Annotated in this window: 51 protein-coding genes and 1 tRNA gene (1 of these 52 cut by a window edge); 15 read left to right on the plus strand and 37 right to left on the minus strand. The window is 67.6% G+C overall.

Features of this window, described 5'->3' with window-relative positions; genetic code table 11:
- Positions 1-730: 730 nt before the first annotated feature.
- Together pssA and ilvC are read right to left on the minus strand one after the other, a co-directional pair.
- Positions 731-1567, minus strand: coding sequence for a CDP-diacylglycerol--serine O-phosphatidyltransferase (gene pssA, locus C9J49_RS13465; RefSeq protein ID WP_046077751.1), 837 nt, complete (start codon positions 1565-1567; stop codon positions 731-733).
- A 129-nt stretch (positions 1568-1696) separates the two neighbouring features.
- Positions 1697-2713: a ketol-acid reductoisomerase gene (ilvC, locus tag C9J49_RS13470; RefSeq protein WP_035592846.1), complete on the minus strand. Its 1017-nt coding sequence runs from the start codon at positions 2711-2713 to the stop codon at positions 1697-1699.
- A 192-nt stretch (positions 2714-2905) separates the two neighbouring features.
- On the opposite strand from ilvC, the gene ilvY reads away from it, so the two are divergent.
- Positions 2906-3796 (plus strand): HTH-type transcriptional activator IlvY, encoded by an 891-nt coding sequence (gene ilvY, locus C9J49_RS13475; RefSeq protein WP_046077752.1) that lies wholly within the window; start codon positions 2906-2908, stop codon positions 3794-3796.
- A gap of 68 nt (positions 3797-3864) precedes the next feature.
- Here ilvY and ilvN read toward each other — a convergent pair whose 3' ends face one another.
- On the minus strand, positions 3865-4356 hold the full coding sequence (ilvN, locus tag C9J49_RS13480; RefSeq protein ID WP_035592844.1) for an acetolactate synthase small subunit: 492 nt from the start codon (positions 4354-4356) through the stop codon (positions 3865-3867).
- The gene (locus tag C9J49_RS13485) at positions 4356-6080 is read right to left on the minus strand and encodes an acetolactate synthase 3 large subunit (RefSeq protein ID WP_107182414.1); all 1725 of its coding nucleotides are present in this window, start codon (positions 6078-6080) and stop codon (positions 4356-4358) included. Before C9J49_RS13485 ends, ilvN begins: the two co-directional genes overlap by 1 nt.
- Positions 6081-6532: 452 nt before the next feature.
- Between C9J49_RS13485 and C9J49_RS13490 the strand changes: the two genes are divergently transcribed.
- Complete coding sequence (locus C9J49_RS13490) at positions 6533-8032, plus strand: sugar porter family MFS transporter (RefSeq protein WP_258394070.1); 1500 nt, start codon at positions 6533-6535, stop codon at positions 8030-8032.
- Between the two features lie 98 nt (positions 8033-8130).
- On the opposite strand, the gene clpB is transcribed toward C9J49_RS13490, so the two are convergent.
- From clpB to rluD, 3 genes are all read right to left on the minus strand, one after another.
- Positions 8131-10713 carry an ATP-dependent chaperone ClpB gene (gene clpB / locus C9J49_RS13495; protein ID WP_107182415.1) on the minus strand — a complete coding sequence of 861 codons (2583 nt, stop codon included), beginning with the start codon at positions 10711-10713 and terminating at the stop codon, positions 8131-8133.
- A gap of 172 nt (positions 10714-10885) precedes the next feature.
- Positions 10886-11641: a peptidoglycan editing factor PgeF gene (gene pgeF / locus C9J49_RS13500; protein WP_035592840.1), complete on the minus strand. Its 756-nt coding sequence runs from the start codon at positions 11639-11641 to the stop codon at positions 10886-10888.
- 10 nt (positions 11642-11651) lie between these two features.
- Entirely contained in the window at positions 11652-12611 is a 960-nt protein-coding gene (gene rluD / locus C9J49_RS13505) for a 23S rRNA pseudouridine(1911/1915/1917) synthase RluD (protein WP_107182448.1), read from the minus strand.
- Positions 12612-12761: 150 nt separating this feature from the next.
- On the opposite strand from rluD, the gene C9J49_RS13510 reads away from it, so the two are divergent.
- A complete protein-coding gene (locus C9J49_RS13510; RefSeq protein ID WP_035592839.1) occupies positions 12762-13571 on the plus strand; it encodes an outer membrane protein assembly factor BamD in 810 nt (269 codons plus the stop codon).
- A 114-nt stretch (positions 13572-13685) separates the two neighbouring features.
- Here C9J49_RS13510 and C9J49_RS13515 read toward each other — a convergent pair whose 3' ends face one another.
- Positions 13686-15317 carry an NAD+ synthase gene (locus tag C9J49_RS13515; RefSeq protein ID WP_046077756.1) on the minus strand — a complete coding sequence of 544 codons (1632 nt, stop codon included), beginning with the start codon at positions 15315-15317 and terminating at the stop codon, positions 13686-13688.
- 99 nt (positions 15318-15416) lie between these two features.
- Between C9J49_RS13515 and C9J49_RS13520 the strand changes: the two genes are divergently transcribed.
- Positions 15417-15674, plus strand: a complete 258-nt coding sequence (locus C9J49_RS13520; RefSeq protein WP_035592837.1) for a PP0621 family protein — start codon at positions 15417-15419, stop codon at positions 15672-15674.
- Positions 15675-15714: 40 nt separating this feature from the next.
- Here the strand turns inward: C9J49_RS13520 and thiO are convergent, their stop codons facing one another.
- Positions 15715-16818, minus strand: coding sequence for a glycine oxidase ThiO (gene thiO / locus C9J49_RS13525; protein WP_107182416.1), 1104 nt, complete (start codon positions 16816-16818; stop codon positions 15715-15717).
- A gap of 98 nt (positions 16819-16916) precedes the next feature.
- Here thiO and C9J49_RS13530 point away from each other — a divergent pair, with 98 nt between their 5' ends.
- Positions 16917-17480, plus strand: a complete 564-nt coding sequence (locus tag C9J49_RS13530) for a GspH/FimT family pseudopilin (RefSeq protein ID WP_052052324.1) — start codon at positions 16917-16919, stop codon at positions 17478-17480.
- Between the two features lie 68 nt (positions 17481-17548).
- Here the strand turns inward: C9J49_RS13530 and C9J49_RS13535 are convergent, their stop codons facing one another.
- From C9J49_RS13535 to rplU, 16 genes are all read right to left on the minus strand, one after another.
- Positions 17549-18697, minus strand: coding sequence for a PilX N-terminal domain-containing pilus assembly protein (locus C9J49_RS13535; protein ID WP_107182417.1), 1149 nt, complete (start codon positions 18695-18697; stop codon positions 17549-17551).
- A gap of 9 nt (positions 18698-18706) precedes the next feature.
- A complete protein-coding gene (locus C9J49_RS13540; RefSeq protein ID WP_181454304.1) occupies positions 18707-19405 on the minus strand; it encodes a PilW family protein in 699 nt (232 codons plus the stop codon).
- A complete protein-coding gene (pilV, locus tag C9J49_RS17355; RefSeq protein ID WP_258394065.1) occupies positions 19402-19827 on the minus strand; it encodes a type IV pilus modification protein PilV in 426 nt (141 codons plus the stop codon). The genes C9J49_RS13540 and pilV overlap by 4 nt, the downstream gene beginning before the upstream one ends.
- Positions 19827-20264, minus strand: a complete 438-nt coding sequence (locus C9J49_RS13550; protein WP_107182419.1) for a GspH/FimT family pseudopilin — start codon at positions 20262-20264, stop codon at positions 19827-19829. Before C9J49_RS13550 ends, pilV begins: the two co-directional genes overlap by 1 nt.
- 3 nt (positions 20265-20267) lie before the next feature.
- Positions 20268-20666 carry a type IV pilin protein gene (locus tag C9J49_RS13555; RefSeq protein WP_052052325.1) on the minus strand — a complete coding sequence of 133 codons (399 nt, stop codon included), beginning with the start codon at positions 20664-20666 and terminating at the stop codon, positions 20268-20270.
- 167 nt (positions 20667-20833) lie between these two features.
- Positions 20834-21802, minus strand: a complete 969-nt coding sequence (ispH, locus tag C9J49_RS13560; protein ID WP_107182420.1) for a 4-hydroxy-3-methylbut-2-enyl diphosphate reductase — start codon at positions 21800-21802, stop codon at positions 20834-20836.
- Positions 21803-21924: 122 nt separating this feature from the next.
- Positions 21925-22380: an FKBP-type peptidyl-prolyl cis-trans isomerase gene (gene fkpB / locus C9J49_RS13565; protein ID WP_035592834.1), complete on the minus strand. Its 456-nt coding sequence runs from the start codon at positions 22378-22380 to the stop codon at positions 21925-21927.
- Between the two features lie 31 nt (positions 22381-22411).
- A complete protein-coding gene (gene lspA, locus C9J49_RS13570; RefSeq protein ID WP_107182449.1) occupies positions 22412-22933 on the minus strand; it encodes a signal peptidase II in 522 nt (173 codons plus the stop codon).
- Between the two features lie 10 nt (positions 22934-22943).
- Positions 22944-25793 (minus strand): isoleucine--tRNA ligase, encoded by a 2850-nt coding sequence (gene ileS, locus C9J49_RS13575; RefSeq protein ID WP_107182421.1) that lies wholly within the window; start codon positions 25791-25793, stop codon positions 22944-22946.
- 10 nt (positions 25794-25803) lie between these two features.
- A complete protein-coding gene (gene ribF, locus C9J49_RS13580; protein ID WP_107182422.1) occupies positions 25804-26826 on the minus strand; it encodes a bifunctional riboflavin kinase/FAD synthetase in 1023 nt (340 codons plus the stop codon).
- 79 nt (positions 26827-26905) lie between these two features.
- The gene (gene murJ / locus C9J49_RS13585; protein WP_258394066.1) at positions 26906-28492 is read right to left on the minus strand and encodes a murein biosynthesis integral membrane protein MurJ; all 1587 of its coding nucleotides are present in this window, start codon (positions 28490-28492) and stop codon (positions 26906-26908) included.
- Between the two features lie 119 nt (positions 28493-28611).
- Positions 28612-28878: a 30S ribosomal protein S20 gene (rpsT, locus tag C9J49_RS13590; protein WP_035592830.1), complete on the minus strand. Its 267-nt coding sequence runs from the start codon at positions 28876-28878 to the stop codon at positions 28612-28614.
- A 222-nt stretch (positions 28879-29100) separates the two neighbouring features.
- Positions 29101-30240, minus strand: coding sequence for a glutamate 5-kinase (gene proB / locus C9J49_RS13595; protein WP_035592828.1), 1140 nt, complete (start codon positions 30238-30240; stop codon positions 29101-29103).
- A 103-nt stretch (positions 30241-30343) separates the two neighbouring features.
- Positions 30344-31534, minus strand: coding sequence for an Obg family GTPase CgtA (gene cgtA / locus C9J49_RS13600; RefSeq protein ID WP_035592827.1), 1191 nt, complete (start codon positions 31532-31534; stop codon positions 30344-30346).
- A gap of 85 nt (positions 31535-31619) precedes the next feature.
- A complete protein-coding gene (gene rpmA, locus C9J49_RS13605) occupies positions 31620-31877 on the minus strand; it encodes a 50S ribosomal protein L27 (RefSeq protein ID WP_035592825.1) in 258 nt (85 codons plus the stop codon).
- Positions 31878-31911: 34 nt separating this feature from the next.
- On the minus strand, positions 31912-32223 hold the full coding sequence (gene rplU, locus C9J49_RS13610) for a 50S ribosomal protein L21 (RefSeq protein ID WP_035592824.1): 312 nt from the start codon (positions 32221-32223) through the stop codon (positions 31912-31914).
- A 306-nt stretch (positions 32224-32529) separates the two neighbouring features.
- On the opposite strand from rplU, the gene ispB reads away from it, so the two are divergent.
- Positions 32530-33537, plus strand: coding sequence for an octaprenyl diphosphate synthase (gene ispB / locus C9J49_RS13615; protein WP_107182423.1), 1008 nt, complete (start codon positions 32530-32532; stop codon positions 33535-33537).
- A 105-nt stretch (positions 33538-33642) separates the two neighbouring features.
- A tRNA-Pro gene (locus C9J49_RS13620) sits at positions 33643-33719 on the plus strand.
- Positions 33720-33791: 72 nt separating this feature from the next.
- On the opposite strand, the gene C9J49_RS13625 is transcribed toward C9J49_RS13620, so the two are convergent.
- Complete coding sequence (locus C9J49_RS13625; protein ID WP_107182424.1) at positions 33792-35213, minus strand: sigma-54-dependent Fis family transcriptional regulator; 1422 nt, start codon at positions 35211-35213, stop codon at positions 33792-33794.
- A 177-nt stretch (positions 35214-35390) separates the two neighbouring features.
- Between C9J49_RS13625 and speB the strand changes: the two genes are divergently transcribed.
- The 4 genes from speB (at position 35391) to C9J49_RS13645 (ending at position 40922) form a co-directional block, all read left to right on the plus strand.
- Positions 35391-36341: an agmatinase gene (gene speB, locus C9J49_RS13630; protein WP_107182425.1), complete on the plus strand. Its 951-nt coding sequence runs from the start codon at positions 35391-35393 to the stop codon at positions 36339-36341.
- A 67-nt stretch (positions 36342-36408) separates the two neighbouring features.
- Positions 36409-37788, plus strand: coding sequence for a YjiH family protein (locus C9J49_RS13635; RefSeq protein WP_107182426.1), 1380 nt, complete (start codon positions 36409-36411; stop codon positions 37786-37788).
- A 49-nt stretch (positions 37789-37837) separates the two neighbouring features.
- Positions 37838-39472, plus strand: a complete 1635-nt coding sequence (locus tag C9J49_RS13640) for a 5-guanidino-2-oxopentanoate decarboxylase (protein WP_107182427.1) — start codon at positions 37838-37840, stop codon at positions 39470-39472.
- 1 nt (position 39473) lies between these two features.
- Positions 39474-40922, plus strand: coding sequence for an aldehyde dehydrogenase family protein (locus tag C9J49_RS13645; RefSeq protein ID WP_107182428.1), 1449 nt, complete (start codon positions 39474-39476; stop codon positions 40920-40922).
- A gap of 83 nt (positions 40923-41005) precedes the next feature.
- On the opposite strand, the gene C9J49_RS13650 is transcribed toward C9J49_RS13645, so the two are convergent.
- The 8 genes from C9J49_RS13650 to C9J49_RS13685 form a co-directional block, all read right to left on the minus strand.
- Positions 41006-41281 carry an amphi-Trp domain-containing protein gene (locus tag C9J49_RS13650; RefSeq protein ID WP_035596484.1) on the minus strand — a complete coding sequence of 92 codons (276 nt, stop codon included), beginning with the start codon at positions 41279-41281 and terminating at the stop codon, positions 41006-41008.
- Positions 41278-42699 carry a metallophosphoesterase gene (locus C9J49_RS13655; RefSeq protein WP_107182429.1) on the minus strand — a complete coding sequence of 474 codons (1422 nt, stop codon included), beginning with the start codon at positions 42697-42699 and terminating at the stop codon, positions 41278-41280. Before C9J49_RS13655 ends, C9J49_RS13650 begins: the two co-directional genes overlap by 4 nt.
- Before the next feature lie 96 nt (positions 42700-42795).
- Entirely contained in the window at positions 42796-43518 is a 723-nt protein-coding gene (locus C9J49_RS13660) for a histidine phosphatase family protein (RefSeq protein WP_046077782.1), read from the minus strand.
- Entirely contained in the window at positions 43515-44492 is a 978-nt protein-coding gene (locus C9J49_RS13665; protein ID WP_107182430.1) for an NUDIX domain-containing protein, read from the minus strand. Before C9J49_RS13665 ends, C9J49_RS13660 begins: the two co-directional genes overlap by 4 nt.
- Before the next feature lie 2 nt (positions 44493-44494).
- Complete coding sequence (locus tag C9J49_RS13670; protein ID WP_052719238.1) at positions 44495-45595, minus strand: HprK-related kinase B; 1101 nt, start codon at positions 45593-45595, stop codon at positions 44495-44497.
- The gene (locus C9J49_RS13675; protein ID WP_107182431.1) at positions 45592-46485 is read right to left on the minus strand and encodes a GAK system ATP-grasp enzyme; all 894 of its coding nucleotides are present in this window, start codon (positions 46483-46485) and stop codon (positions 45592-45594) included. The genes C9J49_RS13670 and C9J49_RS13675 overlap by 4 nt, the downstream gene beginning before the upstream one ends.
- Positions 46478-48118 (minus strand): phosphotransferase, encoded by a 1641-nt coding sequence (locus tag C9J49_RS13680; RefSeq protein ID WP_107182432.1) that lies wholly within the window; start codon positions 48116-48118, stop codon positions 46478-46480. Before C9J49_RS13680 ends, C9J49_RS13675 begins: the two co-directional genes overlap by 8 nt.
- Complete coding sequence (locus C9J49_RS13685) at positions 48099-48584, minus strand: NUDIX domain-containing protein (protein WP_052719240.1); 486 nt, start codon at positions 48582-48584, stop codon at positions 48099-48101. The genes C9J49_RS13680 and C9J49_RS13685 overlap by 20 nt, the downstream gene beginning before the upstream one ends.
- A 149-nt stretch (positions 48585-48733) precedes the next feature.
- Between C9J49_RS13685 and C9J49_RS13690 the strand changes: the two genes are divergently transcribed.
- Positions 48734-49927: a GAK system CofD-like protein gene (locus tag C9J49_RS13690; RefSeq protein ID WP_107182433.1), complete on the plus strand. Its 1194-nt coding sequence runs from the start codon at positions 48734-48736 to the stop codon at positions 49925-49927.
- A 7-nt stretch (positions 49928-49934) separates the two neighbouring features.
- On the opposite strand, the gene C9J49_RS13695 is transcribed toward C9J49_RS13690, so the two are convergent.
- Together C9J49_RS13695 and C9J49_RS13700 are read right to left on the minus strand one after the other, a co-directional pair.
- The gene (locus C9J49_RS13695; protein WP_046077786.1) at positions 49935-50387 is read right to left on the minus strand and encodes a universal stress protein; all 453 of its coding nucleotides are present in this window, start codon (positions 50385-50387) and stop codon (positions 49935-49937) included.
- Between the two features lie 127 nt (positions 50388-50514).
- Complete coding sequence (locus tag C9J49_RS13700) at positions 50515-50745, minus strand: hypothetical protein (RefSeq protein ID WP_046077787.1); 231 nt, start codon at positions 50743-50745, stop codon at positions 50515-50517.
- A 113-nt stretch (positions 50746-50858) separates the two neighbouring features.
- On the opposite strand from C9J49_RS13700, the gene C9J49_RS13705 reads away from it, so the two are divergent.
- Both C9J49_RS13705 and rapA read left to right on the plus strand, forming a co-directional pair.
- Positions 50859-51659, plus strand: a complete 801-nt coding sequence (locus tag C9J49_RS13705; protein WP_046077788.1) for a TlpA disulfide reductase family protein — start codon at positions 50859-50861, stop codon at positions 51657-51659.
- Positions 51660-52021: 362 nt separating this feature from the next.
- Entirely contained in the window at positions 52022-54961 is a 2940-nt protein-coding gene (gene rapA / locus C9J49_RS13710) for an RNA polymerase-associated protein RapA (protein WP_107182434.1), read from the plus strand.
- Between the two features lie 606 nt (positions 54962-55567).
- Here rapA and C9J49_RS13715 read toward each other — a convergent pair.
- Positions 55568-56473: a TIGR01777 family oxidoreductase gene (locus C9J49_RS13715; protein WP_107182435.1), complete on the minus strand. Its 906-nt coding sequence runs from the start codon at positions 56471-56473 to the stop codon at positions 55568-55570.
- Positions 56474-56568: 95 nt separating this feature from the next.
- On the opposite strand from C9J49_RS13715, the gene C9J49_RS13720 reads away from it, so the two are divergent.
- Positions 56569-56680, plus strand: partial view of an NAD(P)/FAD-dependent oxidoreductase gene (locus C9J49_RS13720; RefSeq protein ID WP_107182436.1) — the 5' end (the start) only. It continues 944 nt past the right edge of the window; 112 of the gene's 1056 nt are visible here — the first part of the coding sequence; its start codon is at positions 56569-56571; its stop codon lies off the right edge, out of view.

The following is a 56680-nucleotide window of genomic DNA, read 5'->3' on the forward strand; positions in this document are numbered from 1 at the left end:
TCAATCTGAGCCATGATCAAACTCTTCAGTTAAAAGCTTGATAGTTCCTAAGGTGGAACCAAACCTGGTTCAAGATTCAAACGTCTCTTTGACGAGTCGCTTGTCTTGATATCTAGTGACTGGTCACCGACATCCCGACAAGCGCCCACATGAATTATCTGATCGATTGTTAAAGAGCAGCTCGACTCAATAAGGAGAAGAGCATCTTGCGTTCCCGGCCGCTTGACCAGTGCCTCGCAAGGAAGGCGTATTCTACGTGATCGGCGCGTCGTGTCAACCGGTGATCTTCAAGCTCTCGAGAGAGCGAAGCAGATGACCGAGCGGTCGTCTTCAGCGAGTGAAGCGAGGTCCGATCGAGCCCTCAGCGGGCTACCGTAGCGAGTGGCGGGCATTCTACCGATTCCGCTGACCCTGTCAATCGAGCGATTTCGACATCCGCCGAAAAACCTCAAGAAAAACAAGCGCTTTTGCCACTCATCACCGCCTGCAACGTTGCCCGTCGCCGGCAGCGGATGCGTACTTTACGGATTCTCTCGGGGCAGCGCAAGGACTATTTGCCGAATCGTGACGATGGGATGAACAAGGCGTGACACTCACCTGCACCGGCACCCGCGGAAAGCTATCCACACCCGCCTGCCCGCTCGACCGCCTGTGGATAATTCAGGCCCGGCGCCCAGAGACAACAACGCCCGCACGAGGCGGGCGTCATGGCCGGCAAGGATAACGCGATTCAGCCCTTGGCGCCGCTCTTCATCTTGCGCAGCAGAGCACATACCGGGCCGGAAGCGACATAGGCGCCGAACAGCAGCAGCAGCATCACCGACGGCTCGATGGAGATGACCACGAAACCGAGCACGATCGCCAGCAGCACCACGAAGGGCACCGGCCCCTTGAGGTCGACGTCCTTGAAGCTGTAGTAGCGAACGTTACTGACCATCAGCACGCCGGCGGCACCGACCAGGAACAGCATCAGCAGCTTGAAGCCGAAGGCATCGGCATCGAAGCTGTGGAAGGTCCAGACGCTGGCGGCGACCACTGCCGCGGCGGAGGGGCTCGGCAGGCCGATGAACCAGCGTTTGTCGACGCTGCCGATCTGCACGTTGAAGCGTGCCAGGCGCAGGGCGGCACAGGCCACATAGAGGAAGGCCACCACCCAACCGGTCTTGCCCACGTCCTGCAGGATCCAGGTGAAGGCCACGAGCCCGGGCGCCACGCCGAAGGACAGCATGTCGGACAGCGAGTCGAACTCGGCGCCGAAGGCGCTCTGGGTATTGGTCAGGCGCGCCACCCGCCCGTCCAGGCCGTCAAGCACCATGGCGATGAAGATGGCGATGGAAGCCGAGGTGAAATCGCCGTTGATGGCGGCCACCACGGCGAAGAAGCCGGAGAACAGCGCCGAGGTGGTGAACAGGTTGGGCAGCAGGTAGATCCCCTTGCGGCGGACCTTCTTGCCATCCTCCAACGCCTCCTCGACCACTTCCGACTCACGCAGGAAGGTCTTGGCCAGATCATCGTCGTCGTGTGGCGGCGGGGTCTGAGGCTCGCGATTGCTGGGGTCCTGACTCATGGTGTCATCCGTTGCGACTGGGGTTGGCTCCATTCTACACATAGAGCCCGGCGGGACTCATTGCCCATGAACGCAAACGAGGGCGCGGTTTCCCGCGCCCTCGCTTCGGCTGCTATCGATGACGCCCGATCAGTTCTTGGACTTGTCGACCAGCTGGTTGGCGGCGATCCACGGCATCATGCCGCGCAGCTTCTCGCCGACCTGCTCGATCGGATGCTCGGCGTTCAGACGGCGACGCGCGGTCATCGACGGGTAGTTGGTCTCACCCTCGTTGATGAACATCTTGGCATACTCGCCGGTCTGGATGCGCTTGAGAGCGTTGCGCATGGCTTCGCGGGACTGGTCGTTGATGACCTCACCGCCGGTGACGTACTCGCCATACTCCGCGTTGTTGGAGATGGAGTAGTTCATGTTGGCGATGCCGCCCTCGTACATCAGGTCGACGATCAGCTTGAGCTCGTGCAGACACTCGAAGTAGGCCATTTCCGGGGCATAGCCTGCCTCGGTCAGGGTCTCGAAGCCGGCCTTGACCAGCTCGACCGCACCGCCACACAGCACCGCCTGCTCGCCGAACAGGTCGGTCTCGGTCTCGTCGCGGAAGGTGGTCTCGATGATGCCGGTACGGCCGCCGCCGACGCCCGCCGCGTAGGACAGCGCGAGTTCCTTGGCGCTGCCGGTGGCGTCCTGATGGATGGCGATCAGGTCGGGGATACCGCCGCCCTTGACGAACTCGGAGCGCACGGTGTGGCCCGGGGCCTTCGGCGCGATCATGATCACGTCGAGGTCGGCGCGCGGCACGATCTGGTTGTAGTGGATGTTGAAGCCGTGAGCGAAGGCCAGGGTCGCGCCCTGCTTCAGGTTCGGCTCGATCTGCTGCTCGTAGATGGCCTTCTGATTCTCGTCCGGCGCCAGCACCATCACCACGTCGGCGGCCCTGGAGGCCTCTTCGACGGAAGCGACCTTGAGACCGGCGGCCTCGGCCTTGGCGGCGGAGGAGGAGCCTTCACGCAGCGCGACGACGACGTCGACACCGGACTCCTTCAGGTTGTTGGCGTGAGCGTGACCCTGGGAGCCATAACCCACGATGGCCACCTGCTTGCCCTGGATGAGGGAGAGATCGCAGTCCTTGTCGTAATAAACGCGCATGTGAGGCTCCTGAAAACGAGTATGAGAAAGAGGTGTCAGCGTTGATGGCCACCCGCGCCGTCTTGTCGCGGCGCTGGGCGTCAGGCCCCGGGTCTGCGTGCCCGGTCGATGCATCGACTCTACGCCAGGCACTTCATTGCGTAAAACGCTATATTTGCAATGTCATATCCCGAAATGTGAAATACTCAGCCCATGGACATGCGCCCCCTGAAGCACTTCCTCGCCCTGGCCGACACCCTGCACTTCGGCCGTGCCAGCGAGGCCTGCCACGTCAGTCCCTCCACCCTCTCGCGGTCGATCCGCCAGCTGGAGGAAAGCCTCGGCGTGCGCCTCTTCGAGCGCGACAACCGCCACGTGACGCTGACCCGCCAGGGCCATCAGTTCCACGACTATGCCCGGGACGCCCTGGAGGAATGGGAACGGCTGCGCCAGTCGATGATGAGCGAGGCCCAGGCGCTGACGGGGGAAATCAGCATCTACTGCTCGGTGACCGCCAGCTACAGCTTCCTCTACGACCTGCTCAGCGAGTTCCGCACCCGCCACCCGGGCATCGAGCTCAAGTTGCACACCGGCGACCCCGCCCAGTCGATGCCAAGAGTACTGGCCGGCAACGAGGACATGGCGATCACCCTGAGGCCGCGTCGACTGCCCGAGGCCCTGGCCTTCAAGTCGCTGACCCGCTCGCCGCTGGTGTTCATCGCCCCGAGGGAGCCTCAGTCATGGATCCCGGCCTCACCGGAGGCGTCCCGCCCCGAGCAGTGGCGGGACGTGCCGATGATCCTCTCGGAATCGGGGCTGTCGCGGGAGGTCAGCGACACCTGGTTCCGGGCGCTGGGCCTCAAGCCGCGCATCTACGCCCAGGTCTCGGGCCACGAGGCCATCGTCAGCATGGTCAGCCTGGGCTTCGGCGTCGGCGTGGTGCCGGGCATCGTGCTGGAGGCGAGCCCGCTGGCCGAGCGAGTCCGGGTGCTGCCGGTGAAGCCGGAGCTGCCCCACTACGACGTCGGACTGTGCGTACTCAACCGCCGGCTGAAGAGCCCGCTGATCCACGCCCTGTGGGCCGAGGTCGAGGAGCACGGCTGACGCTCCTTCCAGACACGAGAAAGCCGCCCCGTAGGGCGGCTTCTTCGATCGGGCGGATCAGCTCGAAATTACAGCGACAGGACCTTGTCGCCACGGGCGATCCCCGACACCCCCGTGCGCGCCACCTCGAGCAGCCCCACCGGGGACATCGCCTCGAGGAAGGCGTCCAGCTTGCTGGCGTCGCCGGTGATCTGGACGGTGTACTGGCTCGGCGTCACGTCGACGATCTGCGCGCGGAAGATGTCCACGGTGCGCTTCACCTCGTCCCGCGCCGCGCCCAGCGCCTTCACCTTGACCAGCATCAGCTCGCGCTCGATGTGGCTGCCCTCGGTCAGGTCCACCAGCTTGACCACGTCCACCAGCTTGTTGAGATGCTTGGTGATCTGCTCGATCACTCGATCGTCGCCGATGGTGGTCACGGTCAGACGCGACAGCGTCTCGTCGTCGGTGGGGGCCACGTTGAGAGTTTCGATGTTGAAGTTGCGCTGGGAAAACAGCCCCACCACGCGAGACAGGGCGCCCGGTTCGTTTTCCATCAGAATCGAGATGATATGGCGCATCAGGTCCGCTCCGTCTTGGAAAGCAGCATGTCACGCATGGAGCCCAGAGGCACCTGCATCGGATAGACGTGCTCGTGGGGGTCCACGGCGACGTCGAGGAACACCAGCTCGTCGTTGTCGGCGAAGGTCTTCTCCAACGCCGACTCGAGTTCCTCTTTCGTCTGCACCTTCAGGGCGGTGAAGCCATAGGACTCGATCAGTTTCTGGAAATCGGGCAGCGACTCCATGTAGGAATGCGCATGGCGGGACTTGTAGTTCAGGTCCTGCCACTGGCGCACCATGCCGAGCGAGGCATTGTTGAGGTTGATGATCTTCACCCCGCCACCGAACTGCTTACAGGTAGAGAGCTCCTGCATCATCATCTGGAAGCTGCCCTCACCGGTGAAGCAGACCACCTGCTCGTCGGGGAAGTTCTGCTTGATGCCCATGGCCGCCGGGAAGCCGAAGCCCATGGTGCCGAGCCCGCCGGAGGTGACGAAGCGGTTGGGCTTGTCGAACTTGTAGTACTGGGCGGCGAACATCTGGTGCTGCCCCACGTCGGTGGTCACGTAGGCCTGGCCGCGGGTCGCGCGGCATACCGCCTCGATGACTTCCTGGGGCTTGAGCACCTCGCCCTCGGCGGACGGCTCGTAGAGCTTGCCGCGGCGCTCCTCGCGCCAGCCGTCGATGGTCTGCCACCACTCGGTGAGCGCCTCGGTGCTGGCGATCTCGCGGCCCTGCAGCAGGCTGATCATCTCGTTGATCACGCTGCCGGCCGGTCCCACGATCGGCACGTCGGCACGCACCGTCTTGGAGATCGAGCTCGGATCGATGTCGACGTGGACGATCTTGGCCGTGGGGCAGAACTTGGAGGTGTTGTTGGTCACCCGGTCGTCGAAGCGCGCCCCGATGGCGATGATCAGGTCGGCGTGGTGCATGGCCATGTTGGACTCGTAGGAGCCGTGCATGCCCAGCCAGCCGAGGCACTGGTCGTCGCTCTGCGGGAAGGCGCCGATGCCCATCAGGGTGGTGGTGATCGGGAAGCCCAGCCGCTTGACCAGATCGGTCAGCCCCTCGCTGGCCTCGCCGGTCACCACCCCGCCGCCGGTGTAGAAGACCGGCCGGCGCGCCTTGAGCATCAGCTCCACGGCCTTCTTGATCTGGCCGGTATGGCCGCGCGTCACCGGGTTGTAGGAGCGCAGCTTGACCTTCTTCGGATAGACGTACTCGTAGCGCTCGGTGGGGGCGGTCATGTCCTTGGGAATGTCCACCACCACCGGGCCGGGCCGCCCGGTGGACGCCAGATAGAAGGCCTTCTTGAGGACTTCCGGAATCTCGCTCGGATGCTTGACCGAGAAGCTGTGCTTCACGATCGGCCGGGTCACGCCGACGATGTCGGTTTCCTGGAAGGCATCGTCGCCGATCAGGTGGCTCATCACCTGGCCGCACAGCACCACCATGGGAATCGAGTCCATGTAGGCGGTGGCGATGCCGGTCACCGCGTTGGTGGCGCCGGGACCGGAGGTGACCAGCACCACGCCCGGCTTGCCGGAGGCCCGGGCGTAGCCGTCGGCGGCGTGGGTGGCGGCCTGTTCGTGGCGCACCAGGATGTGCTTGACCTTGTCCTGTCGGAACAGGGCGTCATAGATGTGTAGCGCAGCGCCGCCGGGATAGCCGTAGATGTATTCGACGCCCTCGTCTTGCAGGAAGCGGGCGATCATGTCCGCGCCGGAAAGCAGTTCCACTGATGTTTCTCCCCTGGAGGTCTCGAGTGCGATCCGCGCCCTCGTCGGGCACGGGGTCGAGTGCGGCGGTATGCCGCTGCCGGTCTCGCCGGCACCTGATGCCAAACCCTGGCGTATTGAGGCCCGGTTAGGGCCAGCACTCTAATCACGGCGGATCACCGCGTCGGGGCGTTGGCCAGGCCGGGCGGTTAGCCCGGACCCGGAAGTCCTTCGGCGGGTAGAGGCCAGGCGGCCTACCCTTCGCACGGAAATCGGGGGTCGCCCGCTGGAGTCCGCGCCCGATAATCAGGAAGGGTCAAGATTCCAATAGCGTCCGAAAAGTGTCAACCGCCGCCCGCACCGGCAGGCGCCGATCGGCGCATTTCGGCGTTTCCGCGCCCCGCTCTCGCCATCGTTTAAGACGAAAGTCTAAAATGACCGACTCGCGACCGCCTGGCGTTGCTGCTTTAATGATGCCAGCTGACACGATTCACCTTTCTCGAGCGCCCTTCCGCTTCCTCGTCACGCCGACAAGGCGACGCCTGCAAGATGAATCGATTCACCCACATTCAGAACACCGCCTCACCGAGGAGACGCCCATGTCACGCATCGTGCAGTGGTCCATCACCGTGGCCCTGGCCGGCTTCCTGTTCGGCTTCGACACCGCGGTCATCTCGGGCGCCGACCAGCCCATCCAGACGCTCTGGGGGCTCAGCGACCTCCAACACGGCCTGCTGATCATGTCCATGGCCCTGTGGGGCACCGTGATCGGCGCCATCGGCGGCAACTGGCCGACCGACCGCCTGGGCCGCCGCGCCACCCTGCTGCTGATCGGCATGCTCTACCTGGTGTCCGCGATCGGCTCGGCGCTGGCCACCGATCCCTACTGGTTCTCGCTGTTCCGCCTGCTGGGCGGCATCGGCGTCGGCATCTCCTCGGTGGCCGCCCCGACCTACATCTCCGAGATCGCCCCGGCCAAGCACCGCGGCACCCTGGTCGCGCTGTACCAGTTCAACGTGGTGTTCGGCATCCTGATGGCCTTCATCTCCAACTACGTGGTGGGCGGGCTGTTCGAGACCAATGCCTGGCGCTGGATGCTCGGCATCGAGATCGTGCCGGCGCTGCTCTACACCCTGCTGATCAGCCGGGTGCCGCGCAGCCCGCGCTGGCTGATCCTGCATCGCGGCGACACCCAGGGCGCCCGCGAGGTGCTGCTGCGCCTCGACCCCGCCGCCGACGTCGACGCCCAGATCGCCGAGATCCAGGCCGCCGAGGACAGCGAGGAGCGCGCCCACGCCGGCTTCTTCTCCGGCCGCTACCGGCTGCCGATCCTGCTGGCCTTCCTGATCGCCTTCTTCAACCAGCTCTCGGGCATCAACTTCATCATCTACTATGCCCCGCGGGTGCTCGAGGCCGCCGAGCTCGGCGCCAACACCGCCCTGCTCTCCACCGCCGGCATCGGCCTGGTCAACCTGGTGTTCACCATGCTCGGCATGGCGCTGATCGATCGCCTGGGGCGCCGCACCCTGCTCTACATCGGCTCGGCCGGCTATCTGGTCTCGCTGGTGCTGATCTCGCGCGCCTTCTTCAGCGGCGAGCTCGGCGGGCTGGACGTGCCACTGCTGCTGGGCCTGTTCATCGCCGCCCACGCCATGAGCCAGGGGGCGATCATCTGGGTGTTCATCTCCGAGGTGTTCCCCAACCACGTGCGGGCCCGCGGCCAATCCTTCGGCAGCTCGGTGCACTGGGTGTGCGCGGCGCTGATCGCGCTGCTGATGCCGTGGGTGCTCGGCACCTTCAGCGGCGGCCCGGTGTTCGCCTTCTTCGCCGTGATGATGGCGCTGCAGCTGGTGTTCGTGATGTTCCTGATGCCGGAGACCAAGGGCGTCTCCCTCGAGGAGCTGCAGAAGCGCCTGGTGCGCGAACCGCAGGGCAAGCGCGAGGCCTCGAGCGCCGCCGCCCAGCGCGCCTGATACGACGCAGCCTCCCCGCCGTCGAGCAGGCGGCCCGGCAAAAGAAAACCGCCCGCGCCTTTCGGCGCGGGCGGTCTCGTTTCAGGGCGTGTAACGCCTCAGCTCTGGAACACCAGGCGGTCGCCCTCGGCCTCGACGCGAATGACATCGCCCGGCGAGAACGCCCCGGCCAGCAGGTCCTGGGCCAGCGGATTCTCGAGGCGGTTCTGGATCGCCCGCTTCAGCGGCCGCGCGCCGAACACCGGATCGAAGCCGACCTCGGCCAGCTGCGCCATGGCCGCGTCGGAGACTTCGAGCGACAGGTCGTGCTCGGCCAGCCGCCCGCGCAGGCGCTCGAGCTGGATGGCGGCGATGGCCTGGATCTGCTCCTGACGCAGGGCGTGGAACACCACCACCTCGTCGATGCGGTTGATCAGCTCGGGGCGGAAGTGGGTGCCGACCACGTCCATCACCGCGGACTTCATCTGCGCGTAGCCGCTGTCGTCGCCGCCCATGCCCTGGATGATTTCGGAGCCGAGGTTGGAGGTCATCACGATCACGGTGTTGCGGAAGTCCACCGTGCGGCCCTGGCCATCGGTCAGGCGGCCGTCCTCGAGCACCTGCAGCAGGATGTTGAAGACGTCGGCGTGGGCCTTCTCGACCTCGTCGAGCAGCAGCACCGAGTAGGGCTTGCGGCGCACCGCCTCGGTCAGGTAGCCCCCCTCCTCGTAGCCGACGTAGCCGGGAGGCGCGCCGATCAGCCGGGCCACGGAGTGCTTCTCCATGAACTCGGACATGTCGATGCGCACCATGGCTTCCTCGGTGTCGAACAGGAAGCCGGCCAGCGACTTGCACAGCTCGGTCTTGCCCACCCCGGTCGGGCCGAGGAACAGGAAGGAGCCGTTGGGGCGGTTCGGGTCGGCGAGCCCGGCCCGGGAGCGGCGCACGGCGTTGGCCACCGCGGTGACCGCCTCGTCCTGGCCGATGACCCGCTCGTGCAGCGCTTCCTCCATGCGCAGCAGCTTGTCGCGCTCGCCCTCGAGCATCTTGGACACCGGAATGCCGGTCCAGCGCGACACCACCTCGGCGATCTCCTCCTCGGTGACGTTGGAGCGCAGCAGCTGGTGCTTGGCGGTATCGGCCTCGGCGTCACTGGACTCGGCGATCTTCTGCTCGAGCTCGGGAATCACCCCGTACTGAAGCTCGGACATCCGCCCCAGGTCGCCCTGACGGCGCGCCTGCTCGAGGTCGATGCGGGCACGGTCGAGCTCGTCCTTGAACTGGGCCGCGCCCTGGATGCTGGCCTTCTCGGCCTTCCAGATCTCGTCGAGATCGGCGTACTCGCGCTCGAGCTCCTCGATCTGTTCCTCGAGGCTGTCGAGGCGCTTCTTGGAGGCCTCGTCGGTCTCCTTCTTGAGGTGCTCGCGCTCCATCTTGAGCTGGATCAGCCGGCGGTCGAGGCGGTCCATCTCCTCGGGCTTGGAGTCGAGCTCCATGCGGATCCGCGAGCAGGCCTCGTCGATCAGGTCGATGGCCTTGTCCGGCAGCTGGCGATCGGTGATGTAGCGGGTCGACAGCTTGGCCGCGGCGATGATGGCGCCGTCGGTGATGTCGACGCCGTGGTGCACCTCGTAGCGTTCCTTGAGGCCGCGCAGGATGGCCACGGTATCTTCCTCGGAGGGCTCGTCGACCAGCACCTTCTGGAAGCGACGCTCCAGGGCGGCATCCTTCTCGATGTGCTGGCGGTACTCGTCGAGGGTGGTGGCGCCCACGCAGTGCAGCTCGCCGCGCGCCAGCGCCGGCTTGAGCATGTTGCCGGCGTCCATGGCGCCCTCGGCCTTGCCGGCACCGACCATGGTGTGCAGCTCGTCGATGAACAGGATGATCCGGCCCTCCTCCTGGGCCAGCTCCTTGAGCACCGCTTTCAGGCGTTCCTCGAACTCGCCGCGGAACTTGGCCCCGGCCAGCAGCGCGCCCATGTCCAGCGACAGCACGCGCTTGTCCTTGAGGCCCTCGGGCACCTCGCCGTCGACGATGCGCTGGGCCAGACCCTCGACGATGGCGGTCTTGCCGACGCCGGGCTCGCCGATCAGCACCGGGTTGTTCTTGGTCCGGCGCTGCAGCACCTGCACGGTGCGGCGGATCTCGTCGTCGCGGCCGATCACCGGGTCGAGCTTGCCGCTGGACGCCCGCTCGGTGAGATCCAGGGTGTACTTCTCCAGCGCCTCGCGGCTCTCCTCGGCGTTGGGATCGCTGACCTTCTCGCCGCCGCGCACGCTGTCGATGGCGGTCTCCAGCGACTTGCGGCTCACACCCGCCTGGCCGAGCAGCTTGCTCACCGCATGGCGCATCTCCAGCGCGGCCAGCAGCACCAGCTCGCTGGCGATGTACTGGTCGCCGCGCTTCTGGGCCTCGCGGTCGGTGAGGTTGAACAGCTTCATCAGGTCGCGGGACGGCTGCACCTCGCCGTCGAAATCGCCGACCTTGGGCAGGTCGTCGAGATGGCCGACCAGGCCGTCGCGCAGCCTGGCGGCGTCGCCGCCGGCCTTCTGCACCAGCGCCTTGACGCCAGTATCGCTGGCATCGAGCAGCGCCAGCAGCAGGTGGCCGGGCTCGAGCTGGTTATGACCGTGGCCCACGGCCAGCGACTGGGCATCAGCCACGGCGTTCTGCAGCTTGGCGGTGAACTTGTCGATTCGCATAGCGTTTCCTCCGTCGGGGTAGCGGCGCGATTCGGACGCGCCGCCTGTCCCAATGTCATGAGTCTTGACATCTTAAGTGGCGTCAGGATGGCCGGCTTTCAAGTCAGCCGCCGGAGGAAACGCCGGAGGGTTGATATGCATCAAGGAGCGAGGCGCTCTCGCCGCGGGTAACTCAGCGCAGCCAGATCATGCTGGCCATGCGGCCGGTGACGCCGTCGTCACGGCGGTAGGAATAGAAGCGGGATTCGCAGGCGGTGCAGAAGTGGCCGCCGCTGATATGGGACAGTCCCAGCCGTTCCAGGCGCAGTCGCGCCAGCTTGTACAGGTCGGCCATGTAGTGGCCCAGCCGATAGGGGCTCGGCACGAAGGCCTCGGCGGCATCGGGCTGCACGGCGACGAAGGCCTCGCGCACCTCGCGCCCGACCTCGAACTGGGCATTGGAGATCGCCGGCCCCAGCCAGGCCATCAGCGACTCGGGCGGCGCGCCCATGGCGGCCACCGTGGCCTCGAGCACGCCGCCGGCCAGGCCGCGCCAGCCGGCGTGGGCCACGCCGACCCGCTGGCCGTCGCGGTCGCAGAAGAACACCGGCAGGCAGTCGGCGGTCAGCACCACGCAGGCATGACCACGGTCGAGGGCCACCGAGGCATCGGCCTCGGGCGGGGTCTCGAGGTATTCCGACTGCACCCGGGCGCCGTGGGCCTGATCGAGCCACAGCAGCGGCCGGTCATCGCCGACTTCCTTCTGCAGCTGGCGGCGGCACAGTGCCACGTGGGCAGCGTTGTCGCCGACGTGCTGCGCCGGATTGAAGGCGGCGAAGCGCCCTTGACTGGGCCCGGTCTCGCGGGTGGTAACGCAGGCCGCCACCGAGGGCGGCGCCGGCCAGTCGGGGCGAATCAGGGTCGGGCGCAGGTCGAGGGCATCGCTCATCGCGGTTTCCTTAGCGGCGAGTCTCGCGGTCTTCGCGCAGGAAGTCCAGCAGCATCAGCATGTCATCCGGCAGGGCGGCGCGAAAGGTCAGCGTCTCGCCGCTGGTCGGGTGCACGAAGGCCAGCTTGCGGGCGTGCAGCGCCTGGCGGGGGAACTCGCGCAGTACCTCCTTGAGCGTCTCGCCGGCGCCGGCCGGCAGCTTGAGGCGCCCGCCGTAGACCGGGTCGCCGATCAGCGGATAGTGCAGGTGCGCCAGGTGCACGCGGATCTGGTGGGTGCGGCCGGTCTCCAGCTTGCAGCGCACGTGGGTGTGGGCGCGGAAACGCTCGACCACCCGATAGTGCGTCACCGCCGGCTTGCCGGAGGCGGTCACCGCCTGGCGCTTGCGGTCCTTGGGGTGACGGCCGATGGCCGCGTCCACCTTGCCGCCGGAGGTCATTACCCCGACCGAGACGGCGTCGTACTCGCGGGACACGGTACGCGCCTGGAGCTGCTCCACCAGCGCGGTCTGGGCGCCCAGGGTCTTGGCCACCACCATCAGCCCGCTGGTGTCCTTGTCCAGGCGATGCACGATGCCGGCCCGCGGCACCGCCGCCAGCGCGGGACAGTGATGCAGCAGGCCGTTGAGCAGGGTGCCATCGGGATTGCCGGCGGCCGGGTGCACCACCAGGCCGGGCGGCTTGTTGATCACCAGCACCTCGTCGTCCTCGTACACCACGTCCAGCGGGATGTCCTCGGGCTCGAAGCGGGCATCGTCCTCGACCGTCGCGGTCAGCGCCACGGCCTCGCCGCCGTAGACCTTGTCGCGAGGCTTGGCGGGACGGCCGTCCAGGGTCAGCGCGCCCTCCTTGATCCAGGCCTTGAGGCGTTCCCGGGAGAAGTCGGAGAAGAGGTCGGCGGCGGCCTGGTCGAGGCGCAGGCCGGCCATGTGCTCGGGGACGCGGTGCTGGGCTTCGAAGGTCTGGGACATGGACTCGATGATCATCCGTCTGGGCGGTGGAGCGCTCCGCGGCAGCACGCTCGGCGCGGTGACTGCGTTTTGCCACGAGGTGCTTTATAGTGGGCGAATTCGGGCCGATTCTAGCACGGCCACCCAGGGTTGTTTGACACGAGGATCACGATGCGCGTTATCACGACCGGACCCCGCCTGGCCGTCATGCTGCTGGCGAGTGCCCTGCTGGCCGGCTGTGCCAGTTCTCAGGAGCAGGAGGCGCCTGACCTGCAGGAACGCCAGCTGTACGACGAGGGACGCTCGGCGCTGGAGGGCGGACGCTTTACCACCGCCATCAACCGGCTCGAAGCCATCGACACCCGCTTCCCGTTCGGCGATACCGCCGAGCAGGCCCAGCTGGAACTGATCTACGCCTACTACCAGACCGACGACTGGGAGAAGGCGCGGGCCGCGGCCAGCCGTTTCATCCGCCTGCACCCGGACCATCCCCAAGTCGACTACGCCTACTACCTGCGCGGTCTCTCCGCCTGGCAGGCCGGGCGCTTCAGCCTCGAAGGGCTGCGGCTGATCGACATCTCCAAGCGCGACCTGGGCGCCACCCGCGACGCCTATTCCGACTTCCGCGAGCTGGTCCAGCGCTTCCCCGACAGCCAATATGCGCCGGATGCCCAGCAGCGCATCGTCTACCTGCGCAACGTGCTGGCCCGCCACGAGCTGCAGGTGGCCGACTTCTACCTGCGCAAGGGCGCCTACCTGGCGGCCGTCGAGCGTGGCCGCTGGGTCATCGAGCACTACCCCGAGGCACAGGCCACCCGTGACGCCCTGGCGACCATGGTCGAGGGCTATCTGGGCCTCGACATGACCGAGCGGGCCCGCGAGACCCTGCGGGTGCTGATCGACAACGCCCCGGACCACGAGCGCCTCGACGGCCGCACCTTCGACCCGCAGTACGTCGACGCGGCCCCGATCACCGCCTGACCCGGGTAACGCTCCTCGCGGGCGATCAACCGACGACGAAAAGCGGCGCTGCCAATGGCAGCGCCGCTTTTTCATGTCACCTTCATGCGGGTCGCCGCCCTCGGGCGGCTCAGCTCACTCGCCGGGCTGCCAGCCGTTGACGATGGGATAGCGGCGGTCGCGGCCGAAGCCGCGACGGGTGACGCGCACGCCCACCGGCGCCTGGCGACGCTTGTACTCGCAGCGGTCGACCAGTTTCACCACCTGATAGACATCGTCGCGCTCGAAGCCGGCGTCGATGATCGCCTCGGCACTCATGTCGCCCTCGATGTAGCGCACCAGGATAGCGTCCAGGACGTCATAGTCCGGCAGCGAATCGCTGTCCTGCTGGTCCGGCGCCAGCTCGGCGGACGGCGGACGCTCGATGACCCGCTCGGGAATCGCCGGCGCCTGGGTGTTGCGCCAGCGCGCCAGGCGGTAGACCCAGGTCTTGTAGACGTCCTTGATGGCGTTGTAGCCGCCCACCATGTCGCCGTAGAGGGTGGCGTAGCCGACCGCCATCTCGCTCTTGTTGCCGGTGGTCAGCACCATCAGGCCCTTCTTGTTGGAGATTGCCATCAGCAGCACGCCGCGGCAGCGCGACTGCAGGTTCTCCTCGGTGGTGTCGCGCTCGGTGCCGGCGAAACTCTCGGCCAGGGTCGACATGAAGGACTCGACCATCGGCTCGATCGGCATCACCTCGTAGTCGACGCCCAGCAGCTCGGCCTGCTCGGCGGCGTCCTGCTTGGAAATGTCGGCGGTATAGTGGTACGGCATCATCACCGCGTGCACCCGCTGCGGCCCCAGCGCGTCCACCGCGATGGCCAGCGACAGCGCCGAGTCGATGCCGCCGGACAGGCCCAGCACCACACCCTTGAAGCCGCTCTTGTTGACGTAGTCGCGCAGTCCGGTGACCAGCGCGCAGTAGAGGTCCTCCTCGGGCTCGACCGACTCGTCGACCTCCCCGGCCTGGGGCACCCAGCGCTCCTGCTCGCGCACGAACTGTACCGGCATCAGCCCCACCGCCCAGTGCGGCGCCTGAACGCGCAGCTGGCCGTCGGCGTCGACACAGGCCGAGCCGCCGTCGAACACCAGCTCGTCCTGGCCACCGATCTGGTTGACATAGACGATCGGCAGCGACGCCTCGCGGGCGCGCTGCTCGAGCAGCGCCAGACGCTCGGCGGGCTTGTCCTGATGGAAGGGCGAAGCGTTGAGGGTGACCAGGATCTCGGCCCCGGCGTCCCGTGCCTGCTGCACCGGCGCCTCGGCCCAGACATCCTCGCAGATCAGGATGCCGAGCCTGGCGCCCTTGTGCTCGATCACCAGCGGCCGGGTGCCGACCGCGAAGTAACGCTGCTCGTCGAACACCTGGTAGTTGGGCAGCGCCTGCTTGGCGTATTCGTCGAGCCACTCGCCGTTGTAGAGCACGCCGGCCAGGTTCCAGGTCTGCCCCTCGCGGCGCCCGGGATAGCCGACGATCACCATCACGTCACGGGACATCTTCTCGGCCATCCGTGCCCGGGCCTCGCGCAGCCGCGTTTCCATGGAAGGGCGCAGCAGCAGGTCCTCCGGCGGATAGCCAGTCAGGAACAGCTCGGGCAGCACCACGATATCGGCACCATGCTCGATGCGCGCCTCGCGAACCGTCTCGATGGCCCGGTCGGTGTTGCCGGGAATGTCCCCCACCAGGGGGTCCAGCTGAGCCATCACCAGCGTCAGGTCTTGCATGGGCGTAGAAATCTCTCGAGAATCCTTGGATACCCGCATTGTCCCGCAAGGGCGGTCGAGTGGCAAAGGCGGCCGACACGCTACAGGGAGCGCTTAAGGATGAACCTCTTGCTGATCCGCCTGATCATCTTCGCCGTGCTGTTCTTCGCCGGCCTCAAGCTCTATCGCATGTACCGCGAATGGAAACTCGACCGGGAAGACGCCGACCAGGCGAGCCATCAGGGCGGACAGATGGTCCGCTGCGCCTGGTGTCAGGTGCACCTGCCGGAAAACGACGCCCTGCGCGAGAAGGGCGAGTGGTTCTGCTCCACCGACCACCGCGACAAGTATCTGGAGGAGCGCCGGCGCGAGGACTGACGGCGCCGCCCTCCTCTCTTCGACCGCACCGCGCTCTTCGTTACCGCCTCGATGTCACCCGGCCTTCGAGACGGTACGGCACCGGATCGAGTATCGGCTCGCGCCCCAGCAGCGCGTCGACCAGCAGGTGCGTCGAGGCCGGCGCCAGCACCAGCCCGTTACGGTAGTGGCCGGCATTGACGTGGAGACCCTCCAGCCCCGGCACCGCGCCGATGAACGGCACGCCGTCCGGCGATCCCGGGCGCAGCCCCGCCCAGTGATGCTCCACCTCGCACTCGGCCAGCGCCGGCACGATGCCGATCGCCGACGCGCGCAACGAGGCCTTCGCCTCGGCGTCCGTGGTCTTGTCGAAACCGGTCTCCTCGAGGGTCGAGCCGGCCAGCACCCGGCCGTCGGCCCGCGGAATCACATAGCGTCCGTCCATCAGTACCACGCGATTCACCAGCCCCGGCGGCGCCTCGAACAGGATCATCTGCCCCTTCACCGGGCGCACCGGCAGCGCCATCCAGACCCGCTCGAGCAGTTCCGCCGCCCAGGCGCCGCCGCAGACGATCGTGTGATCGCCCTCGACGATGCCGTCCGCGGTCTCGACGCCCGTGACCCGCGCCGCCGACTGCCGGAAGCCCGTGACCTCGCTGCCCTCTCGCAGCGTGACGCGAGGCATGGCCTCGAGCCGGCAGCGCAGCGCCTGGCCCAGGCGAGGATTGCGGATGCTGCCGAGGGTCGGCATCCACAGCGCATCATCGAAGCCCGGCGCAGCCTGTGGCTCCTTGGCATAGAGGAAATCGGCCGAGACCCGCTCCAGCGGTTTGCCCACCTCACGCGCCCAGCGCTCGGCCTGGGCCTCGTCATCGACCCGCAGGTAGAGCAGGCCCTTCTGACGATATTCCGGATCGACGCCGGTTTCCTCGAAGAGCCGCAGGGCCAGCTCGGGATAGAAGCCCTCCGACCAGGTGGCAAGGCGGGAGACGGGCGCCGAGTGGCGCCAGGGATAGAGCGGCGAGACGATGCCGCCACCGGCCCAGGAGGCCTCGCGGCCGCAGCGGCCGCGCTCGAGAAGGGTCACCGAATGGCCGGCATCGGCCAGTTGCAGGGTCGTCATCATGCCGATGACGCCACCGCCCACGACGAGGAAATCGCTCACGAGGCGTGTCCGAATTGACTGACAGTAGAAGTACGACGTCCGGCCAATAGTTAAGACGAGACCGCCAAGAAAGCCGAGACTTTGCCAAGGGGGACCACATGGCACCCGACGCCGCCGAAGAACGCTACCTTACCGACAAGCCGCGTAACTTGGCAAAGCCCGCCGCCAGGGGCTTCACGCTGATCGAGCTGCTGGTGGCGCTGGCGGTGCTGGTGATCATGGCCACCGTGGCCGTGCCCGGCTTTCAGCGGATGATGGCGCGAAATGAAGTGGCCGCCGAGGTGATGCGGCTAAAGTCAGCACTCGCCATGACGCGCAGCGCCGCCATTACCCGGCGCAGTACCGTGACCCTCTGCCCCACCGTCGACATGACCCAATGTCGGATCGACAACAACGCCGACGGAAAAGCCTGGCTGGCCACACTGGCCATCTTCGAAGGGCGCGGCGAACCCGGTGATGCTCTGCTGCGCAGCTTCGACGAGAGCCGCCTGCCGTCGCTGACCTACCGCAACGATAACCGTCCGGTGCGCTATGCGGCACTGGGCCGATCATCGGGGTATAACGGTACCTTTCGTCTCTGCGGGCGGCACGAAGAGGGCGCCAGGGTCATCGTCAATAACGTTGGTCGGGTTCGCGTCGATTCCCGGCGGCCTCAGTGCTGAGCTTGACGAATTAAAAAGTTATAAAAGCGATAAAAAATCGCCCCATGTGAATTCACCCAAAATGCTGCCTATCGCCAGTTCTCAACAACAAACCCACCTCTCACGCCAACACTTTCTTCATCTCCCTTCCAACCCACATAATCCGCTATTGCGTCAGAGCTGTAAAATATACTCGGATTCCCTCCTCCACCATAAGAGAACCCCTCACCCAAGACTGCACCCACTATGGTAGAGGTGCCACCAGAGGATATACTTCCTGCAATTCGATTGCCTTCATCATCGATAGCGGTCGAGATCACCACAAGACCCACGAACTTGTCTCTCCCATCCAGGTCCAAAACGCCACCCTCAAGAACAACTACACCTTCATCACTCCCCGGAGAAACCACCTCACCCGGCCCAGCATAGTAGACATAATCAGGCTTACTGCTCGACCTTGCGACCGACAAGGCATTGGCAATGTCTAAAGCGATTCTTTCTTCTGCCTTTTCCCATGTCTCACTCAGCCGGCCAACATAATTATCATAAGACGATGAAGAATAGATCTCGTCACCAACGACTGCGCTTTTATTACCATTCCCTTGCTGCTCACTCACCGTCCCGCCATTAGCCATGAGGATGGCCGCAACATCGCTCCCCTGCGGATTGACATCAGGCTGATGACTTCCTTGCGTCTTGCCATCCACCACCCTATCTGTACCATCAACAGAAGAACCAGACTTCCCATTGCCCGGAGAAAAGGAGCACAGACGGCCCTTATATTGAACACAAGCAAGCGCTGCTTCCACACCTGAAATAATACCGCCGCCACCTTCTGTAACCTCAACGATGACTAAATCACTTAATGCTGCCACCCCATCACCTATTCGGCCCATCGCGACAATATATCTATCTTCGCCGTCAACCACATACCGATAGTAACAATGTAAGGGCGCTTGGCATTCGCCATCACCCTTTTCTTTCACGTCGTCCCACCTCAGATCTGTAACATCAGAGGAAGAGAGACTAGAAAGGCTCACCCAGTCAGCACTACCAATAGACCCAAGACCTGCGGAAGCGGCTTGCTCCGCCCCCATTTGCGCTTGAGCAGCCGCCTTGTAATTACCTGCCAGGCGCTCGTCGATCAAAGATGACTGCATGCTGGAAAGCCCCAGCATCAGGGAGGCCGTCAACATGGTGAGTACAACGATCAGCGCAGCACCTTTTTGATTCCTCATTATCGCCTCTTACATACCACACCAACGGGGCTTGAATTTACCACCACCGTTGTAACATTCGTCAGCATACAACTGATTGCCATTATCATCGTAACCATCTCCATCTGGATCTGACTCTTCGGCCTCGCCACCGCTGCTTCCGTCAGCATCGTCGACACCACCATTTTCATTAACGGCTTCAGTACGATTTACAGCATAAAAGGCCAGGCTATCAGCATCACCGGAAGAATCTGTAGCGACCAAATCGATCTGAACCATCCAGATTCCCTTGCCCACATCACTGGCATCTAAATTAATATTGAAGCCATTATTTGGCCCATCAGCATCTAGCCCCGAAACAACAGACTGAAAATCACCACCACCACAATCATTGCGCACCTGAAGTTCAGAGCCGCTCAGCCTATATGTCTTATCGACCTCATCGCCCGGGCTGCAACCGGAAACCACATCGCCCCGGTTACGAACAGTTAACTTGAACTCTCTATCGGTATCATTCCACTCAATGGTGTCTCGGGCGGCGCGGCGAATATCTCTAATCAGGGTTTCGACGGCGAAGTTCACCGCCGCCTGCTTTTCACCGAGCGCCTCCACCTGGCGCTGGGTCTGAAACACCGTCAGGAACAGTTGGCCGGCCCCCAGGATGATGACCAGGCCAATCACCATAGCCACCATCAGTTCGACAAGAGAAAAGCCGCGGCTATGCTTCATGGCACCACCCGACCTGGAAGCCTGACACGATACTCGAATGCAGGAGGCCCCTCGGAAGAGAATCTTTCCTCCGCCCAGGCAATATCGATGTCGAATTCGCATTCGCCATGGCCATTGACAGGGGTGTTGCTCAACCCTGGAAGAAAAGTGGACCACTGATCATGCCAACCCGCTTCGTGCCCATTGACCACACTCTCGGAAGGGCATGACAACTCTTTCTCTTCGGCCATCTCGGCCCACAGTCTCTCCTGTGCATCCTGCGCCGCCAGGCTGGCGATGGAACGCTGGTAGGCAGCATGAGCGCCTTGCAAGGCCTTGAGCTGCATGCCTGCCACACCCAGCAGGCCGATGGAAAGCACCAGCAGGGCGATCAGCGCCTCAAGCAGGGAGAAGCCACGCTGTATGGACGTTGCCACTGGCATCATGCCTCCCCGACCCGTCCCATTGGGCTGATACTGATCGCGCGGTTCCTGACATCCGAGTAAGTGTTGCTCAAGAATAGCGTGCACCCCGATGCGCAGCCCCCCGTCGGCTTCCCTAGCGGCCCGAAGGTCACGGAAAAGCCCTCGGATAACGCCGTGCGTGTGTCTTCACCGCTGCGTTGGCGCAGGACGCTGCCATCCACCACGCCATACCGCCAGGGAGTGGCCTGCGTCACCGTGAACGTCACGTCTTCACGACGTTTTATCGCTTCACTCCTGGCGTAGTTGAGGCCGACAAGTACTTCATTGTATTCAGAAGACACCCGGCTCGCGGCCATCATGCGCTGGAAATCCGGGATCGCGACGGTCGCCAGTATCATGGCCACTGCGATGGTGACCAGAAGCTCGATCAGGGTGAATCCAGAGGCACGCTTCATAGGTTATTCCCAGCAGCCATCCGGGCCCCTCGTTCCATCGCTCTCCAGCCAGATCGTTCCACAGCCGGATGGCACTCGCGTTCCCTCCGTCGCCTTTAGCTTGAACGCGCTCCCCGGGTCACCGTCGAAGCTGATCCTTGGGTACACCCCCTCCGGTGACGTTCTCGTCTGCAAACAAGATGCCTTGTAGGAGTAATGCCGCGTATAGCAACGCTCCATCTCTCCCGCCGCCTGCATCAGGCCCGCCTGACCGTCCGACAGTCGCGCGCGTTCCACGTAGCTCGTGTAACTGGGATAGGCGATCGCCGCCAGGATCCCGATAATCGCCACCACGATCAGCAGCTCGATCAGTGTAAAGCCGGCCTGGTGCCAGGCGCGGTCCCTGCGGCGTGTCCGATTCATGCTCCGGCGCATCTCCCTTCTGGCCTCACGACGAGTTTCAGTATGTATCAGCAGAGAGGCTCCCGACAGCCGATCATCGTAAAAAAACCGGGCATATGCCCGGTTTCTTCACTCCTGCGAAAGCCTGACACACCCGCTGAGCCAGAACAGTCCCAGGTGGCAGATGACTAATCGCTGGCAATCACCCGTTCGCGCAGTTCACGCGGCATGGAGAAGGTAATGGTCTCCTCGCGGCCCGGGAGTTCCTCGGGCGCCGCGGCGCCGAGTGCCTGCAGACGCTCGATCACGCCCTCCACCAGCACCTCGGGGGCGCTGGCGCCGGCGGTGACGCCCACCGCGCTCACCCCTTCGAGCCAGGTCGGATCGAGCTGCTCGGCGTTGTCGATCAGATAAGCCGTGGTCCCTTCCCGCTCGGAGAGCTCCCGCAGGCGATTGGAGTTGGAGCTGTTGGTGCTGCCGACGACCAGCAGCAGGTCGCAGCCGGCGGCCAGCTCGCGCACGGCGTCCTGGCGGTTCTGGGTCGCGTAGCAGATGTCGTCCTTGCGCGGCCCTTCAATCTCGGGAAACCTGGCGCGCAGGGCGTCGATCACCCGAGCGGTGTCGTCCATGGACAGCGTGGTCTGGGTGACGAACGCCAACCGGCTCGGGTCGTTCACCTCGAGATTGGCGACGTCCTGCTCGTCCTCGACCAGATAGATGTGTCCGCCATGGGAGGTGTCGTAGCGCCCCATGGTGCCTTCCACCTCGGGATGCCCCTCGTGGCCGATCAGGATGCATTCCTGGCCGCGCCGCGCGTAGCGCAGCACCTCCATGTGCACCTTGGTCACCAGCGGGCAGGTGGCGTCGAAGACCTTCAGCCCGCGGCGCTCGGCCTCCTCCTGAACGGCGCGGGACACGCCGTGGGCGGAGAAGATCACGATCACGTCGTCGGGTACCTCGTCGAGTTCCTCGACGAACACCGCGCCCCGCTCGCGCAGGCTGTCGACCACGAAGCGGTTGTGCACCACCTCGTGGCGCACGTAGATGGGCGGATCGAAGACGTCCAGGGCCCCGTTGACGATCTCGATGGCCCGATCGACGCCGGCGCAGAAGCCGCGCGGATTGGCCAGCTTGATCTGCACAGAGTTAGCTTGCATGGGTTGCCTTGCCTTGATGCGTTGGCATCGTTTAACGCCTGCTACATGAGGATGACGACGGTCCGACGCTTCGGCACCGCCGGCGGCCAGGATATCGAGCGCAGCAGGAAGTCAGTGTTTTCCTAGTGCGTGGTGGCCGGCTTGATCTCCAATACCTCGACCTCGAAGGTCAGGGTACGCCCCGCCAGGGGATGATTGAAGTCCACTTCCACCCGCTCGTCGTCGACGCTCTTGATCACGCCGGGCAGCTCGCCGCCGGCCGGATCGGCGAACGACATCACCATGCCCTCCTCGGGCTCGTCGGTGGAGAAATCCTCGCGCTTGAGCACCTGGATGTTCTGCGGGTTGTGCTGGCCGAAGGCGTGCTCCGGGGAGATTTCGAAGCTGCCGGACTCGCCGGCGCTCATCCCCTTGAGCGGCTGCTCGAAGCCCGGCGGCAGGTTGCCGTCGCCCACCTGGAAGGTGGCCGGCGCCTTGTCGCGGGTGGAGTCCACCTGGGTGCCGTCCTCCAGCTTGAGGGTGAAGTGGAGGGTGACTTCCATGCCCTCGTCGATGCGCAGGCCTTGTGAATCGCTCATAGGTTCTCTCGAAACGGTCGTGAAGGTCGCGTCAGGCGCGCCGCGCCCGGCGCCGCTCGCCGATGGTCGACTCCCAGATCAGCCCGATGGCGCCCAGGGTGATGCCGATGTCCGCGACGTTGAAGGCCGGGTAGTACCAGCCGGCGGCGTGGAAGGAGAGGAAATCCACCACGTAGCCGTGCACCAGGCGATCGTAGAGATTGCCCAGCGCCCCGCCGATGACCATTGCCAGCGAGGCCGCCAGCAGGGTCTCGCCGGCCCTGAGACGCTTCATCCACAGCGTCAGGCCGATGCTCGCCCCCACCGCGATGGCGGCGAACAGCCAGCGCTGCCAGCCCGGATGGTCGGCCAGGAAGCTGAAGGCCGCGCCGGTGTTGTGCAGCAGCGTCAGGTTGAAGAACGGCAGCACCTCGAGCGGCCGGGCGTAGTCGAGCATCCCGGAGGCCAGGGCCTTGGTGCCGAGGTCCAGGATGACCCAGGCCACGGCCAGCCACAGCCAGCGCAGCGGCTTGTGCATGGGCGCCGCCTGGGCGCCCTTTTCGGTCTCGGGCATGCTGCCCACCTCACGCATAGTGACGGGTCTCGCCGGGGCCGTCCGGCAGGTTGCTCACGCAGCGGCCGCAGAGGTCGTCGTGCCCCTCGTGGGTGCCCACGTCCTCGCGATGGTGCCAGCAGCGCTCGCATTTGGCATGGCCGCTGGCGGCCACCGCGACCTTGAGGCCCTCGAGCTCGGTGCCCTCGGCGCCCTCACCCTGAGGCTTTTCGCTATCAGACAAGGGCGCCAGGTGGACCTCGCTGGTCAGCATCACGAAGCGCAGCTCGTCGCCCAGCTTGTCGAGGGTCTCGCGCAGGGCATCGTCGACGTAGAGGGTGACCTCGGCGGCCAGGCTACCCTTGATGGTCTTGGCGTTGCGCGCGTCTTCCAGGCACTTGTTGACGGCCTGCTTGATCTCCAGCACCCGCTCCCAGAACTCGCGGCCCATCTCGGCGTCGTCGCCCAGGGTCTCGAGCCCGGTGTAGTACTCCTGCAGCAGCACGCTCTTGCCGCGCTTGCCCGGGATGTGCTCGTAGATCTCCTCGGCGGTGAAGGAGAGGATCGGCGCCACCCAGCGCACCAGCGCCTGGACGACGTGGTAGAGCGCGGTCTGGGCGCTGCGGCGCGCCACCGAGTCGGCCTGGGTGGTGTACTGGCGGTCCTTGATCACGTCCAGGTAGAAGCCGCCGAGCTCGCGGGCACAGAAGCCGTGCACCTGCTGGTAGACGTCGAGGAAGCGGTATTCCTCGTAGGCGGTCTCGATGCGCGCCTGCAGCTGGGCGGCGCGGTCGACGACCCACTGGTCCAGGGCCAGCATGTCGCCGAAGGCCAGGGCATCCTTGGCCGGGTCGAAGCCGTTGAGGTTCGCCAGCAGGAAGCGCGAGGTGTTGCGGATGCGCCGGTAGACGTCGGCGGTGCGCTTGAGGATCTCGTCGGAGACCGCCATCTCGCCGCCGTAGTCGGTGGAGGCGACCCACAGGCGCAGGATGTCGGCGCCCAGCTTGTCCATCACTTCCTGCGGCGCGACCACGTTGCCCATCGACTTGGACATCTTGCGACCGTGGGCGTCCACGGTGAAGCCGTGGGTCAGCAGGCCGCGGTACGGCGGGTGGCCGTCGATGGCGCAGCCGGTCAGCAGCGAGGAGTGGAACCAGCCGCGGTGCTGGTCGGAGCCTTCCAGGTACAGATCGGCGCGCGGGCCGTACTCGTGACCGTGCGGGTGCGAGCCGCGCAGCACGTGGCGGTGCGTGGTGCCGGAGTCGAACCACACGTCCAGGGTGTCGGTGACCTTCTCGTAGTCGCCGGCCTCGTCGCCCAGCAGCTCGGCGGCGTCCAGGCGGAACCAGGCGTCGATGCCCTCGGCCTCGACGCGCTGGGCGACCAGCTCCATCAGCACCACGGTGCGCGGGTGCAGCTCGCCGGTCTGCTTGTGCAGGAAGAACGGGATCGGCACGCCCCAGTTGCGCTGGCGCGAGATGCACCAGTCGGGGCGGTTGGCGATCATCGAGTGCAGGCGCGCCTTGCCCCAGGCCGGGGTGAAGGCGGTGGCCTCGATGCCCTCCAGCGCCTTCTCGCGCAGGGTGCGGCCGTCGCGGCCGATCAGGTCCATGCCGACGAACCACTGGGCGGTGGCGCGGTAGATCACCGGCGTCTTGTGGCGCCAGCAGTGCATGTAGCTGTGGCTGATGGTCTTGTGGGCCATCAGCGCACCGAGCTCGCGCAGCTTGTCGACGATGTGCGGGTTGGCCTTCCAGATCAGCTGGCCGCCGAAGTACGGCAGGTCGTCGACGTAGACGCCGTCGCCCTTGACCACGCTGATGAAGTCGCTGAAGTCCATGCCGTAGCGACGGCAGGAGTCGAAGTCGTCGACGCCGTGGACCGGCGCCGAGTGCACGATGCCGGTGCTGCCTTCGTCGATGGTGACGTAGTCGGCCAGGTAGATCGGCGCGCGGCGCTCATAGATCGGGTGGGCGAACGCGATCAGCTCCAGGCGCTCGCCGGTGGCGGTGGCGATGATCTCGCCGTCCAGGCCGAAGCGCTCGAGGCAGGACTCCACCAGCTCCTCGGCCAGCAGCAGCAGGCGCTCGCCGGTGTCGACCAGCGCATAGGTGAACTCCGGATGGACGTTCAGCGCCTGGTTGGCCGGGATGGTCCAGGGCGTGGTGGTCCAGATCACCACGGCGGCCGGCTTGGGCAGGGCCTCGAGGCCGAAGGCCGCGGCCAGCTTGTCGTCTTCCGCGCAGGCGAAGGCCACGTCGATGGCGTCGGACTTCTTGTCGGCGTACTCCACCTCGGCCTCGGCCAGCGCCGAGCCGCAGTCGAAGCACCAGTTGACCGGCTTCAGGCCCTTGAACACGAAGCCACCCTCGACCATGTCGGCCAGGGCGCGAATCTCGCCGGCCTCGTTGGCGTAGTCCATGGAGCGATAGGGGTTGTCCCAGTCGCCGATCACGCCCAGGCGCACGAAGTCGGACAGCTGGCCCTGGATCTGCTCGGCGGCGTACTCGCGGCACAGCCCGCGGGCCTGCTCGGCCTCCAAGTGCTTGCCATGGGTGGTCTCCACCTTGTGCTCGATCGGCAGGCCATGGCAGTCCCAGCCCGGCACGTAGGGGGCGTCGAAGCCGGCCAGGTTCTTCGACTTGACGATGATGTCCTTGAGGATCTTGTTGACGGCGTGACCGATGTGGATGCTGCCGTTGGCGTAGGGAGGGCCATCGTGGAGCACGAAGATCTCGCGGCCTCGACGCGCCTCGCGCAGGCGCCGGTAGAGGTCCATCTCCTTCCACTGCTCCACCCGCGCGGGCTCGCGCTTGGGCAGCATGCCGCGCATCGGGAAGTCGGTTTCTGGCAGGTTCAGAGTGTGCTTGTAGTCGCTCATATCCTGGGGGTCAGCCGTCGTCGTGGTCGGCGGGCTGGCCCGCCGAGGAATCGGAAGTCACGGCCTCGCGCGCCAACGGCGCCGATGCCAGAGGAAGAGAATCGTCCGCCGTGGCGAAGAAGCGCCGGGCACGCGCCTGGTCGAGGCCGATCTGGGTCTTGAGGGCGTCCAGGCCATCGAATTTCACCTCGCCGCGCAGCTTGGCGCAGGGCACCACGCTCAGGGTCTGGTCATAGAGGTCGCCGTCGAAGTCGAACAGGTGGACCTCGAGCACCGGCCGCTGACTGCCCACCGTGGGTCGCCAGCCGACGTTGGCCACGCCCTCGGCGCGGCGGCCGTCGGGCAGCTCGGCGACCACCGCATAGACGCCCTGCAGCGCCAGGGCGCGGGCCGACTGCGGCAGGTTGGCGGTGGGCACGCCGATGGTACGACCCAGCTGACGGTCGCGCACCACCCGACCGGCGAGCCGATAGGGCCGGCCCAGCAGGCGCGCGGCCTGGGCGAAGTTGCCGCTGGTCAGCAGGGTGCGCACCCGGGTGCTCGAGACCCGCTCGCCGTCGAGCAGGAAGCTGCGGGTGTGCTCCACGCCGAAGCCGCGCTCCGCGCCCGCCGCCTCGAGCAGTGCGAAGTCGCCGAGGCGGTCGCAGCCGAAGCGGAAGTCGTCGCCCACCACCAGATGGCGCACGCCGAGGCCCTCGACCAGCACCCGCTCGATGAAGGCCCGAGCGGTCAGCGAGCGCAGCGTGTCGTTGAACGGCAGGCACAGCACCCGGTCGGCGCCGTGCTCGGCCAGCAGCTCGACCTTGTCGCGCAGCCGGGTCAGGCGCGTCGGCGCCTGGTCGCCGGCGAAGAACTCGCGGGGCTGGGGCTCGAAGACCACCACCGTGACCGGTAGCCCCAGCGCCCGCGCCCGTTCGCGCAGCTGATCGAGGATCGCCTGGTGGCCGCGGTGCACGCCATCGAAGTTGCCGATGGTCGCCACGCAGCCCCGGTGTTCGTCGCGCAGATTGTGCAGTCCTCGAATCACTTGCATGGGCGTCATCGCGCTGGAGGTGAAAGGGGATCGATTATAACGGACCAAGGGCCCCTTGACAGCCGGGCCGGCTTGGCCATCAGCCGTTGATCCGGAAATGCCGCGGTCGCACGCCGAACGCCGCCAGCCAGGCAAAGTAGGCCGTCGCCCCCAGGATCACCAGTGCGGCCAGCCAGCCGACCCGATGCCACAGCGACCAATCCAGCCAGGCGTGCCATTCCGGCATCAGCCAGGCCAGCCCCAGCCCCATCACCGCGCAGCCGCCGAGCAGCTGCACCGCGTAGCGGCCCCAGCCCGGCTGGAAGCGCAGCACGCCCTCGCGGCGCAACAGGAAGCCCAGCAGGCCGGCATTGAGGAAGGCCGACAGCGCCGTGGCCAGCGCCAGGCCGGCGTGGGCCAGCGGCCAGATCAGGATCAGGTTGAACACCATGTTGGCGACCATCGCCACGATGCCCACCTTGACCGGCGTCTTGGTGTCCTGGCGGGCGAAGAAGCCCGGGGCCAGCACCTTGATCAGCATGAAGGCCACCAGGCCCAGCGCATAGGCACGCAGACTCATCGCCGCCATGGCGATGTCGTGGTCGGTCATGGCACCGTAGTGGAACAGCGTGATCAACAGCGGCTCGGCCAGCACCGCCAGGGCCAGCGCCGCCGGCATGCCCAGCAGCAGCACGGCGCGGATCGCCCAGTCGAGCATCCGTGCGAAGTGCTCGCCGGACTGCTCGGCGTGGCGCTTGGACATCGCCGGCAGGATCACCGTGCCGATGGCGATGCCGAACACCCCCAGCGGCAGCTCCACCAGGCGGTCGGAGTAGTAGAGCCAGGACACGCTGCCCGCCGCCAGCAGCGAGGCCAGCACGGTGTCCAGCAGCAGGTTGACCTGGGACACCGAGACCCCGAACAGCGCCGGCGCCATCAGCTTGAGGATGCGCCGCACGCCCTCGTGGGCGAAGCGCGGCCAGGGCCTGGGCATCAGGCCCAGCCGCGCCAGGAAGGGCACCTGGAACAGCAGCTGGGCGGCGCCGGCGATCAGCACGCCCCAGGCCAGCGCCAGCGACGGCTCGCTCATCAGCGGCGTCAGCGCGAGCGCCGCGCCGATCAGCGACAGGTTGAGCAGCACCGGGGTGAAGGCCGGCACCGCGAAGCGGTTCCAGGTGTTGAGCACGCTGCCGGCGAAGGCGGTCAGCGAGATCAGCAGCAGGTACGGGAAGGTCAGCCGCAGCATGTCGGCGGTCAGCGCCAGCTTCTCCGGGTCCCGGGCGAAGCCGGGCGCGAACAGCCACACCAGCCAGGGCGCGGCCAGCATGGCCAGCGCCGTGATCAGCAGCAGCACCGCGGCGAGGCTGCCGGCCACCGCATCGAGCAGCTCGCGCACCTCCTCGCGGGTGCGCTGGGTCGCGTACTCCGAGAGCACCGGCACGAAGGCCTGGTTGAAGGCGCCTTCGGCGAACAGCCGGCGCAGGAAATTGGGCACCTTGAAGGCGACGAAGAAGGCATCCGCCCCCTGTCCCGCCCCCAGCAGCGCAGCGATCACCACGTCGCGGGCCAGGCCCAGCACCCGCGAGAGCATGGTCATGGCGCTGACCACCATGCCCGAACGCAGCAGGCCGCCGCCCCTGGGGGCCGGAGCGGCGTCGGAGGCGGGCTGAGGAGGAGTATCGGTCACGGTGCGCTCCCTTGCCGGTGAAGTCCGGGCGAAAATCGTCAGGCACAAAAAAACCGGCCGAAGCCGGTTTTTCGATGGCGTGCCCGCACGCGGCGGGCACCCAGAGGCGTCCGGCGAGCTTACGCGGCCAGGGCCTTGATGCGCTTGTTCAGACGGCTCTTGAGGCGAGCGGCCTTCTTCTTGGACAGCACGTCCTTGTCGGCGATGCGGTCGATGACCGGCTGGGCCGCCTTGAAGGCGTCCATGGCCTGGGCGTGGTCGCCGCCGTTGATGGCCTTGATCACGTTCTTGACGTAGGTGCGAACCATGCTGCGCTGGCTCGCCTTCAGAACACGACGGCCTTCTGCCTGACGGGCGCGCTTGCGGGCTTGCTTGCTGTTAGCCACTGACTGTCTCCTTGGAGAAAGTTGTCACCGCCTGCGAGGGCGGCTTTGATAACGTTTTGATCCAACAGGGAAAAACAAAAATCCCCGTCGGCCTGGCCATCTGGCCGACCGCGCGACGTGGCGCAGTCGATTACGGGCCGTGTCTGAGAGGATGGCGCATACTATCACGCAGCGACACCGCTTGCCAGCCTTGTCAAGGCCGGATGCCCCGCCACGCCTGTCTCAGAGCACGACCAGATTGTCGCGGTGGATAAGCTCCGGCGCTTCCATGTAGCCGAGAATCGCCTCGATGCGATGGCTCGGCTGGCCGATCAGACGCTGCGCCTCATCGACGCCATAGTTGACCAGCCCCTTGGCGATGCGACGCCCTTCTTCATCGACGCACAGCACCATCTCGCCGCGCACGAAGCGCCCGGCGATCGCCTTGACGCCCACCGGCAGCAGGCTGGAGCCGCTGTCGCGCAGCACCTTGACCGCCCCGGCGTCCAGGGTCAGGGTGCCGCGCACCTGGAGCTGGCCGGCCAGCCAGCGCTTGCGCGCGGCGATCGGCGCCTGGTCGGGGGTCAGCAAGGTGCCGAGGCGCTCGCCGTCGACCAGCCGGGTCAGCACCTCGGGCTGGCGACCGCTGGCGATCACGGTCAGCGCTCCGGAGCGCGCCGCCAGCCGGGCGGCGCGCACCTTGGTGGTCATGCCGCCGCGGCCGAGGGCGCCGCCGTCGCCGGCCACCGCGGCCAGTCGCGGATCGTCGGCGCGGCCCTCGGTGATCAGGCTGGCGTTCGGATCGTGACGCGGGTCGGCGTCGAACAGCCCTTCCTGATCGGTGAGGATGACCAGGGCATCGGCCTCGATCAGATTGGCCACCAGGGCGCCGAGGGTGTCGTTGTCGCCGAAGCGGATCTCGTCGGTGACCACGGTGTCGTTCTCGTTGACCACCGGCACCACGCCGAGCTCGACCAGGGTGCGCAGGGCCGAGCGGGCGTTGAGGTAGCGCTTGCGGTTGGAGAGGTCGTCGTGGGTCAACAGCACCTGGGCGGTGGTCAGCTGGTGACGGCCGAAATGGCCCTCGTAGCACTCGGTGAGACCGTTCTGGCCCACGGCGGCGGCGGCCTGGAGGGCATGCACTTCCGACGGACGCGTCTGCCAGCCCAGCCGCACCATGCCGGCGGCCACGGCGCCGGAAGACACCAGCACCACCTCGATGCCGCGCCGATGCAGGGCGGCGATCTGGTCGACCCAGCCACCGATGGCGGCCTCGTCGAGGGCGCGGCCATCGTTGGTCAGCAGGGCGCTGCCGATCTTCACCACCACCCGCCGCATGCCCTTCAGGGCGTCACGACCGGGAACCTCTTCACCTTTCGCCATCTTCGCCGTCCTTGATACGACTCGCGTTCATCGGGCTCGCGCCCGCCACAGCGGCCGGCGCGATGGCGCCGCCCGCTGCACCTCCAGCCTACTACGCCCGCCCTCAGGGGGCGTATTCGATCTCGACGTCGTAGTCGTCGTCATCGAAGTCGTCGTCATCGTCCTCGTCGTCGCGAGGACGCTTGCGACCCAGTCGGGCCTCGGTGCGGGCCACGGCCTCCTCTTCCATGCGACGACGCATCTCGCGCTCGTGCTCGGCGACCTCCTCGTCCTCGTTCTCGAGGCGGCGCCGCTCGGTGAGCCAGCGATGGGCGGCCTGCACCAGGGCCTCGGTGCCTTCGCCGCTGATCGCCGAGACGCGGAACACCGGACCGTCCCAGTCGAGGCGCCTGACGATCTCGTCGGCCACCGCCTCGCGCTCGTCTTCGGGCAACAGGTCGAGCTTGTTGAGCACCAGCCAGCGCGGCAGCTCGGCCAGCGTCGGCGAGAACTCGCCCAGCTCGCGGACGATGGCCTCGGCGGCTTCCACCGGATCGGACTCGTCGAAGGGCGCCACGTCGACCACGTGGAACAGCAGCCGCGAGCGGGTCAGGTGCTTGAGGAAGCGCAGTCCCAGGCCGGCGCCGTCGGAGGCGCCCTCGATCAGCCCGGGAATGTCGGCCATCACGAAGTGCTCGTGCTGACCGAGCTTCACCACGCCGAGATTCGGCACCAGGGTGGTGAAGGGATAGTTGGCGACCTTGGGCTTGGCCGCCGAGACCGAGCGGATCAGCGTCGACTTGCCGGCGTTGGGCAAGCCCAGCAGGCCGACGTCGGCCATCACCTTCATTTCCAGGCGCAGGTTGCGCCGCTCGCCTTCGGTGCCCGGCGTGGTGCGCCGCGGCGCCCGGTTGGTAGACGACTTGAAGTGGATATTGCCGAGCCCGCGGCGACCGCCCTGCCCCACCAGCACCACCTGACCGATCTCGGTGACGTCGGCGATCACCTCGAGGGTGTCCTCGTCGATCACCGTGGTACCCACCGGCACCTTGATGTGCAGGTCCTCGCCGGCGCGGCCGCTCATCTGCCGACCCTGGCCGGGCTGGCCGTTCTGGGCCTTGTAGAAGCGCTGGTACTTGAAGTCGATGAGGGTGTTGAGGGCGTCGTCACCGATCAGGTAGACACTGCCGCCATGGCCGCCGTCGCCCCCATCGGGGCCACCCTTGGGCACGTACTTCTCGCGGCGGAAGCTCAGGCAGCCATTACCGCCCTTGCCGGCTTCCACGATGATCGAGGCTTCGTCGACGAACTGCATCTGTCATTCTCCCGGCGGTGCATACCGCCATGATACAAGAAGGCCCCGCCATGGCGGGGCCTTCTCGCTACAGGTCCGGGCGGTCTCAGGCGGAGACGACGCTCACGAACTTGCGATTCTTCGGACCCTTGGTCTCGAACTTGACCACGCCTTCGTCCAGGGCGAACAGGGTGTGGTCCTTGCCGATGCCCACGCCGGCGCCGGCGTGAAACTTGGTGCCGCGCTGACGGACGATGATGTTGCCCGGAGCCACGGACTGGCCACCGAACAGCTTCACGCCAAGGCGCTTGGATTCGGAATCGCGACCGTTACGGGTAGAGCCCGCTGCCTTCTTATGAGCCATTGCAAATACCTCGCTCGTTCAGGGGAGTGACCGCTTACGCGGAGATCCCGGTGATCTTGACTTCGGTGAACCACTGACGGTGGCCCTGACGCTTCATGCTGTGCTTGCGGCGACGGAACTTGATGATGTTCACCTTGTCGCCACGGCCATGAGCGACGACCTCGGCAGACACCTTGGCACCGTCGACGGTCGGCGCGCCGACCTGGACGTCGTCATCGCCACCCACCAGCAGAACTTCATCGAACTCGATGGTGTCGCCGGTCGGCACTTCCAGCTTCTCGAGCTTGAGAGTCTGGCCTTCCTGAACGCGGTACTGCTTGCCACCGCTCTTGATCACTGCGTACATGCTTGTCTCTCCGGTACTCATCGGGGGTTGGCTCTTCATCGACCTGCTTCGAGTGGCGCCCCTTCCGGCAACCATCTGACAGGGAGCGAGATGAGTGGGCCGCGGATTATAACCGCACGCGCGCAGGACGACAACCCGGCCGGCACCCTGAACGCCGCGTCCGGCGCGGCCCGAGCACCAGCGCGGGCGCGCGCCTTGACGCCCCAAGGGGGGCCCCATAGCATGACCCTCACTCCCAGGCCGGCGCCAGGGGCATCGCGCACGGATGCCGCCCGCCGCCCCCACCACTTCGTCGATGCCGCCTTCATGTCAGCCAACCCTTCGTCGCCACAGCTCGAGAACGCCGTCCCCGCCTCGCCCATCCATGCCGTCGTCGCCGAGGACTTCGCCGCCGTCAACCGCACCATCCTCGAACAGCTCGCCTCCAAGGTGCCGCTGGTGGAGACCATCGGGCAGTACATCATCGACAGCGGCGGCAAGCGCCTGCGCCCGCTGCTGGTGCTGCTGGCCGCCCGCTCGCTGGGCGTCGAGGGCGACCGCCACATCACCCTGGCCACGCTGATCGAGTTCATGCACACCTCGACCCTGCTGCACGACGACGTGGTGGACGAATCCCACATGCGCCGCGGCAAGGCCACCGCCAACGATGCCTGGGGCAACGCGCCTTCGGTGCTGGTCGGCGACTTCCTCTATTCACGCTCGTTCCAGATGATGGTCGACGTGGGCTCGATGCGGATCATGGAAGTGCTCTCCACCGCCACCTGCACCATCGCCGAGGGCGAGGTCCAGCAGCTGACCAACGTCGGCAACCCCGACGTGGACGAAGCCGCCTACTTCGAGACCATCCAGGGCAAGACCGCCATGCTGTTCGAGGCGGCCTCCCACAGCGGCGCCCTGCTCGCCGGTGCCACGCCCGAGCAGGAAGACGCGCTGCGCCTGTACGGCCGCTACCTGGGCCTGGCCTTCCAGCTGGTCGACGACCTGCTCGACTACCAGGGCGACGCCGAGGCGATGGGCAAGAACGTCGGCGACGACCTGGCCGAGGGCAAGCCGACCCTGCCGCTGATCCAGGCCATGGCCGCCGGCACCGCCGAGCAGGCCAAGGTGGTCCGTCAGGCCATCCGCCAGGGCGGCCTCGAGCGCCTCGACGAGGTGCTGGCCATCGTCGACGAGACCGGCGCGCTGGAATACACCCGCGCCAAGGCCGAGGAGATGTCCGCCAAGGCCCTGGCCCAGCTGGATGCCCTGCCCGACTCCCCCTACCGCGACAGCATGGCCGAACTGGCTCGCCTGGCGGTGGAGCGCCGCAACTGAGCCCGAGGCCGGAGATCGGCGAAGACGGAGAAGTAAAAGAAGGGCTTGCATTCCGTCTTCGCCTACGTATAATACCCATCCGTCGCCGAGAGACACGGCAGACATCGGAGTATAGCTCAGCTTGGTAGAGCGCTGCCTTCGGGAGGCAGAGGTCGTAGGTTCGAATCCTGCTACTCCGACCAAGGACATCAGTAAAAACGCCCACTTAGCTCAATCGAGCGGTGGGCGTTTTTCGTTTCCCTCGGCTTGTTTCATTACCCCCACTGCCCGATCCGCAGCCCATGCTGACGAAGCTTGCGCACCACGCTGGGCTGGCTGATGCCGAGCCGCTCGGCCATGGCATAAGTGGAAGACAGCTCGCCGCATAGCTCGGCGAGGACGGCCCGCTCGGTGCGCGCCAGCATGGCCTTGAGCGATTCCCCTTCGAGCAGCGTGGCGGCGGCCCTCCCCTCGATGCTCCGGCCCGGCTCCGTCTCGGGCAGCGGCGCCGACCATTCCGCGGCCGCGCGCTCGCCACGAATGATATCTTCCCCGGCCGACAGCCAGGCCCGCTCCAGCCAGTTCTCGAGCTCCCGCACGTTGCCCGGCCAGTCCCGCCCCATCAGCTCCTGCCAGACGTCACGCCCGATCAGCTTGTCACGCCCATAGCGGGCGTTGAGACGCTTCAGCTGGCGTTCGACCAGACCGGGTATGTCCTCGCGGCGCTCGCGCAGCGGCGGCAGGGTGACGGGTATCACATTGAGGCGATAGTAGAGATCGAGACGGAACGCCCCCTCCTCGACCCGCCGGGCCAGGTCCTGGTTGGTCGCCACCACCAGCCGGAAGTCGATGCGCCTGGCCCGCGTATCGCCCAGCCGGGTCACGCTGCCGTCCTGGATGGTCTTGAGCAGCTTGGTCTGCATCGCCAGCGGCAGTTCGCCGATCTCATCGAGGAACAGGGTCCCGCCCTCGGCCTGCTCCAGGAGACCCGCCTTGCCCCCCGGCGCGGCACCGCTGAAGGCACCATGTCGATAGCCGAACATCTCCGACTCGAACAGGCTCTCCGGAATGGCGCCGCAATTGACGTCGATGAAGGGCCCATCGCCGCGCGCGCTCCAGCGGTGCAGCTGGCGGGCGAAGGCGGTCTTGCCGACGCCCGACTCGCCAAGCATCAGCACCGTGGCGTCGGTCGGCGCCACCCGCTGCAGCAGCAGCGCCACCTCGCGCATCACCCGGCTACGCACCTCGAGCTCGCCCAGGTCGACGTCCAGACCGGGCTCCTCGGCGCCGCCGCCACGCATGAGATGCTCGCTGAAGCGACGCTGCAGCAACGCATACTCTTCCTGGAGCATCTGCAGGTCGGTCAGGTCCATCGACCGGCTGACCACCGCCACCAGCTGGCCGCCCTGAAACACCGGATGCGCCTGCGCGATCACCCGCCGTCCGGTGCCGGTCACCTGCATCAGCTGGGCCGGCTTGCCGGTGCGGATGACCTCCAGGCTGATCGAGGGCTTCAGTACGCCTTCGGCCTCGAGCTGCTGCACGGTCGTGGCGCACAGTTCCTCACGAGACATGCCATAGACCGCCGCCGCGGCCGGGCTGACCTCGCAGACCCGCCCCTCGGTATCCACCACGAAGAAGTGATCGTGGGCGGTGTCGATGATGGTCTGCAGGATGCAGCTGTCGAGTTCGCTCATGGAAGGCCCCGTGATGCATAAATGAATCGCGCGATTCACCAATGTATCACGGCCACGGTGCCAGCGATCCAGAAATGAATCGACACACTCTAAACCTCCAACAATATCAGCTAGTTAAAAAGTGGCACGTTTCATGCTTAAGGTAACGATGAACAACCCCAATGATATGGAGCCCCAATGAGCGACTTTAACCAGCCCCTCGGCGGCAACGAGATGCCACGCTTCGGCGGCCCCGCCACCATGATGCGCCTGCCCACCCAGGACAGCGCCGCCGGGCTCGATGCCGCCTTCATCGGCGTGCCCATGGACATCGGCGCCTCCAACCGCCCCGGCACACGCCTGGGGCCGCGCCAGATCCGCGACGAGTCGCGCATGCTTCGCCCCTACAACATGGCCACCCGCGCCGCGCCCTTCGACAGCCTGCAGGTCGCCGACATCGGCGACGTGGCGATCAACACCTTCAACCTGCCCAAGAACCTCGACATCATCACCGGCTTCTACGACGAGGTGCTGTCTCACGACTGCGTGCCCTTGACGATGGGCGGCGACCACACCCTGACCTGGCCGCTGCTGCGCGCCATCGCCAGGAAGCACGGCCCGGTCGGCCTGATTCACATCGATGCCCACGCCGACGTCAACGAGCACATGTTCGGCGAGGAAATCGCCCACGGCTGCCCCTTCCGCCGCGCCCAGGAAGAGGGCCTGCTGGACAGCAACCGCGTGGTGCAGATCGGCCTGCGCGGCACCGGCTACGCCGCCGACGACTTCGACTGGTGCCGCGACCAGGGTTTCCGCGTCGTGACCGCCGAGCAGTGCTGGTACAAGTCGCTGGCGCCGCTGATGGCCGAAGTGCGCGAGCAGATGGGCGACGGCCCGGTGTACATCTCCTTCGACATCGACGGCCTGGACCCCTCGGTCGCCCCCGGCACCGGCACCGTCGAGATGGGCGGCCTCACCGCCCAGCAGGGGCTGGAGATCGTGCGCGGCGCGGCGGGCCTCAACGTCGTCGGCGGCGACCTGGTCGAGGTCTCGCCCCCCTATGACACCAGCGGCAACACCGCGCTGATGGGCGCCACCCTGCTCTACGAGATGCTCTGCGTGCTGCCCGGCGTGATACACCGCGACTGAGCCGACCCGACCCGCCCCCCCCCCCGGGGCCGGGTTCTACCCATTACAAGATCAATAGGGAAACCCCATGGCCAACTCCTTCGACACCCAACTGGCCAGTCGCGCGGCACCGCTGAGCCGCGCCGGACTGCTGAAGTTCCTGATCCCCTCGCTGCTGGGCATCGGCCTGTTCCTGGTGCCCTTCTCCACCGGCGACACCATCAACATCGGCATGGGCCTGATGGCCGACGGCCTCAAGGCGCTGCTCGGCGATGCCCTGCCGACCATCGCCACGGTCGTGCTGTGCCTGTCCGTAGCGCTGACGCTGACGGTCAAGCTGACTCGGCCCGCCTGGGCCCGCGAGGGCGCCCTGCACGAGCTGTTCGACGTGGCGCCTCTGTGGGTGATCATGCGCGTGCTGGGCGCGGCGTTCGCGCTGATGACCTACTTCCAGGTCGGCCCGGAGGCGGTCACCGCCTCCTTCACCGGGGGCGTGATGCTCAACGACCTGGCCCCGGTACTGCTGACCTTCTTCTTCTTCGCCGCCATCCTGCTGCCCTTCCTGGTCGACTTCGGCTTCATGGAGTTCATCGGCAGTCTGGTGCGCACGCCCTTCCGCAAGATCTTCGGCCTGCCCGGGCGCAGCGCCATCGATGCCACCGCCTCCTGGATGGGATCCGGGACCGTGGGCGTGCTGATCACCACCCAGCAGTACGAGCAGGGCTACTACAACGCCCGCGAGGCCTCGGCGATCGCCACCAACTTCTCCATCGTCTCGATCGCCTTCGCCCTGCTGGTCACCAGCTTCATCGGCATCAACCACCTGTTCGTGCCCTTCTACCTGACCGTGGTGGTCGCCGGCCTGGTCGCCGCCGTCATCGTGCCGCGCCTGCCGCCGCTGTCGCGCAAGTCGAACGCCTACCACGAGCCAGTAGGCTGCCAGATTCAGGAAGAAAACACCGGCGACCAGAGCCTGCTGCGCTACAGCCTGGGCATGGCCGTGGCACGTGCCGAGACCGCCCCGGGTCCGCTCAAGCTGGCACGCATCGCGCTGTTCAACGTCGCCGACATCTTCCTCGGCCTGCTGCCGCTGGTGATCGCCATCGGCACCGTGGCGCTGGTGCTGGCCGAATTCACGCCGCTGTTCACCTGGCTCTCCGCGCCCATGGTGCCGGTGCTGGAATGGATGCGGATCCCCGAGGCCGAGGCCGCCGCCCCCGCCACCCTGGTGGGCTTCGCCGACATGTTCCTGCCGGCGGTGCTGGCCAGCGACATCGAGAGCGAGCTGACCCGCTTCGTGATCGCCTGCCTGTCGCTGACCCAGCTGATCTACATGTCCGAGATCGGCGCCCTGCTGCTGAAATCGAAGATCCCGCTCAAGCTGTGGGAGCTGGTGGTGATCTTCCTGCTGCGCACCGCCATCACCCTGCCGATCATCGTGTTCATGGGCCATTGGCTGGTGGGCTGAGACGATCCCCATGAACCGCGAGAGCCTGAATCCTGAGAGAGAAACGCCCATGACCTGCGCCGACCTGCTGATTCGCCTGCTGCGCGACACCTACGGGGTGGACACCGTGTTCGGGATCCCCGGCGTGCATACCGTTGAGCTCTACCGCGGCCTCGCCGGCGGCGAGGGCAGCGGCATCCGCCATGTCACGCCGCGCCACGAGCAGGGCGCCGGCTTCATGGCCGACGGCTACGCCCGCGCCACCGGCAAGCCCGGGGTGTGCTTCATCATCACCGGGCCCGGCATGACCAACATCGCCACCGCCATGGGTCAGGCGCTGGCCGACTCGGTGCCGATGCTGGTGATCTCCAGCGTCAATCGCCGCGACACCCTGGGTCGCGGGCAGGGCCGGCTGCATGAACTGCCGAGCCAGCAGCAGCTGATCGCCGGGGTCGCCCGCTTCAGCCACACCCTGCTCGACCCCGAGGGCCTGCCCGAAACGCTGGCCCGGGCCTTCGCGGTATTCGAAGGCGCACGGCCGGGGCCTGTGCATCTCGAGATTCCCATCGATCTGTTCGATGCCCCGGTCCGCACGCCGCGGCACTGGCAGCGAGCGGCACTGGCCAAGGCCGCGCCGGATCCCGTGGCCATCGCCGAAGCAGGCGCCTGGCTGGCAGATGCCGCACGCCCGCTGGTGCTGCTCGGCGGCGGCAGCGTGGCCGCCCCCGAGGCCGCTCGCGCGCTGGTCGAGGCGCTCGATGCCCCCGCCGTCACCACCATCAACGCCAAGGGACTGCTCGGCCGCGACCATCCGCTGGACCTGGGCGCCAACGCCTCGCTGCCGGCGGTGCGCGAGCTGGCACGGGACGCCGACGTGGTGCTGGCCATCGGCACCGAGCTCGGCGAGACCGACTACGACGTGGTGTTCGACGACGGCTTCACGCTCGACGGCCAACTGATCCGCATCGACGTGGATCCCCAGCAGCTGGCCCGCAACCAGGCCGCCGACCTGGCCCTGGTGGCCGACGCCGGCCAGGCCCTCGCGGCCCTGGCGTCGCACTTCAAAGGAACCCGGCTGAACCGTGGCGGCGCCGAGCGTACACGGGCCGCCCATGAGGCGATGGGGCTCGCCGAGGACCCGGCCTTTGCCGCCTATGTGCCGCTGTTCGACACCCTGCGCGAGGCCCTGCCCGAGGCGATCCTGGTCGGCGATTCCTGCGCCACCACCTACGCGGCCAACCACCTGGTCGCCCAGCCGGCCCCGCGGCGCTTCTTCAACGCTTCCACCGGCTACGGCACCCTCGGCTACGGCCTGCCGGCGGCGCTCGGCGCCAGCCTCGCCCGCCCCGACCTGCCGGTGGTGGCCCTGGTCGGCGACGGCGGCGTGATGTTCACCCTGCCGGAGCTGGCCTGCGCGGTGGAGGAACGCCTGCCGGTAGTGATCCTGCTGTGGCACAACCAGGGCTACGAGGAGATCCGCCGCTTCATGGACGACGCCGGCGTCACCCGCCTCGGCGTCGACCTCCAGGCCCCGGACTTCCTCACCGTGGCCCGCGGCTTCGGCTGTGCCGCCACCCGCGTCGCCGCCCCCGCGGAGCTGGCCCAGGCGCTGTCCAGCCGCCCCGCCGACGGTCCGCTGCTGATCGAAGTCGACGCCGCGGCCTGGGCTCGCGCCGCCTCGCCTGAATTCGGACCTGGAGCCTGACATGCAACGACTCACCCAGCAGTTCATCGACAACCACTGGATCGCGAGCCGCAGCGAGCGCCGCCTGCCGGTGACCGATCCCTACCGCCAGGAGACGATCGCCGAGGTCACCGCCGGCGACCCGACCGACGTCGACGCCGCGGTGGACGCCGCGCGTCGTGCCCTGCCCGCCTGGCAGGCGCTGGGCGGCGAGCGTCGGGCGGCCTATCTCGAGGCCTTCGCCGACGCCCTCGCCGAGCGCCGCGAGGCGCTGATGCGGCTGTCTTCGACCAACAACGGCAAGGCCCTGGCCGAGACCGCCATCGATCTCGACGATGCCATCGCCTGCTATCGCTACTACGCCGGCCAGGCCCGCGACCTGGAGGCCCGCCAGGGGCGCCTGGTCGAGCATGGCATGGACGGCATCGAGGCCTGCACCTACGAGGACCCGGCCGGCGTGGTCGGGCTGATCACGCCCTGGAACTTCCCGCTGGTCACCAGCGCCTGGAAGATCGCCCCGGCGCTGGCCGCCGGCTGCACGATGGTGTTCAAGCCCTCCGAGGTCACCCCGCTGCCCGAACAGGCCGTGGCCGAGATCGCCCTCGAGATCGGCCTGCCGGCCGGGGTGCTCAACCTGGTGCACGGCGACGGCGAGGGCATCGGCGCGCCGCTCACCGCCCATCCGGGCATCGACAAGCTGTCCTTCACCGGCAGCAACGCCGTGGGCGAGAAGGTCATGCGCGCCGCCGCAGACGGCACCCGGGGCGTCTCGCTCGAACTCGGCGGCAAGTCGCCGATCCTGGTGCTGGACGACGCCGAGGTCGAGGCCGCCGCCGACTGGGTGATGGCCGGCATCTACTTCAACAGCGGGCAGATCTGCTCGGCCACCTCGCGGCTGATCGTGCATGCATCGCTGGCCGACGCGCTCTATGCGGCGCTGGCCTCGCGCATCGATGCCATCGGCCTGGGCGATCCGCTGGCCGACGATACCGACATGGGCCCGATGACCAGCGCGCGGCAGCGCGAGGCCGTGGAAGGCTACCTGTCCATCGCCGCCGAGGAGGGGCTTATCGCGGTGCGCGACGCCCGGCACCGCGACCTGCCCGCCCAAGGCGAATTCGTCGCGCCGACCCTGTATCGCGATGTGCCCGTCGGCAGCCGACTGTGGCGGGAGGAGGTCTTCGGCCCGGTGCTGTGCGCCCGCAGCGTCGACAGCGATGCCGAGGCGATCGCGCTGGCCAATGACTCCGCCTTCGGCCTCGCCGCCACCGTGATCTCGGGCGACGCCGACCGCGCCCGCCGCGTCGGCCGCGCGCTACGGGCCGGCAGCATCTGGTTCAACAGCGAGCAGCTGGTGCTGCCGGAGGCGAGCTGGGGCGGCTTCGGCATCAGCGGCATCGGCCGCGAGCTGGGCCCCTGGGGGCTGGCGGGCTACCTGGAGGTCAAGCACCTGATCAGACCGGCGGGCTGAATCGGCCCTGCCCTGCAATACACGACGCCCCGGCCGCCTGGCCAGGGCGTCGTCGTCTCAACGCGTTTCAGGAAAGACGATCCCTACTCGTCGTGGCCGACCTTCAGCGTCGACTTCTTCGCCTTGCCGTCATTGGCCTGCCAGGAAAGGCGGATGTCCAAGCGGTGGTAATCGTCTTCCTTGCGCGCGGTGATCTTGAGATTGATCAGCCCCTTGGGCGCGAGGCGGATCTCGCCTTCGTCGTCCGAGAACGACAGCACGCCCTTGGCCAGTCCCTTGGTGATCGCCTTGAGGATCTCCTGGGCGCCCTTGATGCTCTGCAGCGATTCGTGCCGGAAGAGGCTCTTCTCGGTCTTCATGATGGTCTTGCCTTCTTCTGGGTGGCCGCACACCGTTTCTCGAGATAGCGCTCCGGCTCGAAGACCTTGGCATGCGGATAGTCGTTGCTGATGCCGATCACCCGGCCCCCCGGGTCGATGATGGTCACGCCCATGCCATGCCCCTCTAGCCCTTCCTTGCGACGCGAGTTGCGGTCCAGGGTGATGTCGCCCTCGATGTGCAGCATGCCGCGGCGGATCATCAGGCGCTGCCCGGCGGTGAGGTTGATATGGCCGTGCACCACGGCGTGGATGCCCTGGCGATAGACGCGGTCGACGCCGAGTTCGGTCAGGGGAAAATCGACCTTGCGATACTTGGTGCGCAGGGTGTTGGCCAGCGGCCCATAGTAGAACCCGAAGGGATCCTCGAGCACCTGCTCGGAGAAGCGCCGGTTCAACGCCTCGACGCCTTCGTCCTCGATCAGGCGAGCGGTGCTGTCGTCCAGCCCGGCGTGCACGAACAGGAAGGAACCCTCCCGGTGGGCGAGCCGCATGGCCTCGAAGAACCAGGCGAACTCGCCCTCCGGGCGCAGGAACAGCGCGCACAGCACCTGCGACGCGGCGTAGACCTGGCGCAGCGTCAGGTCGGCCTTCTCGCAGGCGGCCTCGAAGTTCGCCACCTTCTTGCGCAGCCGGGCGAGCTCTCGCTCGATGGCCTTGTCGCTCATCTGCTCCCGGGCCATGGCCGGGAAGGCCTCGAACCAGCCCTCGTCGGGAAACAGCCGCCGCCGGCAGCCCTTCCTGCCCGGGACGCCGGCCAGCGGCTTCTTCTTGCCGGCCAGGTACTCGGCGTACACCTCCTTGAGCAGCGGGATGGCCTTGCTGCCCATGCGCACGAAGAGGTGCTCGGTGCGCGGCGAGCGCTCGTGCTCCAGGGCCATCAGCCCCATCAGCAGGCGCATGTCATGGTTGCCCGCCAGCAGCGTCACCCGGGCGCCGCTGTCCATCAGCCGGCGCAGGCTGCGCAGCAGCGTCAGGTTGCTGGGCCCCTTGTCCAGGCAGTCGCCGCCGATCACGAAGGCGCCCTTGCGGCCGCGCTTGGTCAGGCGGATCTCATCGAGGCCCGGCCCGGTCTGCTTCACGCCGCCCGAGGCCACCAGCGAGCCCACGAAGGCCTGCGCATCGGCGTGCGGGTCGGAGATGAAGAAGACCCGACGCTCGGGCCAGGCCCAGGGGCGATGCGACACCGCGCGGCGCAGCAGGCGGGTGACCACCGCCGGCGAACTGCCGCCCCGCGCCTGGGCGTTGCGCCCGCCCGGCACCCAGGGCTCCGCGGTGGTCGGCAGCGCCTCGGTCAGCCACGACGGTCCCTTGTAGCGGGGAAAGCCGCGGGGAACACCGCGGCCCTCATCGCCGACATTCACGCCGGATGTCTCGGAACGGGCCTGACCACTCGCCATGTGCGGGCTCCTGGAGAAAGAAGGGAAGAAGGAAGCGGGAACGGGCCAGCCTATGACCTCGAGGTGACGGTTCGATGACGCCCCGGTGCGCCTGGGCTAGTCGTGGTAGCCATCGCCGCCCCTCACCTTCCAGCGTCCGCCGACATGATGCCAGCGGCCGTGGGCATCGCGCTCCAGGTAGACCGGCGCGGCGTGATACATGCTCAGCCGGGCGATGTCGTCGAAGGCCAGCACGCCGAGTCGATGGGCGGCGTGGCGGAAGGAGGCCCCGTGGCCGACGAAGACCTTGAGCGTGTCCTGACCGGCCTGCGCCGACAGCGCGGCCATGCGCGACTCGAGATGCTCGGCGACGCGCTCGCCGGCCTCCATCAGCGACTCCGCCCCGGGCAGCGGCAGGCGGAAGTGGCTGTTCGACTTCCAGTCCGCCGGCAGCTCGCCGCAGCGCGGGTCCGCCGCGACCACCTCGGCGATCTGCGCCGCGGTCAGGTTCGCCGCGCAGCCCAGCCCGCGCTCGGCCAGGGCGGAGAAGCTCTCGACCCGCGGCGCCGCCTCGCACGGCACGCCGGCCGAGGAAAGCGCCGCTTTGAGGCCCTCGGCGGTCTGCCAGGCCCGCAGCAGGCGCGAGGCATCGATGGTCTCGGCCAGGCGCCAGCCTTCGGCGGCCAGGGTCTGCGCCAGCGCGAGACCGGCCTCGGCGGCCTGGACTTCCCCACGCTCGGTCAGCGGGAAGGGCTGGTGGGCGCTCGGCGTATCGGCCAGCTGGTGATAGTCACCATGGCGGATCAGCGCCGCGATGGTGCGGGGCGTGCGATTTGTCATGACGCGCCTCCCGACTGGAGACGCGCCGCCAGCGCGCGCAGCTCGCTCGCCAGCGCCTCGCCCTTGACCGCCGCGGCGGCCTCCTCGGGCGCGAACCAGCGCCGGGTACGGTGCGGCTCCTCGCGGTCATGCTGCGGCTGCTCGGCGTCGACGCGCATGGCGAACAGCGCCACCTCACAGGTCGCGCCCCACTTGGCCTGGCGATAGTGGCCCGGCGCCACCGCGGCGATCGCGCCGCTGATGCCGGCCTCCTCGCCCGCCTCCTTGAGCGCCGAGGCCTCGGGGGAAAGCCCCGGTTCGACGATGCCCTTGGGCAGGCTCCAGTGGCGATTGCTGCTCGAGCCGATCAGCAGCACCTCAAGTGCGCCATCGCGCCAGCGATAGGGCAGCACCGCGGACTGGGTGTAGTAGTAGGCCGGCCGCTCGCGCCGCTCGGCGCCGTCGGGAAACGGGAAGGGAAAGCCCTCGGGCAGCACCTTCGGGCGCTGTAGCTCGAGCAGCCGCGCCCCGCCGGCGGCGAGCGACGCCCAAGCGACGTCCAGGCCGAGGCGCGCCAGCGCCGCGGTGGGCAGTCGCTTGCCGTCTTCCGCGTCGGGAAGCGGTTCGGGCGAGAGCCAGTCGAGGAATTCCTCCAGCCCGGGGTTGTGGCCGACCACCATCAGCCGCGAGATATCGTCCGGGCAGCGCGCCACCACGTGCGCCAGCGCCTCGGGATCGCCCTCGTAGAGCGCCGGCTCCAGCGTCACGGCCTCGGCGGTCAGCCCCATGGCCTTGGCGCACTTCTCGGCGGTGGCCCGGGCGCGCTCGGCGGGCGAGGTCAGGATGCGCTGCGGCACCCGCCCCTGCTCGGCCAGCCAGGCGCCCATGCGCTGGGCGCCGAGCTTGCCGCGCTTCTTCAGCGGCCGCTCGAGATCGTCAACCGGCACCGACCCGTCGGACTTGCCGTGGCGCAGCAACAGCAGCTCGCGAGACATGGCTAGCCCTCCAGCAGGGGAATGAGATGCCCCGCCACCAGGGCATTGAAGTCGATGCCGCCGCTGACCTCGAACACCGGCACGCCGGCCAGCACGTCCAGGTAGGCGGCCTCGTCGAGGGGCTCGTCGTCGGCCAGGAAGCTGCCGTCCGCACGCTGATAGAAGGGCCCCGCCGACTTCATGATCGCCGCCAGCAGGTCGCGACGCTGCGTCAGATCCACGGCGGCGACCCGCGGCGAGCTCGCGTCGTCGCGGCGCCAGTTGAGGACCACGAAGCCTCCCAGGGTCGCCTCATCAGTCAGGCGATCGGGACCGTAGAGCGCGGCGACGGGCACGTCGTGCTTCTCTTCCAGCTCCCACAGCGCGTCGGCCGGCAGCGCCCTCAGCTGATCCCGGCGCGCGGCCGGGATCAGCGTCTCGAGGCGGGGATTGTGGAGCGCGGTGCCGGGATTGATGCGCGGCTGCTTGGGCACGCCGGCGGCCCGCACCTCGCCGCCCTCGCGCTTGAGGAACAGCCGGTCGTTGGTCAGGAAGACGGTCGCGGGATGCTCCAGGGCGTGCAGCATGGCGGTGGACTTGCCGCCGCCGGAGAAGGCGGCGATGGCCAGCGCCCGGCCGTCGCGCACCAGCGCCGCGGCGTGGCAGACCTGCCAGTCCGCCCGCTGCAGGTGATTCATGTATTGGGCGATGACGAAGTTCACCACCTGGTTGTCGTGGGCCAGGCAGGGCCCGGCCGCGATGCAGTGCGGCGCGCTCTGCAGGAACACCATGCCGGTGCGCACCTTGCGCACCAGCCGGCCGCCGGGCAGGTCGTGGACGCTGTCCTTGCGCCCGGTCTTGCCCGGCTCGCGGGCCCAGTCGACGAAGGCGGTGTCCAGCACGGGCGCCTCGCGCTCGATGGCGATCACCTCGAGCGTCGCCGACGCCTGGGGCGCCAGGCAGTGGGCGAAGTAGTCGCCGAGACGATCGAGCAGCGCGGCCGAGTTGGAGCGAATCGCCAGCGTCGCCCGCCCCATGTCGAGCACCAGCGCACGCTCGAGCAGTTCGGCCTCACCGATCAGCGTCTCGGCCAGGGCCGCCGGCGTGGCGTTCGCGGTGCTCATAGCTCGCTCAGCACGTGGTCGAGGTAGGCGCCGGCGGCGTCGATACCCGCGCCCTCCAGGGCGCCGCGGAAGCCGCCGAAGGCGGACACCTCGAAGACGATCGGGCCGTCCGGGGTCTCGGCCACGTCCACGGTGGTGAAGTCCAGGCCGAAGGGCGCCTGGGCCCTAGTGGCCAGGTCGATCAGCGCCTCCGAGGGCGCATAGGCCTCGTAGCGGCCGCCGCTGTGGATGGTGGTGTTCCAGCTGTCGCCGCTCTGGGGCACGCGGGCGTAGGTGCCGAGGTAGCGCCCGCCGGCGAACACCATGCCCAGATCGCGGCCGGGCAGCTCGACCTTGCGCTGCAGGTACATCATCGGATTGTCGCGGCGGAAGGCCTCGACCTCGGCGCGCAGCGCCTCCGGCGACTGGTCGGCGGAGATCACGCACATGCCCCGGGCCTTGGTCGAGAACAGCGGCTTGAAGACCGCCTCGCCGAAGCGCTGGACGGCCTCGCAGGCGCTGTCGACGTCCTCGGTGACGACCGTCTCCGGCATCGGGATGCCGGCGTGGCGCAGGGTGAGGGTGCAGCTGAGGCGATTGATCAGCCGCAGCATCTTCTCGGCGCCGCTGAACACCCGCACGCCCCGGGCCTCCGCCGCCCGCAACAGCTCCAGGCGATCCAGGCTGTCGGGGCTGTACTCGGCGCTGATCTTCTTCACGACCAGGGCGTCCAGCTCGCCGAGATCCAGGCCCCGGTGGTCGAGGCGGCCGGTGGTCAGGTCGAGGCTGATGTGCTGAAGGTCGATCACCGCACGAAACCCGGTCCGCGCCTCGATGGCGTCGGCCAGCACCTCGGTGGACCACTTGCCGGGAATGCCCACCACGCCGATCCTGGGATTGGGGTCAGTCAACGAAAATCTCCTTCATGGGAATACGAAAACGGTCGGCCTTCTCCAGATCGGCCGCCAGGACCCGCTCGAGCAGATAGCGCGCGCGCAGGAACATGCGGCTGGCCAGCGACTGGTCGAGGATGAAACGGGTCGAGGTGGCGAAGGAGCGCGCCAGCCCCAGCGCCAGCCTCAGCTCGAAGGTGGTGTCGCCTCGGGACGTCGCATAGCGCCGCGCCGTGCGATAGAAGTCCTGGGCCAGGCCCATGATGCGACGGCGCAGCGGGGCATCCATGATCTGCAGCCGATAGTTGGAGACCATGAACACCGAGACGTCCTGCACGTAGTCCATGTAGCTGGAGCGGTGCAGGTCGATGAAGTTGATCCGCCGCTCGAGCGGGTCGTAGATGATGTTGTCGACGTTGAAGTCGCCGTGGATGTACACCGAGAACGGCGCACCCAGCTCGGCCTCCCGGACTCTGGCGCGCTCGACCAGCGCATCGAAGCCGAGCAGCTCGACGCCGCACACCGTCGCGCCGCTGCTACGGAACTCGGGATGGATCTTGTAGACCTCGCCGAGGCGCTTCTCGAGCTGCTGCATGTAGCCGGCGGCGACCGGGGTGTCGGTATGGGTCTCCTGCCACACCGACTTCAGCGTGCGGGTGAGCCGCTTGAGGGCCTCGTCGAGCAGCTCGGGCGACTCGTTGAGCAGGATGTGCTCGAAGGTGAAGCCGGGCAGGTGCTCGATCAGCAGCGCCGCCGACTGGCCGCGCTTCTTGTAGGACAGGATCCTGGGCGCCAGGCCGGGATAGATCTCGTGCCAGCTCTCGACCCCCTGGCGCTCTTCCTTGACCTTGCGCTTGAGGCCGTCCTTGAAGATCGCCACGTAGTCGTCGTCATCGCCCGTGGAGATGCCCGAGATGCTGCTGCCCGATCGGGTCTCGGCGATGGGCGCCATGCTGAAGGCCTCGTCCTCGCCATCGGCCAGCTCCTCGACCAGCGAGTGCAGCGAGCGATAGCGCTCGAAGTTCATCGACTGCCCCAGGTTGGCCGAGATGATCACCTCGCTGAGATGCAGCAGCACGTCGCCCATCTGGCGGATCGTCTGGGCCACGAACAGCGCCCGGGTCAGGTCCTCGGTGCTGTTGTCGCGCTGCTTGAGCGCGGTGACGCCGTCGCCCACCCGCTGCTGGACGCGCTTGTGCAGCGTGTCCTGGAGGCGGCCGATCTGCAGCGCCTGCTGGGTGTCGCTGTCGGCGACCGCGCCCTCGACCATGGCCACGCCGGAGCGCACCAGCGCCAGCATCGGCGGGAAGTCCTCCGGCGACAGCACCGCGGGATCGTCGACGTCGACCAGCTGGCGCACGCCCTCGCGGGCCAGCTCGGTGAGGCGGTCCAGGTCCGTCGCCACCAGCTCCAGGCTGCGCAGGATGCGCCGCCGCGCCTGGCCCGTCTTCTTGCGCGACAGCCGCCGGACGCAGTCGGCATGGATGCGCATCTTGAGGTTGCGGGCGTAGCCGTCGCGCTCCGAGACGCGCCGGGCGATGGCCGCGGTCGGGGTGGCGAAGAAGGCCTGGAGATTGGCCAGCTGGGAGTCCACCTCGACGCACAGAAAGCGCAGGTTGTCCTGGATGCTGTCAGGTATCCGCTGGGTCATGGAACTCGCCCGCATAGAGTGGTTCGGCCGGGAGCGCGCCGGCGCCCACCAGGCGAGGCAGCAGATCGGCCAGATAGAAGGGGGAGAACGCCAGCCGCGGAAGGGCATCGATCCCGACCCAGCACACCTCGAGCTGGCGCTTGTCGGGGCTCGTACCGCTACGCGGCGTGTAGTCATCGGGCACGGTCGCGAGAAACAGGAAGTCGACCTGGTGTCGGCGCAGCGGCGGCTCGGTGCGCTTGAGCTTGACGTAGTCGCAGACCCGCACCAGGGTCGGCGACAGCACCTCGGTATCGATCTCCTCGCGGCACTCCCGCTGCAGGGCGGTCTCCAGGGATTCGCCGGTGTCCTGCCCGCCGCCGGGCAGGGCATAGACGTCGCCCTGCTTCCTCAGCAGAAGCAGGCGCTCGTCGCGCAGGATCAGCGCTCTGGCCGAATTGCGCACCCCGGGAATCAGCTCGGCCATGTTCGAGTCGCTCGTACGTCACACATCGTTAGCATGCCACAAAAAATATGACATATTTGTGACAACGCCCCGCGCCACTCAAGCCCGCGACACCGTGGCCGAAAGCAGGCAAGCTAGCCCGAAAGTCCGCCACAGGGAAGATCGACGGCATGGTCGACGTTCGCGTCACCCGCACCGCCCTGGTGCCCGACCCGCTGCGGGTCCAGCGCTACCAGAAGGCCCCGGAACTGGGCCCGCGTCTGCTGTTCTTCAGCGGCGGCTCGGCCCTCAACGGCGTGTCACGGCGGCTGCAGCACTACACCCACAACTCCATCCACCTGGTGACGCCCTTCGACTCCGGCGGCAGCTCCGCCAAGCTGCGCGAGGCCTTCCACATGCCCGCCATCGGCGACCTGCGCAGCCGGCTGATGGCGCTGGCCGACGACTCCATCCTCGGCCATCCCGAGGTCTACCGGCTGTTCACCCACCGGCTGCCGAAGGACGGCGAACCGTCGGCCCTGCGCGCGACCCTGGATGCGCTGGTGAGCGGGCGCCATCCGCTAACCGACGACATCTCCAACCCCATGCGCCGGCTGATCTGCCACCAGCTCGGCTTCTTCCGCGAGGCGATGCCCGCTGACTTCGACCTGCGCGGCGCCAGCATCGGCAACCTGATCCTAGCGGGCGGCTACCTGAACAACCACCAGCAGCTCGATCCGATCATCTTCCTGTTCTCCAAGCTGGTGCACGTGCGCGGCACGGTGCGCGCCGTGGTCAACAAGGACTACCACCTGGCGGTCACGCTGGAAGACGGCCGCCGGGTGCTGGGCCAGCACCGCATCACCGGCAAGGAGGTCGCGCCGCTGACCTCGCCCATCGCCGGCCTCGAGCTCTCGGCCAGTCGCGACCGCGACGAGCCCGTCACCGCCAGGCTGCGCAAGAAGAACCGCCGGCTGATCGCCTCCGCCGAGCTGATCTGCTATCCGCCGGGCAGCTTCTACTCCAGCCTGCTGGCCAACCTGCTGCCGGAAGGCGTCGGCCGGGCCATCCACGCCAACCGTTGCCCCAAGGTGTTCATACCCAACTCGAGCCCCGACCCCGAGCAGGCCGGCATGGGACTGGAGCAGCAGATCAGCGTGCTGCTCGATACCCTGCGCCGCGACATCGGCGAAGCCCGCCCCGCCCACGAACTGGTGAACTTCGTGCTGCTCGACCGGGCGCGCGGCGACTACCCCGGCGAGCTGTCCGACGCCTTCCTGAAAGAGCTCGGCATCACTCTGATCGACACCCGGCTGATCGGCGAGAGCGGCACGCCGCACTACGATCCCGACCTGCTGGCCACGGCCCTGCTGTCGCTGGTGTAGGCGGGCGTCAGGCTACGGTAATGACCGAACACTCGGCGACGTGGCTGACCTTGTGCGAGGTGCTGCCGAAGATCATGCCGTGCATGTCGCTGATCCCGCGACTGCCCATCACGATGGCGTCGACGCCGCGCTGAGATGCCTCATGGAGGATCGTCTCGGCCGGCATGCCCTGACGCACCACTGACTCGACCTCGAGGCCGCTCAGGTCGACGGCGTCGCGCACCTTCTGCAGGGCATCGTCGGCGTCGGCCTTCAGCGAGTCGGCGATATCGTTCCAGTTGTCCGCGGTGAAGGGCTCGGGCATGCCGCCGGTGAACAGCCCCATGTTACCGGGCGGATACTCGGCCACGGTCAGCAGGATCAGCGACGCGGAGGAGCCCCGCGCCAGCTGCGCCGCGACGCCCAGCGCCTTGGCGGAGTGCTCGGAGCCGTCGACGGGCACGAGGATGGACTGATACATGGTGGCCTCCTGCAGGCGGATCAGGGGAAACGCTCCGCTCCCCACGGTCCTTTCAGCCTAGTCGCTGGCGGCGCAGGCGGCCGGGGATCGCCCGTGAGCTTGACGGACATCAAGCCGCGGGCCTTGCTCAGTCGTCGTCGGCCAGGCGACGCGCCATGGCCTTGCGCGCCTTGTTGCGACGATAGAGGCGCACCAGGGCGATCCACAGCGCGACCGCCACCATGGCGACCAGGGTCCAGCCCTGCCACACGCGTGCCGCGTCGCCGAGCATAGTTTCCAGGGTGATGATGAGGATGAAGCCCAGGGCCTGGCTGGCAATGGCCAGGGCCCGCAGGGTGTCGAAGGCCTGTCGTGCCATGAGTGCTCCCGCTGGATGACAGCCCCGCCCGCCGACAGTAGGCTTGGTGGGGTCAATTCGCCCAGTGTACCCGGTCCGGCCCGACGCGCCGACCCTGCCTCGAGAGAGCCCTCATGGATGCCATCGCCCTCGGGCCCGTGCTGCTTCCCCTGCCCCGCCTCTACGCCCTGGCCTGTGCTCTGCTGCTGCTCGTCGCCGCCGCCCTGGCCCTGCGCCTGCCCCGCGCCCGCCGAGCGCGCTGGTTCAACGGCCTGATCATCGCCTGGCTGGTCGGCGCGCGGCTCGGCCACGTGGCCCTGAACCTGCCGGCCTACGAAGCGGCGCCGCTGGACGCGCTGAAGCTGTGGCTGCCGGGCTATCAGGCGTGGCTCGGCCTGCTCGCCGCCCTGGCCTGGAGCGCCTGGGCGCTGCGCGACCGCCTGGCCGCCATGCTCGGCGCCCAGGGCCTGACGATCGGCGCCACCCTGGCCTGGCTGGCGCTGATGAGCTGGGCGCCGCTGGGCAGCGGCATCACGCCTCGCGCCCTGCCCGAGTTGACGCTCGAGAACCTCGAGGGCGAGCCGGTCAATCTCGCCGAGCTTTCGGGCCAGCCGGTCATCGTCAACCTGTGGGCGACCTGGTGCCCGCCCTGCCGCCGCGAGCTGCCGCTGCTCGCCGAGGCCGACGCCCGGGACGACGTCACCGTGGTGGTGGTCAACCAGGGCGAGGACCTGCTGCCGGTGGCGCGCTATCTCGATGCCCAGGGACTCACCTTCGAGCACGCCCTGCTCGACCCGCGCCAGTCGCTGATGGTGGCCAGCGATGCCCCGGGACTGCCCACCACCCTGCTGTTCGACGCCGAGGGCCGCACCCGGGAGCGCCACGTCGGCGAGCTGACCCGAGCGACCCTCGATGGCTGGCTGGACGCGGAGTAGGCACCAGTTCCGACCACGTCGGCAAGCCGTAGAGGAACTCCTGCGCTATAGGTGAGGAGGATTCCTCCGAACGGGCTGGCCATGGAGGGCCAGCACCGGTCCTGCAAGCGTAGCGGGACGCGAGAGCGCCGCAGGGCGCCGGGAGCTACAGGGAAGTATTCGTGCGTTTCCGGAAGGCCGGCCCCGCTCGCAGGCTTGCCGACGATTGAGACATCATCCGAGGCGAACCGAGATTGCTAGGGGAAACCCCGGGAAGCCTCTTAAGCCGCGCCGGGGATTGCTGTAAGATACCGCGCCCTGTCGCCGAGGGTCGGGTGTGGCCCGCGGCACGAGACCAGATCCCTAGCATCCCCCGAGGCATCATGAGCGACTTCTCTCCCGGTCAGCGCTGGATCAGCGATGGCGAGGCCGAACTCGGCCTGGGCACCATCCTCAACTGCGACGCGCGCAGCATCACCGTCCTCTTCGGCGCCAGCCAGGAAACCCGGACCTACAGCATCCAGCATGCCCCCCTGACCCGGGTGATCTTCGGCAGCGGCGACCGCATCCGGTGCGCCGAGGGCTGGGAGATGACCGTCGACGACAGCAAGGAGTCCCGAGGACTGATCGTCTACATCGGCGAGGACGACCAGGGCGAGATCCGCGAGCTGCCCGAGGCGCGGCTGGCCGACTCCATGCAGTTCGACCAGGCCCGCGACCGCCTGCTGACCGGCCAGGTCGACCGCAACGACTGGTTCGACCTGCGCTTCCGCACCCTGCACCACCATCATCGCACCGAGCAGAACCCGGCGCTGGGCCTGGCCGGCCCGCGCATCGACCTGATCCCGCACCAGCTCTATATCGCCGACGAGATCTCCCGGCGCCAGGCGCCGCGGGTGCTGCTGGCCGATGAGGTCGGGCTCGGCAAGACCATCGAGGCCGGCCTGATCCTGCACCGCCTGCTGTTGACGGGCCGCGCCGAGCGCGCCCTGATCCTGGTGCCGGCGAGCCTCACCCACCAGTGGCTGGTGGAACTGCTGCGCCGCTTCTCGCTGGAGGTCACCCTGCTCGACGAGCAGCAGAGTCTGGCCCAGGGCGACGGCAACCCCTTCGAGGCCGGCCAGCTGGTGCTGGCCAGCCAGGACTGGCTGTTCGCCAACCCGCACCGCCAGGCCCAGGCCGAGGCCGTCGACTGGGATCTGTTGATCGCCGACGAGGCCCACCACCTGGAATGGAGCGAGAACGCCGACGAGGTCGGCCCCGGCTACGCCTGCGTGGAGCGCCTGGCCGCCAGCGTGCCCGGCGTGCTGCTGCTGACCGCCACTCCGGAGCAGATGGGCCAGGCCAGCCACTTCGCCCGGCTGCGCCTGCTCGACCCGGATCGCTACCACAGCCTGGCGGCCTTCCAGGAAGAAGAGCGCCACTACGCCGAGGTGGCCGCCGCCATCGATGCCCTGGAGCGCCTGCCCGGCGAGGCCGCCGACCGCGAGGCCGTGGCGGCCGTCAGCGACGACCCCGACAGCGCCGCGCTGCTCGCCACCCTGGCCGACCCCGAGAGCGGCGACGACCAGCAGGCCGCCGCCCGCGGCCAGCTGCGCGAGCAGCTGCTCGACCGCCACGGCACCGGCCGGGTGATGTTCCGCAACAGCCGCCGCCACGTCGGCGGCTTCCCCGAGCGTCGCCTGCACGTCGACCGCCTCGAGCTGCCCTCCGCCTACCGCCGGGTGCTACGCCGCCTGGGCCGCGACGAGGACTACCTCGACGAGCTGCTGATCGAGACCGGCCTCGACCACCCCGAGGTGCTGGTCTATCTGGACACCATGTACCAGGCGCTGGCCAACGACCCGCTCAACGCCGAGCCCTGGTGGCAGTTCGACCCGCGCGTGACCTGGCTGCTGGAGCGGATCACCGAGCTCGGCGACGACAAGATCCTGGTCATCGCCCACGACCGCGAGACCGCCCAGGGCCTGGCCGACGGCCTGCGCGTGCTGGGCGGCGTGCAGGCCCCGGTGTTCCACGAGGACCTGACCCTGGTCGAGCGCGACCGCGCCGCCGCGGCCTTCGCCGACGACGAGGACGGCTGCCAGGTGCTGGTGTGCTCGGAGATCGGCTCCGAGGGCCGCAACTTCCAGTTCTGCCGCCACCTGGTGATGTTCGACCTGCCGCTGCACCCGGACCAGCTCGAGCAGCGCATCGGCCGCCTCGACCGCATCGGCCAGCGCCACGCCATCGAGCTGCACGTGCCGGTGTTCGCCGCCAGCCCCGGCGAGCAGCTGCTGCGCTGGTATCAGGAGGGCATGGACGCCTTCGGCGCGCCCCACGGCCTGGGCGGCGAACTGTTCGACGCCTTCGGCGACGCCCTGGCCGACGCCCTGCTCGACGAGGAAAGCCTGGACGAGGTGATCGCGGACACCCGCGAGCTCTTCGACCGCCGCATGACCGAACGCGACGCCGGCCGCAACCGCCTGCTCGAGCTCAACGCCTGCCGCCCGGAGCGCGCCGAGCAGACCATCGAGGCGATCCGCGAGCTCGACGAGGACCGCGCCCTGCGCCGCTACATCGACCAGGCACTGGACATCTTCGGCGTGGATGCCAAGGACATCGGCAACGACATCCAGCACCTCAAGCCCGGCCCGCAGATGCTCGACGGCCTGCCGGGGCTGGTGAAGGGCGAGGACGGCTTCTCGGCCACCTTCTCCCGCGAGCGCGCCCTGGGGCGCGACGACGTTCAGCGCCTGTCCTGGGAGCACCCGCTGACCCGCGAGATGATGGGCCGCATCCTCGACGGCACCATGGGCAACACCGCGCTGGCGCTGCTCAAGCATCCGTCGATCCCCGGCGGCCGGCTGATGGCCGAGCTGGTGTTCCGCACCCACTGCCCGGCCCCCAAGCGGCTGCACCTCAACCGCTTCCTGCCGCCGACCGCGGTGCGCGTGCTGCTCGACGAGTCCGGCGCCAACCTGACCGCCAAGGTCTCCTTCACCGGGCTGTCGAAGAACCTGCAGAAGGTCAAGAAGGCCGCCGCCCGCGACCTGATCAAGAGCCGCCACGAGCAGCTCCGCGACCTGCTCGACCGCGCCGAGGCCGAGGCCGAGCGCGAGCTGCCGACCATCGTCGAGGCCGCCCAGGCCCGCATGCGCGAGGCGCTGGACGCCGAGCTGACCCGCCTGGAGGCCCTGGCCCGCCGCAACCCCGCGGTGCGCGAGGACGAGCTGACGGCGCTGCGCGAGGAGCGCGCCGCCCTGGACGCCGCCATCGAGGGCACCCGGCTGCGGCTGGATGCGGTGCGGGTCATCGTCACCATCGACGAGAACTCCCGCTAGGCGAGGCGACTCCCCCGGACGAGACCTGTCGCCGCCCTCCGGGGCTGATCCGGCGACAGGTCCCGGAGCGCCGGACCGCCGAGGGGCGCTATGAACCCATCCCTGAGCGCTACTTTGGCCCTACGGCGCTCTCGCATCCTGCTCCGCTTGCAGGTCCGGTGCTGGCCATCCTTGGCCAGCCCGTTCGGCGGAATCCGCCTCACCCATGGCCAAAAACCCCCTCTTCGACCTGTCCCCGGCGCCCCGTCTTGACGCCTTAACCAAGAGCCCCCGTCGGCACGCTGCCGGCGGGGGCTCGTCGTTTCAGGGCATGGAAATGCGAAAGGGATGCGCTGATTTATGTCGCGAGCGATGAGAGGTGGGGGCGCCTAGCCTGGGTGCCGCCGGAGCGCAGAGCCGAGCGTAGCGACAAAACATCCGAAGGATGGCCCGGTGAGGAACCGAAGGTTCCGAATCAACCGGAGTGTAGCCTGCTACATGAGGATTCCGATCGGACCGGCGCCCCGGCACCGCCGGCGCCCAGGATCACTAGGTTCGTTCCCGACGAACCTATGCACTTCCTGCATCCCTGCAGGTCGTCGAGCGCAGCAATAAATCGGCGTTTCACTAGCCGAGGATATCGGTCAGGGCCTCCTCCAGGGTCGGGAAGCGGAACACGAAGCCCGCCTCCTCCAGGCGCGCCGGTCGCATGTCGGCACCGGTCAGCAGCAGCCGCGACATCTCGCCGAGGCCGATCTCCAGCACCTTGGCCGGCACCGGCAGCAGCGCCGGGCGGTGCAGATGCCGCGCCAGCAGGCGAGTGAAGACGGCATTGGTGACCGGATGCGGGGCGCTGCCGTTGAAGGCCCCCTGAAGGTCGTCGCGCTCGAGCAGCAGCAGGATGGCGTTCACCAGATCCTGGCGATGCACCCAGGGCATGAACTGAGTGCCATCGCCCAGGCGCCCGCCCAGCCCCAGCTTGAAGGGCGGCAGCAGGCGCTGCAGCATGCCGCCGCCGGCGTCGAGCACCAGGCCCAGGCGCAGGATCGCCAGCCGGGTGCCGAAGGCCGTCACGCCCTCGGCGGCTGCCTCCCAGCGCTGGCACAGGCGATGGGCGAATTCGTCGTGGGGCGGCGTCTCCTCGGTGACGACGGTGTCGCCCTGGTCGCCGTAGTAGCCCATGGCCGAGGCCGAGACCATCACCGACGGCGCGCGCCCGTGCGACGCCTTGAGCTGCTCGCAGAGCTGCACCAGCTCGCGGGTGGCGCCAAGCCGGGAATCCAGCAGCCGCTCCTTCTGCGCCTCGCTCCAGCGCTTGCCGGCGATCGGCTCGCCGGCCAGGTTGACCAGCGCCTCCGGTGGCGTATCGACGAAGTCCAGCGCCGAGCGACGCACGTCGACGCCCTCCGGCAACTTGAGTCGCGCCTGGGCAGGGTCTCGCGACACCACCTGGACCCGATGCCCGTCCGTGATCAGTCGCCGGCACAGGGCCTGGCCGACGAATCCGCTGCCTCCGGTGATCAGTATGCGCATTCCGGTCTCCTTGGATGGCGTCGAGCAAGTGTTATACAGGTTTTGTACACGTCTGTTAGTCTAGCGGTAAACCCCGTTGACTGCATGAGCCCGACATGACCTCGACGCCCCCTTCCCATGCCGTGATCGGGGCCGGTATCGCCGGCCTGGCCTGCGCCCGTGCGCTGGCGGATGCCGGCCACGACGTCACCGTGTTCGACAAGGGTC

Source organism: Halomonas sp. SL1 (assembly GCF_003030865.2).
GTDB classification, from domain to species: Bacteria; Pseudomonadota; Gammaproteobacteria; order Pseudomonadales; family Halomonadaceae; genus Halomonas; species Halomonas halophila.

Coding starts and splice junctions, on each gene's coding strand:
- rapA (WP_107182434.1), top strand. CDS start 52,022: ATGAGCGACTTCTCTCCCGGTCAGCGCTGGATCAGCGATGGCGAGGCC.
- C9J49_RS13535 (WP_107182417.1), bottom strand. CDS start 18,697: ATGAGGAATCAAAAAGGTGCTGCGCTGATCGTTGTACTCACCATGTTG.
- C9J49_RS13655 (WP_107182429.1), bottom strand. CDS start 42,699: ATGGCGAGTGGTCAGGCCCGTTCCGAGACATCCGGCGTGAATGTCGGC.
- C9J49_RS13540 (WP_181454304.1), bottom strand. CDS start 19,405: ATGAAGCATAGCCGCGGCTTTTCTCTTGTCGAACTGATGGTGGCTATG.
- C9J49_RS13685 (WP_052719240.1), bottom strand. CDS start 48,584: ATGGCCGAGCTGATTCCCGGGGTGCGCAATTCGGCCAGAGCGCTGATC.
- C9J49_RS13635 (WP_107182426.1), top strand. CDS start 36,409: ATGGCCAACTCCTTCGACACCCAACTGGCCAGTCGCGCGGCACCGCTG.
- C9J49_RS13625 (WP_107182424.1), bottom strand. CDS start 35,213: ATGAGCGAACTCGACAGCTGCATCCTGCAGACCATCATCGACACCGCC.
- speB (WP_107182425.1), top strand. CDS start 35,391: ATGAGCGACTTTAACCAGCCCCTCGGCGGCAACGAGATGCCACGCTTC.
- C9J49_RS13670 (WP_052719238.1), bottom strand. CDS start 45,595: ATGAGCACCGCGAACGCCACGCCGGCGGCCCTGGCCGAGACGCTGATC.
- C9J49_RS13490 (WP_258394070.1), top strand. CDS start 6,533: ATGCCAGCTGACACGATTCACCTTTCTCGAGCGCCCTTCCGCTTCCTC.
- ispH (WP_107182420.1), bottom strand. CDS start 21,802: ATGCAAGCTAACTCTGTGCAGATCAAGCTGGCCAATCCGCGCGGCTTC.
- C9J49_RS13550 (WP_107182419.1), bottom strand. CDS start 20,264: ATGAAGCGTGCCTCTGGATTCACCCTGATCGAGCTTCTGGTCACCATC.
- C9J49_RS13645 (WP_107182428.1), top strand. CDS start 39,474: ATGCAACGACTCACCCAGCAGTTCATCGACAACCACTGGATCGCGAGC.
- ispB (WP_107182423.1), top strand. CDS start 32,530: ATGTCAGCCAACCCTTCGTCGCCACAGCTCGAGAACGCCGTCCCCGCC.
- ilvC (WP_035592846.1), bottom strand. CDS start 2,713: ATGCGCGTTTATTACGACAAGGACTGCGATCTCTCCCTCATCCAGGGC.
- C9J49_RS13665 (WP_107182430.1), bottom strand. CDS start 44,492: ATGTCTCGCGAGCTGCTGTTGCTGCGCCACGGCAAGTCCGACGGGTCG.
- rluD (WP_107182448.1), bottom strand. CDS start 12,611: ATGTCCCAGACCTTCGAAGCCCAGCACCGCGTCCCCGAGCACATGGCC.
- C9J49_RS13680 (WP_107182432.1), bottom strand. CDS start 48,118: ATGACCCAGCGGATACCTGACAGCATCCAGGACAACCTGCGCTTTCTG.
- pilV (WP_258394065.1), bottom strand. CDS start 19,827: ATGCCAGTGGCAACGTCCATACAGCGTGGCTTCTCCCTGCTTGAGGCG.
- fkpB (WP_035592834.1), bottom strand. CDS start 22,380: ATGAGCGATTCACAAGGCCTGCGCATCGACGAGGGCATGGAAGTCACC.
- proB (WP_035592828.1), bottom strand. CDS start 30,240: ATGGCGAAAGGTGAAGAGGTTCCCGGTCGTGACGCCCTGAAGGGCATG.
- cgtA (WP_035592827.1), bottom strand. CDS start 31,534: ATGCAGTTCGTCGACGAAGCCTCGATCATCGTGGAAGCCGGCAAGGGC.
- C9J49_RS13555 (WP_052052325.1), bottom strand. CDS start 20,666: ATGAATCGGACACGCCGCAGGGACCGCGCCTGGCACCAGGCCGGCTTT.
- ribF (WP_107182422.1), bottom strand. CDS start 26,826: ATGCAAGTGATTCGAGGACTGCACAATCTGCGCGACGAACACCGGGGC.
- ilvN (WP_035592844.1), bottom strand. CDS start 4,356: ATGCGCCATATCATCTCGATTCTGATGGAAAACGAACCGGGCGCCCTG.
- C9J49_RS13705 (WP_046077788.1), top strand. CDS start 50,859: ATGGATGCCATCGCCCTCGGGCCCGTGCTGCTTCCCCTGCCCCGCCTC.
- pgeF (WP_035592840.1), bottom strand. CDS start 11,641: ATGAGCGATGCCCTCGACCTGCGCCCGACCCTGATTCGCCCCGACTGG.
- C9J49_RS13515 (WP_046077756.1), bottom strand. CDS start 15,317: ATGCAAGACCTGACGCTGGTGATGGCTCAGCTGGACCCCCTGGTGGGG.
- C9J49_RS13530 (WP_052052324.1), top strand. CDS start 16,917: ATGGCACCCGACGCCGCCGAAGAACGCTACCTTACCGACAAGCCGCGT.
- ileS (WP_107182421.1), bottom strand. CDS start 25,793: ATGAGCGACTACAAGCACACTCTGAACCTGCCAGAAACCGACTTCCCG.
- C9J49_RS13715 (WP_107182435.1), bottom strand. CDS start 56,473: ATGCGCATACTGATCACCGGAGGCAGCGGATTCGTCGGCCAGGCCCTG.
- C9J49_RS13520 (WP_035592837.1), top strand. CDS start 15,417: ATGAACCTCTTGCTGATCCGCCTGATCATCTTCGCCGTGCTGTTCTTC.
- pssA (WP_046077751.1), bottom strand. CDS start 1,567: ATGAGTCAGGACCCCAGCAATCGCGAGCCTCAGACCCCGCCGCCACAC.
- C9J49_RS13695 (WP_046077786.1), bottom strand. CDS start 50,387: ATGTATCAGTCCATCCTCGTGCCCGTCGACGGCTCCGAGCACTCCGCC.
- C9J49_RS13640 (WP_107182427.1), top strand. CDS start 37,838: ATGACCTGCGCCGACCTGCTGATTCGCCTGCTGCGCGACACCTACGGG.
- rplU (WP_035592824.1), bottom strand. CDS start 32,223: ATGTACGCAGTGATCAAGAGCGGTGGCAAGCAGTACCGCGTTCAGGAA.
- clpB (WP_107182415.1), bottom strand. CDS start 10,713: ATGCGAATCGACAAGTTCACCGCCAAGCTGCAGAACGCCGTGGCTGAT.
- lspA (WP_107182449.1), bottom strand. CDS start 22,933: ATGCCCGAGACCGAAAAGGGCGCCCAGGCGGCGCCCATGCACAAGCCG.
- C9J49_RS13690 (WP_107182433.1), top strand. CDS start 48,734: ATGGTCGACGTTCGCGTCACCCGCACCGCCCTGGTGCCCGACCCGCTG.
- rpmA (WP_035592825.1), bottom strand. CDS start 31,877: ATGGCTCATAAGAAGGCAGCGGGCTCTACCCGTAACGGTCGCGATTCC.
- C9J49_RS13660 (WP_046077782.1), bottom strand. CDS start 43,518: ATGACAAATCGCACGCCCCGCACCATCGCGGCGCTGATCCGCCATGGT.
- ilvY (WP_046077752.1), top strand. CDS start 2,906: ATGGACATGCGCCCCCTGAAGCACTTCCTCGCCCTGGCCGACACCCTG.
- C9J49_RS13700 (WP_046077787.1), bottom strand. CDS start 50,745: ATGGCACGACAGGCCTTCGACACCCTGCGGGCCCTGGCCATTGCCAGC.
- C9J49_RS13510 (WP_035592839.1), top strand. CDS start 12,762: ATGCGCGTTATCACGACCGGACCCCGCCTGGCCGTCATGCTGCTGGCG.
- C9J49_RS13650 (WP_035596484.1), bottom strand. CDS start 41,281: ATGAAGACCGAGAAGAGCCTCTTCCGGCACGAATCGCTGCAGAGCATC.